The following is a 53,677-nucleotide window of genomic DNA, read 5'->3' as shown; positions in this document are numbered from 1 at the left end:
CAGTCTGCGTGCTCTTCGGTGCGGCGCAGGTCGTGGAACTGGGCGGTGAAGTCGGCCAGCATGCACTGGTAGCTCACGCTGTCGTGGAAGTAGTCGATCTCGGCGTATTCTACCGTCTTGTGGAAGGCGATCTCGGCCAGCGCAGTGTCGATGTCGAAGGCGCAGTACCAGGCGCCGCGCTCGCCGTCGTTGAAGCGGCTCCCTTCCGGACGTGCGTAGGTAAAGGCGGCGTTGATGATGCGGTAGTTCGGCACCCGGAACACCAGTTCGTCGATGCCGATGCCGGGCGCGCCGCCGTGTTCGGCGATCAGGCGCGCGTTGGTGGCGTTGTCCAGGTCGAACAGGTCGTGCAGTTCGTCTTCGCTGCCGGCCAGCGGGGCCAGCACGGAATCTTCCACGTCGGCAAAGCGGGACTGGATCAGGCGGCAGGTGTCGAATTGCCGCAGCAGGGTCAGGGGAGGGAGGGTCGCTGCCGCCATCAGAGCCCGCCGCGCCGCGCGTCGACCAGCTTGCGCACCGTTTGCATGGCCAGCAGGCCGCCGCCCAGCATATAGGCCAGCGGCGTGCGGCCGCCGAAGATGATGTTCTTGTTGGGCAGCGTAACCCAGCGGTCCGCCAGCTGGTCGCCGTACAGGATGTGCAGCGACTTGTAGATGCCCACCAGGTAGGAAATGCGCGTGATGCGGTCCACTTCCAGCACCCGGTCCGGGTTCTTCTTCCAGTCGTAGTAGCTGCTGCTGGACAGGCCGCCCAGCAATTCGCGGGCGTCGCTCTCGCGCACGGACCAGGCTTCCACCAGGCGGAAAAACGCGGTCAACGCCGATTTCGACAGGCGTTCGCGCTCTTCGCGGGCATTCAGGTCGACCGGGATCACCGGTTCAAAGCGGCTTCTTGGGTAGGCGTAGGCGGCTTGCATAAATCCTCCGTTTCTGGATTATTTATACTCCGCTTTCGGATGAAAGGCAAGTTCGAAAAATTCGATAATAGACAGGCAATTTTTCCGTTTTTCTTTTCGATGCGGCAGGTTCATACTTCATTTCATCGGCGCTGCAAACAAACAGTAACACTGCAGGCCTTCGAAAAAATCGATGTATACACCACAGGAGAACTACCATGCCATTCGCAAAAGCCCAACCAGGTAAAGAACTGCTGAACGCCAACGACCACACGCTGATCATGATCGATCACCAGTCCCAGATGTCGTTCGCCACCAAGTCCATCGACATTACCGTGCTGCGCAATAATGCCGCGCTGGTGGCCAAGGCGGCGCGCGAGTTCAAGGTGCCCACCATCCTGACCACGGTGGCGGCGACAAGCTTCTCGGGCCCGATCTTCGACGAGATCCAGTCGGTATTCCCCGAGCAGCAGCCGATCGACCGCACCAGCATGAACACCTGGGAAGACCAGCGCATTGCCGACCGTGTCAACGAAATCGGCCGCGGCCGCATCGTGCTGGCCGGCTTGTGGACCTCGGTATGCATCGTTGGCCCGGCACTGTCCGCGCTGGACCAGGGCTTTGAAGTGTACGTGATTGCCGATGCCTCCGGCGACGTCACCGACGAAGCGCACGAGCGCGCCATGCAGCGCATGATACAGGCCGGCGCCAAGCCCATCACCTCGCTGCAATATCTGCTGGAACTGCAGCGCGACTGGGCGCGCAGCGAGACCTACGATGAAACGGTGGCCACTTCCATCGCCCACGGCGGCGGCTATGGCCTGGGACTGATCTACGCCAAATCGATGTTCAACGCTTCCGAAGGCCATTAAACCGGCGTAGTATCGAAGGCTCGCCGACTCCCTGAGGATTATCGATGAGCCTTCCCAACTATGCCTTCGTCGCCGCGCTCGCACTGGTTTGCTCCACTGCGGGCGCGGCGCCGTCGAATGCCGAGCTGACCCAGCAAGTGGCCGACACGGAGCGCGCCTTCGCGGCCACCATGAAGGCGCGCGACCTGGCCGCCTTCACCAGCTTCCTGTCCGACGAAGCGGTGTTCTACTCCGGCCCCACGCCCTTGCGCGGCAAGGAGCAGGTGACTGCTTTCTGGAGGAAGTTTTACGACGGCAAGGAAGCGCCGTTCTCGTGGGAGCCGGACCGGGTCGATGTGACCGATTCCGGCACCCTGGCCCACTCGTCCGGCCCGGTGTACGATCCGAAGGGCAAGCTCATCGCCCGCTTCAACTCGGTCTGGCGCCAGGAAGCGCCGGGCAAGTGGCGCATTGTGTTCGATAAGGGACAGGATATCTGCGACTGCAAGAAATAGAGGGGCATCGCGGATGTGCGGGATGGCGGATCGCCGCACGGAGCATCCGGCGGCTGCCATATCGGGCCGCGCTGTAGGACTGCGGCCCGTCGCGGGCCGGTCCGTGCGCCGACGCACAGAGGCCGACCGGATGGAAGGTAATCATGGAGGCATTCAATCAGGAGGCCACCATGAACCCATCCATTTCAAGCAAGTGCCGCGCTTTGCTGAGCAGCGCGCTATTCATGGCAAGCATCGCTCCTGCCTGCGCGGCGGGCCAGCAGGACCAGCAGACGCCGCCGGCCCTGGCCGATACGGTCCCGCTGGCCGCACCCGCGCCTGCTGCCGCAGTACGGCCGGCGGCGCCCGCCATCACGCGCATTGTACTGGCTGCCGAAGAGTTACCTGTTCCGGGCCGGGCGCAGCCCGCATATGCGCTCCAGCCGCGCGCGGCGCCCGTACGCCAGCTGGAACGTGACGCGATAACGCTGCGCGCCGCGCGCGCCGCCTTGCTGCAGAACGACGCAAGCCATCGGCAGCAATTGGCGGCGCTGCGCTAAGCAGGCTCAGAACGTGTAGCTGGCGTACACCGCTGCCGTTGGCGCGGTGGTGCGGCGCGCCAGCGGGCTGTTGGCCGCGTCGCGCAGCAGGCTGCTGGCGCCCAGCATGCCGGTCACGCCCCAGTGGCCGTCCAGCTTGTGCTGCCAGCTCATGGTCACGTCCGCCTGGTAGAGGCCGGCCTTGGGCTGGTATACCTTGTAGCCGGATTTGAGCGCCTGCTTGGCCGTCACGCCGTAGTAGGCTTGCGCATGCTTCTTGTCGGCCACTTCGAAACCCAGGCTCAGCGTGACGGTATTGGCATCGTCCTTGAACAGTTTGCCGCTCAGGCCGGCGCCATAGGTGCTGCCCGTTTCGCGCGCGCTCAGCGCCTGCGCCGTATGCACGTTAACGTCCAGTCCGTCGAAAATGGCATAGCCCAGGCTCAGGTTGGCCGTTGCGCTGCCTTTCACGTCGCCCATGCCGCGCAGGTACTTGCTGGCCTTGCCGCCGAAGGGCAGCTTGCCGTCTTCCTTGCGCGGTGCGCGGTAGCCCAGCGCGGCGCTATAGCTGAACGGGCCGGCGGCGCCGCCGTAGCCCAGGCCGCGCAGCGTGCTGGCGTAGAAACCGTTGGCCATCGAGTAGTCCAGCGCCACCACCGGCACCACCATGTTTTCGTCCGAGCCGGAATAGCGCGGCGCCAGGGCCACGCCGGCCCCGATGGTGGTAACGGCTTCGTCGGCAGCGGTGGCGGCGCCGGCGATCAGGATGAACAGGGCGGGGATCAGTTTCATATTGCAGCTCTTCATAAGTTCTCCAATTTTTGGGAATGAGTTGGGAAGGCCTGCAGTGTGATGACTTGGCATGAAGCAAACCTGAGCCGTTCATGAAGATTCCATGAAGACAAGGCTTTAGCTGATCTTCAGCTAGCCGTGCTCTAATATGGGACATGAAAATACTGCTGATTGAAGATGACCTGGACCTGGGCAACGGCGTGCGCATCGCACTGGCCGACCAGGGCATGGACGTGGTGTGGACGCGCCGCCTGGACGACGCGGCGCGCCAACTGGAGAGTGGCGGCTGCGACCTGGTGCTGCTGGACCTGGGACTGCCGGACGGCGACGGCATCACCTTGCTGACCCGCTTGCGGCGCGAACGGCGCGACCTGCCGGTGCTGATACTGAGCGCCCGCGACGCGCTCGGCGACCGCCTGCGCGGCCTGGACTCCGGCGCCGACGACTACCTGGTCAAGCCTTTCGAACTGGCCGAGCTGTTGTCCAGGGTGCGCGCGCTGGCGCGGCGCAGCTATGGTTTCGACGGCGAAACGCTGGAGCTGCGCGGCCTGGAGCTGCACGCCCCCACGCGCCGCGTTAGCGCCGGCGGCAAACCGGTTGACCTGACCGCCAGCGAGTACGAGTTGCTGAAGATGCTGATGATGCGCGCCGACCGCGTGGTCACGCGCCGCATGCTGGAAGAGCAGGCCTTGCCCGGCTCGCAGGCCAACGCCAGCAATTCGCTGGACGTCCACATGGCCAACCTGCGCCGCAAGATAGGCGAGGGCTATGTGCGCACGGTGCGCGGCGTCGGCTACGTGATCGACGGCAAGGCGCCGGCCGGCATGGGGCCCGCTTGAGCGGCCTGCTGCGCGGCCTGTGGCGCCGCATATCCCAGCCCAGCCTGGTGCGCCGGCTGCTGCTGGCGCAGTTGCTGCTGCTGACGCTGTTGTGGACCATGTTTACCGGCTATATCACCTATGAAACGGGCAACGACCAGGCGGCCCTGCACGAGGAAAACCTGTACAAGACCGCGCTGGCCGTGGCCGACAACCTGGCCGGCCAGCCCGAGCGCCGGCATCAGACGCTGGCGCTGCTGGATGCCGCCGCCACCGCCGGCTACGGCATGGGCGACCCGATCCTCGCCGTCAGCATGCTGGTGAGCCAGGACGGCCGCGAGATATTCCGTTCTCCCAAGGCGCCCGAAGGGGCGCGGCATGTGGACGTGCCGGGCAAGGTGGTGGTGATGGGCACGGGCGAGCGCCGCTGGCGCGCGCGCACCATGCGCGCTCCCGATACCGGCAGCCTGGTAACGGTGATGACGCCAGCCGGCGGCTGGTTCGTGTTCGTTACGCTCAATTCGCGCGGCTTCTATCTGCTGCCGCTGGTGCTGAGCCTGCCGTTGCTGGTGCTGCCCGCCTGGCTGTCGATTCGCCTGGCACTGCGGCCATGGAGCAACGTGGCGCGCGAAGTGGCCACGCGCGGTCCGCACAACCTGGCCGTGCTGGGCTACAGCGACCGCCACCAGGAACTGTCGGACATGGTGGACAGCATCAACACGCTGATGCAGAGCGTGGCGGAGAGCCAGTCGCGCGAACGCAGCTTCATTGCGGACGCGGCGCATGAGCTGCGCACGCCGCTGGCTGCCATGCGGGTGAACGTGGAAGCCTTGCTGGGCCAGGCCGGCGAGGGCCGCGACCGTACCTTGCTGAGCGGTATCGTCAGCAGCGTGAAGCGCGCCACCAGGCTGGTGAGCCAGCTGCTGACCTTGATGCGCAGCGACGCCACCGCCGGCGATGAAACCGAGCGCGTGGCGCTGGACGAGCTGCTGCAGGACAGGCTGGCCGTGCTGTCCGGCCTGGCTGCCGCGCGCGGCGTGGAGCTGGAACTGGCGGCCGAGCCGGACGTGGCGGTGCAAGGCCAGCGCGAGAGCCTCATTTCGCTGGTGGACAACCTGGTGGAGAACGCCATCAAATACGGGCCGGAAGGCGGCGTGGTGCGGGTGGCGCTGCGCCGGGCGGGCGTGCCCCGTGGCGTAGGCGGGCCGGCGCCGCTGGCGCTGCTGGCCGTGGAGGACCAGGGGCCGGGCATCGCGCCGGCGCTCCGGCAGCGGGTGTTCGACCGCTTCTTCCGCGACCCTGCGCAGTCGCAGGGCGGTAGCGGCCTCGGATTGGCGATCGCGCAGGCGGCCGCCGCCCGGCATGGCGGGCAGGTCGCGTTGCTGGATGGCGAAGAGGGCGGCTTGCTGGTGGAGGTGACGCTGCCGCTGGCGAAATGAGCGGGCGCGGGCTGGCGCAGCTTAGCGCTTGTGGCGCGAATTCATCTTGTCGATCAGCTTGGCCAGGTCGTCCTTCATGGCCTCGGACATGTTCAAGAACTGGCAGCCGATCTGCACCTGCTCGCCGAGCAGGAAGGAGCGGTAGGTGCGCGACAGGCGGATTTCCAGGTCGGCGATGATTACCGCGTCCGGTCCCAGTTCCAGCCGCACGCGCTGCAGCTTGCGGCCCACGTGCAGGCCCTGCGAGTCGCGCGGGGCGCAGCGCATGCCGACGCCGCCCTGCGAAAAGTCGTACAGCTGCAATTCATACGGTTTGCCGTTCAGCACGAACGACGCCGTGAAGTACACCCCCAGCGGCGTCTCCAGCCGCGCCGTGGCGCGCCGGTTCAGCACCTGGCAGCGTTCCGGGAATTCCAGCGGGATCAGGTGCGGCTGTTCCGGCAGCGCGTTCCAGGCCGGATCGCTCAGCGTGAACTGCAGCTTGGCGCTGCGCAGCCAGGCCACGAAGGTGGCTTCGCCCGGGGGCAGCTTTTCCCCCTCGTTCAGTTCCAGCACGAAGCGCGGCTGATCGTCCGACACCGACTGGATGCGCGCCATGACCACGTTGGTGCTGCTCGCAGGATAGACGGAAACGGCGTCGCCGTTCTCCGCCAGGATCGCCAGCGAATCGCCGATATCATCCACATCCGTCATCTCGTGCGGTTTGGAACCCGCCGCTATGGGTTCGACGGCATCTTGCAGCCGGGGCGGACCTTTGCGGAATTCGTTAGGGATAGGATCGTTCACAGCTGCGTGTCTCTTTGATAATGGGCGGTTTCCGGCCGGTCCGGGTAGTTTACAAGCATATCAGGACTTTGGCTTGCCAAACAGCAAGGAAAAGAGGATGGCTTCCAATATCTGTGGTTAAAACTGCTCGCCCGCCTTCAGATAGCGCCACTGGCCTTCCGGCAAGTTGCCCAGCTTGACCTTGCCGATGCGCACGCGCTTCAGGCCGACCACCCGCAGCCCCACCATCTCGCACATGCGGCGGATCTGACGCTTTTTACCTTCGCGCAAGGTGAAGCTGAGCTGGTCGTCGTTCTGCCAGCGCACCTTGGCCGGCAGCAGCGGCTTGCCGTCCATCCACAGGCCGTGGTTCAGTTTTTTCAGGTCCGAGTCCGGCAGCTTGCCTTCCTTGGTGTACTGTACCCGCACCAGGTATTCCTTGTCGACGTTTGTGGTCTCGCCGATCAGGGTCTTGGCGACGCGGCCGTCCTGCGTCAGCACCAGCAGACCGACCGAGTCGATGTCCAGGCGGCCGGCGGGCACCAGGCTGCGCAGCTGGGTGGGGTGGAACTGCTCGGGCGCGTCGCACTCGGCCCAGCGGTTTTCCGGCTTGATGAGGGCGATGGCGGGCGTGTAGCCGTCTTCGGCCTGGCCGCTGACGAAGCCGACCGGCTTGTTGATCAGGATGGTGACGCGCTTGGACTGCTCGGCGGCCGCCTGGCGCTCGACGGTGACGCGCTGGCTCGGGTAGATCTTGGTGCCCAGTTCGGACACCACCTGGCCGTCCACGCGCACCCAGCCGCGCGCGATCCATTCATCGGCTTCGCGGCGGGAGCACAGGCCCAGTTCGGACATGCGTTTGGACAGGCGTAAGAGTTCTTCAGACATTTTCTTCGTTCGTTATTGGCGGGTGAGGGCTACGGCCAACCCGCCCTACGTGTTCCACATTGCCGTAGGGCGGGTTAGCGCAGCGTAACCCGCCGTGGGGTTAAACCTTTAATGCTTCCAGCAGGTCGGTTTCCAGCTGGAGCTGGTTGCGTGCGTTGTTGAGCGCGGCGCCGTCGACGAGGAACACGTCCTCGACCCGCTCGCCCAGGGTCATCACCTTGGCCGTGTGCAGGTTGATGCGGTATTTGGTCAGCACGTTGGCGATCGAGTACAGCAAGCCGGTGCGGTCGTTGGCCGCCACCGACAGCAGATAGTACTGGCCCCGTTCGTCCGGCCGCAAATCGACGGTCGGCTGGATCGGGAAGGTGCGCGACAGGCGCGACAGGCGGCCCTTGGTCGGCGAGGGCAGTTCGGCCTGCGACTGCAGCAGTTCGCACAGTTCGTGCTCGATCAGGCTGATGATGTCGCGGTAGCTCTTGGCGAAGTTCTGCTCCGTCACCAGGAAGGTGTCGAGCGCGTAGCCGTGGCGCGTGGTGTGGATCTTGGCGTCCAGGATGCTGAAGTTCTTGCGGTCGAAATAGCTGCAGATGCGCGCGAACAGGTCCGGCTGGTCCTGCACGTAGACCGCCACCTGCAGGCCCTCGCCGATCGGCGCCAGCCGGCACTTCACCACCGGCTTGGTGCTGTCCAGGCGGTCGTACAGCGCGCGGGTTTGCCAGGCGATGTCGGAGGCGTCGTGGCGCAGGAAATAGGCCATGTCGAGCTGCTTCCACAGCGGCTCGTGCGCGTCCGGCGGCAGGCCGTACAGGCGCAGCGTGGCCAGCGCTTCCTGCTGGCGGTTCTTCAGTTCGCGGTCGGCCGAATGGGGCTCGCCGCCCAGCACGCGCAAGGTGATGCGGTACAGGTCCTCCAGCAGCTTGGCCTTCCACGCGTTCCACACCTTCGGGCTGGTGCCGCGGATGTCGGACACCGTCAGCAGGTACAGCGCGGTCAGGTGGCGCTCGTCTTTGACCAGCTTGGCGAAGGCCTCGATCACGTCCGGGTCCGACAGGTCCTGCTTCTGCGCCACTTGCGACATGGTCAGGTGCTGCTCGACCAGGAAGGTCACCAGTTCGGTGTCGGTCTGGTTCATGCCGTGGTCCTGGCAGAACTGCGCCGCGTCGGCCACCCCCAGCTTGGAGTGGTCGCCGCCCCGGCCCTTGGCGATGTCGTGGAACAGCGCCGCCACGTACAGCAGCCAGTGGTTGGGGAAGTTGGCCATCAGCTGGCTGCAGAACGGGTACTCGTGCGCGTGCTCGGTCATCGTGAAGCGGCGCATATTGCGCACCACCATCAGGATGTGCTGGTCCACCGTGTAGACGTGGAACAGGTCGTGCTGCATCTGGCCGACGATCTTGCGGAAGTTGGGCAGGTAGCGGCCCAGCAGCGACAGTTCGTTCATGCGGCGCAGCGCGTGCAGCATGCCCACCGGCGCCTGCAGGATGCGCAGGAAGTAGGCGCGGTTCACTGGATCGTGGCGGAAGGCCGCGTCGATCTTGAAGCGTTCGTGCCACAGCGCGCGCGTGGTGCGGGCCGTCATGCCTTTCAGGGCGGGGCGCTCGGTCATCAGCACGAACACTTCCAGCATGGCCGACGGGGTTTGCACGAAAGTATCGTCGGCCGCGATGTCGATGAAGCCGTTTACTTCGTTGAAGCGGGCGTTGATCGGCGTCTGTTCGCAAGGCTGCGGGAACAGCTGCGCTTCGATGTTTTGCAGCAGGATGGTGTTCAGCTGGGTCACCGTCTTGGCCGCCCAGTAGTAGCGCTGCATCAGGAATTCGCTGGCGCGGCGCATGTGGGCGCCGCTGCCTTGCGCGGTCAGGCCCAGGGTTTCTGCGATGGCGGTCTGCACGTCGAACACCAGGCGGTCTTCGCGGCGGCCGGCGTGCAGGTGCAGGCGCACGCGGATGTCCTTGAAGGCGCGTTCCTTTTCCATCAGCTGCTTCGCTTCGGTCTGCGTAATCAGGCCGCCGGTGGCCAGCGTGCGCCAGGACGTGGCCAGGCCGGCCGCCTTGACCATCCACAGGATCACCTGCAGGTCGCGCAGCCCGCCGGGGCTTTCCTTGCAGTTGGGCTCCAGGCTGAAGGGCGTGTCTTCATATTTCGCGTGGCGCTGCTTCATTTCCAGCATTTTCGCGTGGAAGAAGGCTTGCGGGTCCATGGCTGCGTTGTAGCGGGTTTGCATCTCGTCGAACAGCGCCTGGTTGCCGCACACCAGGCGCGCTTCCAGCAGGCTGGTCTGCACCGTGATGTCGGCCTGCGACTCGCTCATGCACTCGTCCACCGTGCGGATGCTGGAGCCGATTTCCAGGCCCAGGTCCCACAGCAGCTGCACCAGCTCTTCCAGGCGGGCGCGGGTGTCCGCATCCGGCGCCTGGTGCAGCAGGATCAGCAGGTCGACGTCGGAATAAGGGAACAGCTCGCCGCGCCCGAAGCCGCCCACCGCCACCAGCGCGGTTTCGGGCGGCAGCGCCGCTTCCTGCCACGCGGTGCACAGCACGCCGTCCACCACCTGGCGCAGGTTGCGCAGCAGTTTTTCGGGCATGCCGTCCTCGCGGAAACCGGCGATGACGGTCTGGCGGCCGGCTTTGAGCTGGCTTTTCAGCTGCTCGCGCAGCTCCTTCTTCATGGCGGCAGCTGGCATGCGCAGGTCAGGCGGCGGCAGGGGCTGCGGCCGGCGCTGCTGCGGATGCTGCCTGGACGGCGATGATGGCGGGCGGCGGCGGGGTGCCGGCCGACATGGTCAGCACTTCGTAGCCGGTTTCGGTCACCAGCACGGTGTGTTCCCACTGCGCCGACAGGCTGCGGTCCTTGGTCTTGATGGTCCAGCCGTCGTTCATCTCGCGGATTTCGCGGCGGCCGGCGTTGATCATCGGCTCGATGGTGAAGATCATGCCGGCTTTCAGTTCGTCCAGGGTGCCGGGGCGGCCGTAGTGCAGCACTTGCGGTTCCTCGTGGAAGACCTTGCCGATGCCGTGGCCGCAGAATTCGCGCACCACGCTGTAGCCGGCTTTTTCAGCGTGCTGCTGGATCACGTGGCCGATATCGCCCAGGTGCGCGCCCGGCTTGACCTTGGAAATGCCCAGCCACATGCATTCGTAGGTGATGTCGGACAGGCGCTTGGCCAGGATGGATGGTTCGCCGATAAAGAACATGCGGCTGTTGTCGCCATGGTAGCCATCCTTGATGACGGTGATGTCCAGGTTCACCACGTCGCCGTTTTTCAGCACCTTGTCGCCCGGGATGCCGTGGCAGATCACGTCGTTGACGGAGGTGCAGATGGCTTTAGGGTAGGGCGTGTAGCCGGGCGGGCAATAGTTCAGCGGGGCCGGGACGGTGCCCTGCACGTTGACCATGTATTCGTGGCACAGGCGGTCGAGTTCGCCGGTGGTGACGCCCGGTTTGACGAAAGGAGTGATGTAATCCAGCACTTCGGAGCCGAGGCGGCCTGCAACGCGCATGCCTTCGATGTCTTCGGCGGTATGGATGGTAATAGCCATGGGGTAGGTAATCTGTGTGAAATGTATAGGTGAAATTATAAACGACCCACCACCTTCTCGCGGGATTCATGTCGTTGTTGTTTTGGCAATCTTGGCTGGGGAGGGGGTTTAGGCGGCTGGTGCAATGGATGTTTGCGGCTGTAACCTTCCCCCGCTGCCGGCGCGCAGCAGTCTTGCCGCAGGTCTATCCACGGTGGCCACGCGCTTGAAGTACGGGAGAGGGTGTACTAACTTCAAGTGTGTGGAGGAAAAAATGGGCCCGACAAAATTGACGAGCAAGGAATTCGATCCCGATGCTGGCCAAGCCAGGAAGCCCGCCAGCGAAGAGCCTGTATTCATCTGCAAGCATGGCAAACCGGCGTATGTGCTGATGAGTATTGCGGAATTTCAACGCATTACCTCGGGCGGGCGGACAATTGCAGACCTGTTGTATATGCCGGAAGCGGCGGAGTTGGATATCGAATTCCCAGCCGCGCAAGACTTGGCTCGGCCCGCTGAATTTTCCTAAATGTTCATTCTGGACACGAACGTCATGTCGGAACTGCGCAAAGCGGGCAAAGGCACTGCTGATGCCAACATGCTTGCCTGGGCAACCGGCATCCCGGTGGTCAACCTGTATTTGTCCGCAATCACGATCCACGAACTGGAATTAGGCATATTGCTTGCCGAGCGGCGCGACATAAAGTGCTCGGCGCCGGCGCGCCCGCTACCGGAGGAAGTAGCCGGAGACTTTCCAGTTGCCGTCCTTGGCGCGTGCTGGCGTGACGGTTTCGACCGCATCCGGCTTGTTCGCAAAGGTGCTGGCGTAGACGATGACAACGTATTCGCCCTCCGGCGCTCCTGGCGGGTTCTTGGCGAACGTGGCCGATTTCACTGTCCTGCTTTTCAGCGGCCCAAGGGGCGCCCTGAGGGCTTGCAGCGCCTGTGTCCAATCCGACTGCGACACCGCCTTCTGGAACGGCTCCGCCGCTTCGATCCAGGTCGAGGCGGCCCGGTTGCTGTCCGCCAGAGCAAGCCAGCTGCCTGCGGCGGCTTTAGCCTGCTCGACATCTTGCGCGCTTTGTGCCTGCGCCGTCAGGCTGAGGGTCATGCTTGCGCATGCGAGGAATTGTAAGATGCGTTTCATTGAAGTCCTTGTAAGCCAATAGGATTTGTCAGGATAGCATCTCACCGTAAGCTGAAAATGCGAGCATCTTCGCTGTCCGCAATCCAGACTTGCGCTTCCTCGTCCCAGACAGCCACAATTTCCAGCGGGGTTTCCATAGAATGACTATAAGCAGGAAACCTTCGGCCGCAAGCTGCCGCAACGGCCACTTATACGTGCTGGTCAAGGAAGACCGGGTTGCCGTCCGGGTCCAGCAGGATGGCGTAGGCGGGGCCGGTGGTGGTTTCGTCGGCTTCGGCGGTCAGGGTGACGCCGTCGGATTTGAGCTGGCGCTGGATCTCGCGGATGTCGGTGAATTCGGCCAGCGGCTGAGCGTTCTGGTCCCAGCCGGGATTGAAGGTGAGGGTGTTTTTGTCGAGCATGCCCTGGAACAGGCCGATGATGTGCTCGCCGTTCTTGAGGATGAGCCATTTGTTGGCCAGGTCGCCGCCGAAGGGTTTGAAACCAAGTTTCTCGTAGAAGGCCAGCGATGCTGCGATGTCCTTTACGGCCAGGCTGACAGAGAATGCGCCGAGTTTCATGTTGTCTCCAGGAGTGTGGTCAGGAAGATAATACTACAGGGTTGCTGGCCGGACATGACCTAAGCTTGGTCCTTTGTGGCAAGATGGTAAACATCTAACTTGCGAGGATAGTCATATGCGCATATATGCCGCCGCATCCGGCAGGGCGATGCTGGGGTTGCTCTTGCTCTTGCTCTTGCTGTTGCTGGGATGCGCGCAGGCCGCCGCATCCGCGCCGCCGCTTGCGCTGACGCCGATCAAGCTGACGCCGATCCAGGTGGCGCCCCAGGTCTATTACTTCCAGGGCCAGGCCGGCATGGCGAGCGCGCAGAACAAGGGCTTCATGTCGAATGCCGGTTTTGTTGTCACGCGCGACGGGGTGGTGGTGTTCGACGCGCTGGCCACGCCGGTGTTGGGCGAGGCCATGCTGAAGGCGATTGCGGGCGTGACCGCGCAGCCGGTGCGCCGGGTGGTGGTGAGCCACTACCACGCCGATCATTTCTACGGCCTGCAAGCGTTCAAGCTGCAGGGCGCCGAGATCTGGGCGCACGGCGCGGGCAAGGCCACGCTCATGTCCGAGTTCACGCAGACCCGCCTCGCCGAGCGCCGCGCGTCGCTGGCGCCGTGGGTGGACGGCGCCACCCGGCTGCTGGCCGCCGACCGCTGGCTGGAGTTCGGCGCGGACAAGCAACTCAAGTTCGAACTGGGCGGCACGCGTTTCACGCTGCTCGACGTGGGCGGCGCGCATTCGCCGGAGGACTTGATGCTGTATGTGGAAGACGCGCAGGTGCTGTTCGCGGGCGACCTGTTCTTCACCGGCCGCATCCCATTCGTGGGCGAGGCGGACAGCAAGGCCTGGCTGCAGGCGCTGGCGCGCTTTCCCGCCGCGCCCAAGGTGGTGATCCCCGGCCACGGTCCCGCGTCCAGCAAGCCGCAGGCCGATCTGGCGCTGACCACCAGCTATCTGCTCTACCTGCGCGAGCAAATGGGCAGGGCGGTGGCGGACATGCAGACCTTCGACGAGGCTTACCAGCAAGTGGACTGGAGCCGCTTTGAGCAGTATCCTGCGTTCAAGGAAGCCAATCGCATCAACGCCTACGGCACCTATCTGCTGCTTGAGCGCGAGAGCCTCGGCAAATAACAAAACCAACCTGAGGAGATTTCATGAAGCTGCTGCGCACTTTCTTCGCTGTCCTGTTTGCGCTACTGGCGCTGATTCCCGCTGCCGCTACGGCTGCCACGCCGCAAATCAAGGTGGTCTACCACGTCAACAACAGCGACGGCGCCACGGCCGTGTTGAACAACATCCGCAACCACCTGAACGCCAGCCCTGCGGCGAAAATCGTCGTGGTCACGCACGGTCCCGGCATCGACTTCCTGCTGGACGGCGCCAAGAACGCCAACGGCAATCCTTACGATATCCCGGTGCAGGAACTGGCCGATCGCGGCGTGGAGTTCCGGGTCTGCAAGAACACGCTGGACGCGCGCAAACTGGACAAGTCGAAACTGCTGCCGGAGACGAAGATCGTGCCGTCCGGCGTGGCCGAGATCGCGCGGCTGCAAGCGGAGGAGGGCTTCGTCTACCTGAAGCCTTGATATAATTGTTCCCCCAACCGTCGATGAGAATTCCGTGGATAACCGCTTAAGCAAAGAGCAGATGGCCGAATTGTTCGAGGAAGTCTCGAACGTCTTCTTTTTGCTGTCCGAACCGACGCGCCTGAAAATCCTGCACAGCCTGTGCCACGGCGAACGCGCCGTCAACGAGATCGTGGCGGAAATCGAGGCCAGCCAGGCCAACGTGTCGCGCCAGATCAATATGCTGTTCCGCGCCAAGATCCTGGCGCGCCGCAAGGAGGGTACGCAGGTCTACTACCGCATCGACGATCCCGCCACGCTGGGCATCTGCCAGAACGTGTGCGCGCGTGTCAGCGCCGACATCCTGGCCCGCAGCGGCCAGCGTCCCGAACCGCAGCCCATCCTGGTCGCGGCCGAAGCCTGAAACCGGTATTGGCCGTGTTTTTTTGCCACATCGCGAAATTTCTTTTCGCAAATATGCGTGATTAGTCATATACTCCAGTTCAAGCAGTCAACAAGAATGAGGAGACGGCATGGCGGGCGAAGCATCTAAGCCTGGGCGCATCTTGCGCGCCCCTGAAAATTTCGTGGATAGCCAGCTGGCGCTGGACATCACCAACAATGGCATGAACGACCAGCGGCGCAGCTTCCTGCGCAAAAGCTTCCTGGCCGCCGGCGCGGCCATGGCGAGCGGCACGGCCCTCGGCCAGGCGCCAGCCGGCGGCGACCCCGCCATCCTGAAGCTGCCGGAGCATTCCACGTCGTTGGGCAAACCGGTGGCGACCAACCCTTACGGCATACCGTCGCGCTTCGAAGGCGCGCTGCAGCGGCGCGAGTCGCCGGGCCTGACGCGCGTGAATGCGGCCTCCGTTTCGTTCACGCCGCTGCAAAGCCTGTTCGGCATCATCACCCCCAGCGGCCTGCATTTCGAGCGCCACCACCAGGGCTGGCATGACATCGATCCAAGCCAGCACCGGCTGATGGTCAATGGCCTGGTGCGCCAGCAAAAAGTCTACAGTATGGACGACCTGATGCGCCTGCCGTCCGTGTCGCGCATGCACTTCATCGAATGCGGCGCCAACACCGCCATGGAATGGGGCAATGTCGCGGTGCCGTCGGTGCAGTATTCGCATGGCATGCTGAGCTGCAGCGAGTTTACCGGCGTGCCGTTGTCGGTGCTGCTGGATGACTGCGGCTACGACAAGAAGACCGCCCGTTTCGTGCTGGCCGAAGGCGCGGACGGCTCCGGCATGACGCGCACCATCTCCATCGAGCGCGCGCTGGACGACGTGATCGTGGCCTGGGCCATGAACGGCGAAATGCTGCGTCCCGAGAACGGCTATCCGCTGCGCCTGGTGGTGCCGGGTGTGCAGGGCGTGTCGTGGGTGAAGTGGCTGCGCCGCATCGAGGTCGGTGACCAGCCATACGCCACCAAGGACGAGGCGATCCATTACGTCGATGCGATGCCGGACGGGATGTACCGCCAGTACACCGGCATCCAGGAATGCAAGTCCGTAATCACCACGCCGTCTGCGGGGCAGCGGCTGCTCGATACGGGCTTCTACAACATCACCGGCCTGGCCTGGTCGGGCAGGGGCAAGATCAAGCGCGTGGATGTATCCACCGACGGCGGGCGTAACTGGCGCACCGCACGCCTGGAATCGCCGCTGCTGCCGAAGTGCCTGACCCGCTTCAATATCGACTGGACTTGGGACGGCGCGCCGGCCGTGCTGCAGGCGCGCGCCATCGATGAAACCGGCTACGTGCAGCCGAAGATCAACGAGCTGCGTGCCGTACGCGGCACGCGCTCCATTTATCACAACAACGCCATCCAGTCTTGGCAAGTGGCAGCGTCCGGGGAGGTGTCGAATGTCCAGGTTTATTAAGGCAGCCGTGGCGCTGCTGTGCGCCGCCGCTTCGTGCACGCTGCTGGCCGCACCGCCCTACGCCAATGTGGGCCGGTCCGCCACGCCGCAGGAAGTGGCCGCATGGGATATCGATGTGCGGCCGGATTTCAAGGGCTTGCCCAAGGGTTCGGGCAGCGTGGTCAAGGGCATGGAAGTGTGGGAGGGGAAGTGCGCGTCCTGCCACGGTACTTTCGGCGAGTCCAATGAAGTATTTACGCCGATAGTCGGCGGCACGACCAAGGAAGATGTCAAGTCCGGCCGGGTGGCGTCGTTGCGCGACAACAAACAGCCGCAGCGCACCACGATGATGAAGGTGGCCACGGTGTCCACGCTGTGGGACTATATCAACCGCGCCATGCCGTGGACCGCGCCCAAGACGCTGACCACGGAGGAAGTGTATGCGGTAACCGCTTATATCCTGAACATGGCGGAAGTGGTGCCCGACGACTTTGTGCTGTCGGACCGGAATATCGCCGAAGTGCAGGCGCGCATGCCGAACCGCAACGGCATGACGCAGGCGCATGGCATGTGGGACGTGAAGGGCAAGCCGGACGTGCGCAGCACGGCCTGCATGAGCAACTGCGGCGACGTGAAGCTGCGCTCGGAACTGCCCGAGGCGGCGCGCAATGTGCACGGTGACCTGGCCGCGCAGAACCGCAGCTTCGGTGCAGTGCGCGGCGTGGACACCACCCAGCCTGCGCCTCGGGCCGCGCTGGTGGGCAGGGCGCCGGTGGCTGCCCCGACTTCCATCGCGGTTGCCGTGGCAGCGGTGTCCGCGCCGGCGCCGGCCGTGGCCAAGGCGCCGACCGGCGGACTGGCGCTGGCCAAGCAGAACGCGTGCATGGCTTGCCACGGCGTGGGCAACAAGATTGTCGGCCCGGCGCTGCGCGACATCGCCGCCAAGTACAGGGGCGACGCGGCGGCGGCGCAGCGCCTGGCGGGCAAGGTGAAGGCGGGCAGTGCGGGCGCCTGGGGACCGGTGCCGATGCCGGCCCAGGGCCATTTGAAGGACGAAGACATTGCAGTGATGGTCGGCTGGATACTGGACGGCGCCAAGTAGGCGCACTCCGGGCAGCCATATTAATAAAGGGAGACTTCAATGAATCAGAATCGACGGGATGCCCTGCGCATCGGTTCCATCCTCGGCCTGGCAATCACGGCCGGCCTGCTCAAGCCAAGCGACGTGTTCGCCGCAGACTGGCAGGCCAGCGTGTTCGACGCCAAGTCGCTGGAAGCTGCGCTGAAAGCCATGGGCGGCGACACCTTCACCACCAGCAAGGACGTGGCCGTAACCGGCCCGGACATCGCCGAGAACGGCGCCGTGGTGCCCGTGTCGGTGTCGAGCAGCGTGCCGAACACCGAAATGATCGCCATCCTGGTGGAGAAGAATCCGAATCCGCTGTCGGCCAGCTTCAAGATCCCCGCCGGCACCGAAGCGGCGGTGAGTACCCGCGTGAAAATGGGTGGCACCTCGAACGTGCACGCGCTGGTGAAGGCGGACGGCAAGTGGTACGTCGCCAGCAAGGAAATCAAGGTCACCCTCGGCGGCTGCGGCGGTTGATACGCTCCTACTAACCAATTCAAGGAATACATCATGGGCAATCCGATGCGCATCCGCGCCAACGCCAGCGGCGACACCGTCGAAGTCAAAGTGCTGATCCGCCACGACATGGAAACCGGCCAGCGCAAAGACGCTTCCGGCCAGGCGGTGCCGGCGCACTTCATCCAGACCCTGGTCGCCACCTGCAAGGACAAGGTCGTGCTGGACGCGCAGTTCGGCACCTCGGTGTCGAAAGACCCCTTCCTGTCCTTCAAGTTCAAGGGCGGCGCCAAGGGCGACAAAGTGGTCGTCAAATGGACCGACAACAAGGGCGACAGCCGCACCGACGAAGTGGTCGTCGCTTAACAGTAGCACCCGGCAGCAAGTGGCGCAGACCACCCACCTGAAAAGAAACGGAGACGCAATGAAACGGACTAGCTCCTACCTGATGGCCGCACTGGCCGTGTCCGCGCTGGGCACGGCCCTGGCGCAGACCTCTGCCACCGACGAAATCGCAAAGTACCGGCAATTGCTGGCCGACGGCAATCCCGCTGAGCTGTGGGAAATGCGCGGCGAAGAGTTGTGGATGAAAAAGGACGGCCCGCGCGAGGCCACGCTGGAACAGTGCGACCTGGGCAAGGGGCCGGGTGTGCTGAAGGGCGCCTACGTTGAACTGCCGCGTTACTTCAAGGACGTGAACAAGGTGATGGACCTGGAGCAGCGCCTGGTGCACTGCCGCACCACCCTGCAGGGCCTGAGCCCGGAGCAGGCCACCAAGACCCCGTTCGGCGCAGCCGGCAAGCAGTCCGACATCGAAGCGCTGGTGTCCTACATCACGGCGCAATCGAAGGGCATGAAGATGGCGGTCTCCACCCGCCACCCGCAGGAGAAAGCGGCCTACGAGATCGGCAAGAAGCTGTTCTATTACCGAGGCGGCGCGCACGATTTCGCCTGCGCCACCTGCCACTCGGCCAATGGCCAGCGCATCCGCCTGCAGGAGCTGCCCAACATCCTGAACAAGACCAACGCGCAGGCGGCCTACACCACCTGGCCGGCGTACCGCGTGTCGCAGGGCGAAGTGCGCACCATGCAGCATCGCCTGAACGACTGCTTCCGCCAGCAGCGTTTCCCGGAACCGGTCTACGGTTCGGACCTGATCACGGCGTTGACCATGTTCCTGGCCAAGAATGCCGATGGCGGCACCTACAACGCACCGGCGCTGAAGCGCTAAGGAGAACCGCATGAAATATAGCGCATTGATGTTGGCCTCCGCCGCAGCCTTCGGACTGACCGCCCAGCCCTCGCTGGCGGCCGACTACGAGAAGCAGGCGCAGGAACTGATGAAGGCGGACTTCCGCTCCAAGGGCCCGGCCACAGTGGAAGGCGTGCTGCAGCAGGACGACGCGCAGAAACTGTGCAGCCAGTATCCGGCGCCGGAAAAGCGGCCCAAGAAGCTGGCCGCCAAGCTGGAAGCCGAGCAGCTCAAGCTGGTGAAGTACCCTTCCGACGGCCAGTACATGGGCCGCTGGCAGGAAGGCGAGAAGATCGCCCAGAACGGGCGCGGCATGCAATCGTCCGACAAGCCGGGGGCGCCGAACGGCGGCAACTGCTACGCCTGCCATCAGCTGGCGAAGGCTGAAATCTCGTTCGGAAACATCGGCCCGTCGCTATACCAGTACGGCAAGCTGCGCGGCGACAGCGAAGCGGTGCTCAAATACACCTGGGCCAAGCTGTATAACTCGCAGGCCTTCAGCGCCTGTTCCAATATGCCGCGCTTCGGCCACAAGGGCATCCTCGACGAACAGCAGCTGAAGGACGTGCTGGCGCTGCTGATGGATCCGGCTTCTCCGGTCAACAAGGACTGAACTTCATGGGCCTGAATCGACGCGAATTTATACAGGTCCTGGGCATTGCCGCCGCTGGCGGCATGGCGCTCAATTCCAGGGGCGCGCTGGCAGCGCAATCTGCCGATGCGCTGTACTCCCTGCCGCGCTACGGCAACGTCCATTTCCTGCACTTTACCGATTGCCACGCGCAGCTCAAGCCGGTGTACTTCCGTGAGCCCAGCGTGAACATCGGGCTGTTCGAGGCGGAAGGCAGGATGCCGCACCTGGTGGGCGAGCACCTGCTGCGGGCGGCCGGCGTCAAGCCGAACACGCCGCAAGCCCATGCCTTCACCAGCCTCGATTTTGAACGCGCGGCAGCCACGTACGGCAAGGTGGGCGGCTTCGCGCACCTGGCCACGCTGGTCAAGCGCATGAAGGCGTCGCGGCCCGGCGCCTTGCTGCTGGACGGCGGCGACACCTGGCAGGGTTCGGCCACCGCGCTGTGGACCAGGGGCCAGGATATGGTCGATGCCTGCCTGGCGCTGGGCGTGGATGTGATGACGGCGCACTGGGAGATGACGCTGGGCGACAAGCGGGTGCAGGAGATCGTCGACAAGGACTTCAAGGGCAAGGTCGATTTCGTGGCCCAGAACATCAAGACCAACGACTTCGGCGACCAGGTGTTCAGTGCTTACACCATGAAGGAGATGAACGGCGTGCAGGTGGCGGTGATAGGCCAGGCCTTCCCGTACACGCCGATTGCCAATCCGCGCCACTTCATCCCCGACTGGAGCTTCGGCATCCAGGAGGAGAACATGCAGAAGACGGTGGACGAGGCGCGCGCCAAGGGCGCCAAGGTGGTGGTGGTGCTGTCGCATAACGGCATGGACGTGGACCTGAAAATGGCCTCGCGCGTGCGCGGCATCGACGCCATCATGGGCGGCCACACGCACGACGGCGTGCCGGCGCCTGTCGTCGTCAGCAATGGCGGCGGCAAGACGCTGGTGACCAATGCCGGCAGCAACAGCAAATTCCTCGGCGTGCTGGACTTCGACGTGCGCGGCGGGCAGGTGCAGGGCTACCAGTACCGCCTGCTGCCGGTGTTCTCCAACATCCTGCCGGCGGACCGGGAGATGGATGCGCTGATCACGCGCATCCGCGCGCCGTACGAGGGCAAGCTGAACGAGCGGCTGGCGGTCACCGAAGGCACGCTGTATCGCCGTGGCAATTTCAACGGCAGCTTCGACCAGCTGATCGTCGATGCGCTGATGGACGTGAAACAGGCCGAAATCGCCTTCTCGCCGGGCTTCCGCTGGGGCACCTCGCTGCTGCCGAACAGCCCCATCCTGATGGAGCACCTGATGGACCAGACCGCGACCACTTACTCGCACACCACCGTGTCCGAGCTGAGCGGCGCCACCATCAAGACCATCATGGAGGACGTGGCCGACAATCTGTTCAACCCGGACCCGTACTACCAGCAGGGCGGCGACATGGTGAGGGTAGGGGGCATGAGCTACGCCATCGATCCGAAAGCGAAGATGGGCGCGCGCATCCAGGACATGCGCCTGAACGGCAAGCCGATCGACGCGGCCAAAGTGTACAAGGTGGCCGGCTGGGCGCCGGTGGCCGAGGGCGCGAGCGGCGAGCCGGTGTGGGACGTGGTGGGGACGTGGCTGCGCAGCCAGAAAGCGGTCAAGCCGCGCAAGCTGAACGCGCCGCGCCTGATCGGGGTGCAGGGCAATCCGGGCATACTGGCATGATGCGGCGGGCCGCAGTGTTCGCCGCGTTTGCTGCGGCCGGGCTGCTTGCTGCCCTGCCCGGCGCCGCCGCTGCGCCTGCGGCTCCGGCACTGCCCGCGTTTAAAACACTGGACGGCACGCTGCTTGCGCCCGCGCGTTTCGCTGGCAAGACTACCGTTGTGGCGTTCTTTTCCAGTAGCTGCCCGTTCTGCGTGAACGAGGCACCCAAGCTGCAAAAGCTGTATCGCGAAAACAGCCAGGTGCTGGCCGTGGTATCGGTGAACATCGAGGCGGGCGATGCGGCGCAGGCGGCAAAGGCCGCCGCCTGGGTCCAGCGTTTCGGGCTAACCCACGCAGTGACAGCGGATTACCGCGCGTTCGAGGCGGCGCTCGGCAAGCCGAAGGGCATCCCGGCGCTGTATGTGTTCGACCGGCATGGCAAGCTGGTACGAAGCGAAATCGGCGAGATGCTCGACGAGGATTTCGACGACATTGCCCGCGAAGCGCGCAAGCCATGAAGACGGCATTGGCGGCGGCTATGCTGGCGATGTTGGCCAACGCGGTCAACGCGGCCGCTTCGGCCGCCGCGCCCGCCGCCAAGGCCAATGCCGGGACATCGGCGGCGACGCCCCCGGCGTCTTTGCCGCCGGTCCCGCTGGCATTGGACCTGCAGCGCGATGGTATCGCCGCGGCGCGGACGGGCATGCCGCTGGTGCTGTTTTTCTCGCTGCCGGACTGCCGCTATTGCCACACCGTGCGCCACAGCTACCTGGCCCCCATGCAGCACAGCCCGTACGTCGTGCGCGAAATCGAGGTTGGCGGCAGCCTGGCCGTGACCGGACTGGACGGCGCGGCCACCACGCACGCCGCGCTGGCGCGCCGGTTCGGCGTGCAGTTCGCGCCAACCGTGCTGTTCCTCGGCCCGGCCGGCGCCGAGCTCGCGCCGCCGCTGAAAGGCGGCGACACCGCCGGCATGTACGGCGCCTACCTCGACGCGCGCCTGGCCACGGCGCGGCATGCCATCTCCGCCACATTACGCCCCGAAAGGAAAGCCCCATGAAACAAGCCATTACCAGCGTCCTGGCCGCCGCCATCCTGCTGGGCGCGCCTTCTGCCGCCCTGGCCGCCGACGCCAGCTATGCCATCCGCCTGATGACGCCCGAAACCGCGCTCAAAGCCGCATCGGCCGCACTGGCCGCTTGCCGCAGCGGCGGCTTCCAGGTGGCGGTGGCCGTGGTGGACCGCAGCGGCCAGATCCAGGCGGTGCTGCGCGACCGCTTCGCCGGCGCGCACACCCCGGAAACGGCCGTCAACAAGGCCTGGACCGCCGCCAGCTTCAAGATGAACACCACCGACCTGGCCAAGGCCACGCTGCCGGGTTCGGCTTCCAGCGGGATCCGCGCCATCCCCCGCGTGGCGGCCATCGGCGGCGGCCTGCTGATAGAAGCGGCCGGCGCGCCCTACGGCGCCATCGGCATCTCCGGCGCCCCGTCCGGCGACCAGGATGACAAATGCGCCCGCGCGGGCCTGGACGCCATCCTGGACGACCTCAACCTCTGATCCGCCGCGTTCCGCCGCGCAGCCCTTGCGCGGCGCCCGCCTTGCCACTATGCTCGCGTTTTGCCAGCCATAGAAGGGCGCCCCATGCGTAGCACCATCAGGATTGCCGTGACCGGCCTCGCCGCAGCGTGCTGCCTGGCTTTGGCCGCATGCGGTACGGCCGGCACGGCCAGCCCCGGCGGCCCGGCCGGTGGCGTCTTGGCGCGCGCGGCCGGCCCGGGCAGTCCAGCCCCCGGCCTCACCTGGGCGCGCAAAGTGCAGCCCGGCGTCACGATAACCGAGATAGAGGATGCTTTCGCCAGCGTCGCGGCCGAGGACAACATCCGCGCGGTGGGGGAGTTGCCGCTGTCCAAAGAGCTGGAACTGCGCGCCGGCAAGCCCGGCAAGTTCCTCAAGGTGTATTCCTATTGCGACCCCGCCGCCGCGCGCACCATGGTCGACTTCAACCCCAGCATGGCCGCGCTGCTGCCGTGCCGCATCTCGGTGGTCGAGCAGGACGACGGCCTGTGGATCTACACCATGGATATGGACATGTTAATTAATATGCAAGGCGAGTTGCCGCCCCATGTCGGCGCCACCGTGCAGCGCGTGCGCGCCACCATCCTCAAAATGCTGGATCGCGGCGCGCGCGGCGAGTTTTGATCAGAAGCGGCGATGTCCCGTATCCTGCTCGCAGCGGCCGTTGAACTTGATCATGCCATCCACCGTGATGACACCGCTGACGCGGTTGATGGTCAGGGTCGGCTTGTTCAAGCCGTTGAGCCTGAAGCGGGCGCGGATTTCGTCGTGTCCGACAATCAGGTCATCCAGGTCCCACCAGCCGTGATCGCCGCCTGAATTGATTGGCGGCACCAGCTGCTTGGGCATCTTGATGCTGCCCTGGTCGCCGTGGATGGACACGTTGACGGCGGTCTCGAACGAGGCTTTGCCCGTCTCCACTGTGGACTTCGGTTCGTACTTGTGCTTTTCAGCGTTCCACTGGTAGCCGCTGTGGGTTTCCACTGTCAGCTTTTCCGCGCCGCCGTAGCAGACCAGCTGGATATCGTCGCGCCGCTCGCGCCGGTCGTCATCCCGGTCCTGGGCGTGGACATGGCCGGCGGCAACGGCTATGAATAGAAGTGCGGTCAGTGCTTTCATCTGGTCTCTCCTAAGGATGGGGGGGGGCGTAGCCAAGGCGCTCAATGCCGGCGGAAGGTGTGGAGCTGGTCTTTGCGCAAATAGTGCAGGCCGAATATCAGGCCGCCGGACGGGCCGGGCAGTTGGTAGTCCCCCGCAGCGCGGGCGATGATGTAGTCCGCCCCTTCCTCGACGATGTCGGCGTTGCGGGCCAAAACCAGTTCAGGCGGGAGCATGCCTGCCACCCGGGTGCAGGCCAGTTGGAGCGTGCCCACGTCGGCCTTGTACAGCACCTTGCTCAGTTCGCCGCGCGCATCTTTCCCCAGCATGCCGCGCAGGGCGGCGGCGCCGAGCAGCATCTCCCCGTGCATCTTTTCCAGCATGGCCGGCCCCGCTTCCTTCAGCGCGGCGGCGGCATAGGCGCTGGGCAGATGGGTCATGTAGCGCCCGGTCCAGTTAGCCGACTGCATGCGCGCAACGAGCGCCACGCGGAACTGGTCGTCATCGCAGTCGAGCAGGTAGGCCAGCGGGTGCAGGTTGAGGCCCTTGCCGTCCTTGCTGAGCAAGGGGCTGCCGGCCATGGCTTGCTGCATGACGGCGTACGGCTCCACGCTGGCATATTTGGCCGCCAGTTGCGCCGCGTCGTGGTGGTGCAGCAGCGCCGTCGCGGCCTCCGTCACGAACGGCACGGGCACCAGCAAGCCTGCCGCGCTCTCGCGGGAGATCAGGATGAACTGGCTGTGCGGGACCGGTGTGCTTGCCTTGGGTAGCTCGGCCGGCAGCGCGCGCGCCAGCACTACTCCGGCGGCCAGGGCGCCCGGCGCGGGCGCGGTGCTGTGCCGGATCGTGCCGCAGCCTGCCAGCAGCAGGGCGGCGAGTATGGTCCATCGCATGCGTGCTCTTTCCTGTTGTTATCCGAGTCAGAATAGCAGGAAGATAACACAGGCGCGGGCTCAGGAGAGGCGGCCGAAAGTAAGAAACAGCCAGGCGGCGGTAATGACCACCATGCCCGAAATGGTGAGGCAGGACCAGGTGAAGAACCAGGCCGACAGCAAGGTGGCCTGCAGCGCGCGCTCGAACAGGAAGCCCAGCGCGAAATCCAGGGCCGCCACCACCGACCAGCGCCGCAGGTAGACCGGCAGGTAGCGGCTCATGAAGCGGTTGTGCGCCAGCGCCGCGTGCCGCTCGAACAGGTCGCGCGCCGCGCTCACGTCCCTGAACAGCCAGTCGAAGAACATGAAGCGGTAGAGCAGGGTCCTGAACGGCATGGCCGGGCTGTGGTCTTGCTGAAGGTCGGGCTGCGACGCGTCCTTGTCCATGGGCTCTCCAAGTTGAGTTGAAGATGAGAGTGGCAATGCCGTTTCGCTCATCATACGCCTACCCGCGCAACGCCGCGCGCGCGAAATTGCATCCAATGCAAGCTTATCGGGCCGAAGGCCGTTGCCGCGCTTGCCTAAAACGGCGTTTTCAGAGTAGAATTTCGGGTTGCTTGAATTCGTTTTTGAGCAAGGTAGTAAATCCTTAAATTTTTTTAAACGCGAATCCGGTCGCCAAGGGTGCCTGTCACAGGGTGACTGATCGGATTCCAGACCCAAACCCTGGAGCTAATATGTCCGTAACTATGCGTGAAATGCTGGAAGCCGGTGTCCACTTCGGTCACCAAACCCGTTTCTGGAACCCAAAGATGGCTCCGTTCATCTTCGGCCACCGCAACAAAATCCACATCATCAACCTGGAAAAAACCATGGGCATGTACCAGGAGGCGATGAAGCACGTTCGCCAACTGGCATCGAACCGTGGCACCATCCTGATGGTGGGCACCAAGCGTCAAGCGCGCGAAATCATCGCTGCTGAAGCGCAACGTGCTGGCGTTCCTTACGTTGACCAGCGTTGGCTGGGCGGCATGCTGACCAACTTCAAAACGATCAAGACCTCGATCAAGCGCCTGAAAGACATGGAAGCGCAAATCGAAGACGGTTCCGTTGAGAAGCTGTCGAAAAAAGAAGCGCTGATGTTCCAACGCGAGATGGTCAAGCTGCAAAAGTCCATCGGCGGTATCAAGGAAATGGGCGGCGTTCCTGACGCAATCTTCGTCGTGGACGTTGGCTACCACAAAGGCGCCATCACCGAAGCCGCTAAACTGGGCATCCCAGTCATCGGCGTGGTCGATACCAACCACTCCCCAGAAGGCGTAACCTACGTCATTCCAGGCAACGACGACTCCTCGAAAGCGATCACGCTGTACGCTCGCGGTGTGGCCGACGCCATCCTCGAAGGCCGTGCCAACTCGGCAGCCGACGTGCTGGAAACGATCAAGACCGCATCTGGCGACGAGTTCGTAGAAGTCAGCGAACAAGCCTAATTGGCCGCCTGCCGCAAGGCAGGCTTCCATGCAGCAAATCAGCAGTTTAAAAGGGGTGGCATCTGCTCCCCCTTTTTTTTAACGACAGCGTATGGGCGTGCAGGCTTGCGAGCCACCCCATACCACTCACCGAATACACAGGAGAATTACATGGCAGCTATTACTGCAGCGATGGTAGGCGAACTGCGCGCGAAAACCGACGCGCCTATGATGGAATGCAAAAAAGCCCTGACCGAAGCCGAAGGCAACATGGACAAGGCTGAAGAACTGCTGCGCGTTAAGCTGGGCGGCAAGGCTTCCAAGGCTTCCTCGCGCATCACCGCCGAAGGCGTGGTGGCGACTTACATCGCCAACGGCGTTGGCGCCCTGATCGAAGTCAACTCCGAGACCGACTTCGTTGCCAAGAACGACGACTTCCTGAACCTGGCCAACACCGCGGCCCGCCTGGTTGCCGAAAACAATCCGGCCACCGTGGAAGCCCTGCTGGCCCTGCCAGCCGGCGAAGGCAAGACCCTGGACGAAGTGCGCACCGCCCTGATCGGCAAAATCGGCGAAAACATGTCGATCCGCCGCTTCCAGCGTTTCGAAACCACCGCCAAGCTGGCGTCGTACCTGCACGGCACCCGCATCGGCGTGATGGTTGAGTTCGAAGGCGCGGACGACCAGGTCGGCAAAGACGTGGCCATGCACATCGCCGCCATGAAGCCAGTGTCGCTGTCGGCTGACCAGGTGCCTGCCGAACTGATCGAAAAAGAGCGTTCGGTTGCCCAGGCCAAGGCCGACGAAGATGCAGCCCAGGCTGCCGCTGCCGGCAAGCCAGCCCAGTCGGCTGACATCGTCGCCAAGCGCCTGGAAGGCTCCGTGCAGAAGTTCCTGAAAGAAGTGTCCCTGCTGAACCAGGCCTTCGTTAAGAACGACAAGCAGACCATCGAAGCCATGCTGAAAGCGAACAACGCCTCCGTGAAAGCATTCACGATGTACGTGGTTGGCGAAGGCATCGAGAAGAAGGTAGACGATTTCGCTGCTGAAGTTGCAGCGCAAATGGCTGCCTCCAAAGGCGCATAATTAAAAGCGGGCCGCAAGGCCCGTTTTTTTAAGCCCGAACCACTTGTCTCTTGCTTTAGTGCAAGCGAGTGGTGCAGCAAGCGGAGGTCCGGTTATCATTATGCGTTGCATAACCTTGCCTTCGTAGCCTCACCCGAATAAACCCCAACTAAGGAGCCCCAGCTCATGTCAAAACCAGCCTACAAGCGCGTCCTCCTCAAATTGTCCGGTGAAGCCCTGATGGGCGACGATGCCTACGGCATCAACCGCGGCACGATCGAGCGCATGGTGGCCGATGTGGCCGAGGTCGCGAAACTGGGCGTGGAACTGGCAGTAGTGATCGGCGGCGGCAACATCTTCCGCGGCGTTGCGCCCGGCGCCCAAGGCATGGACCGCGCCACTGCGGACTACATGGGCATGCTGGCTACCGTGATGAACGCGCTGGCCCTGGCCGACGCCATGAAGCACGCCGGCGTGACCGCGCGCGTGATGTCGGCCATCGGCATCGACCAGGTGGTCGAGCCCTATGTGCGCCCGAAAGCGCTGCAATACCTGGAAGAGGGCAAGGTTGTCGTGTTCGCCGCAGGCACCGGCAATCCCTTCTTCACCACCGACACGGCCGCTGCCCTGCGCGGCTCGGAAATCAGCGCGGAAATCGTGCTGAAAGCGACCAAGGTGGACGGCATCTACACCGCCGACCCGAAAAAAGACCCGAACGCGACGCTGTTCCACACGATCTCGTTCGACGAAGCCATCGCCAAGCACCTGCAAGTGATGGATGCAACCGCATTCGCGCTGTGCCGCGACCAGAAACTGCCGATCAAAGTGTTCTCCATCACCAAGCCGGGCGCGCTGATGCGCGTGATTCTGGGCGAGGATGAGGGTACACTGGTTCACGTTTAATTATTTACCAAGATATACAGGAGCACAGCATGTCCGTAGCTGACGTTAAAAAGAACGCGCAAGACCGCATGGTCAAGTCGATCGAGACGCTGAAGGGCGACCTGGCCAAGGTCCGCACCGGCCGCGCCCACACCGGCATCCTCGACCACGTGATGGTGGAGTACTATGGCAACCCGACGCCGCTGAGCCAGGTGGCCAACCTGACGCTGGTGGATGCGCGCACCATCGGCGTGACGCCCTTCGAGAAGAAGATGGGCGCCACCATCGAGAAAGCCATCCGCGACGCCGACCTGGGCCTGAACCCGGCCTCGCAGGGCGACCAGATCCGCGTGCCGACCCCGGCCCTGACCGAAGAACGCCGCAAGGAAATGGTCAAGCTGGTCAAGAGCGAAGGCGAAGACGCCAAGGTCGCCGTGCGCAACATCCGCCGCGACGCCAACGAATCGCTGAAGAAGCTGGTGAAGGACAAGGCCATCTCGGAAGACGACGAGCGCCGCGGTTCGGACGACATCCAGAAGCTGACCGACAAGGCCATCGTCGACATCGACAAGCTGCTGGCTGAAAAAGAGAAAGAAGTGCTGACCGTATAAGGTAACTGCGGTTACAGTACGGTTACCGTACGGTACAGTGCGTATCTAGAACACGGGACGGGCCGCGCAAGGCGGCCTGTCCCCATTGTGGCGACACCTTTTTTGGCTTTAGAGTTCATGAAATATTCAAGTTCGACGACTGCGGTTCCGGATGCGCCCAAGGTGCCCCGCCACGTTGCCATCATCATGGACGGCAATGGACGCTGGGCGACCAAGCGCTTTCTGCCGCGTGTCGCCGGCCACGTCAAAGGCGTGGAAGCGGTGCGCAACATCGTGGAGGGCTGCGCGCTGCGCGGCGTGGAATACGTCACCCTGTTCGCCTTCAGTTCCGAGAACTGGCGCCGGCCGGAAGAGGAAGTGTCGCTGCTGATGCGCCTGTTCGTCACCGCGCTCGAGCGCGAAGTGTCCAAGCTGCACGCCAATAATATCCGCCTCAAGGTGGTGGGCGACCTGAGCCGCTTCGACGAGAAGCTGCGCGGCATGATCGCCGCCGCCGAGCGCAAGACTGCCAACAATACCCGCCTGACCGTCACCATCTGCGCCAACTACGGCGGCCGCTGGGACATCATGCAGGCGGTTGGCAAGATGGTGGCGGCCCATCCCGGCGCCACCGACTTCAGCGAAGAGCAGCTGGCCCCGCACCTGGCCATGGCCTATGCGCCCGAGCCGGACCTGTTCATCCGCACCGGCGGGGAGGAGCGCATCTCCAACTTCCTGCTGTGGCAGTTGGCCTATACCGAGCTGTTTTTCACCGACACTTACTGGCCCGATTTCTCGATCGAGAGCCTGGACGCGGCCATCGCGTCTTACCAGAACCGGGAGCGCCGCTTCGGCCGCACCGGCGACCAACTGGCTGAGAAGACCACCTGATGCTCAAAACCCGGATTATCACCGCTGTCGCGCTGCTGGCGGTCCTGCTGCCAGTCCTGTTCTTCAACTACTATCCGGCCGTGGCCGTGGTGGTGCTGGCCTTCTTCGGCGCAGCGGTGTGGGAAAGTTTCCGGCTGTTCAATACCCCCCGTCCGCTGCTGGCGGCGGCGGTGTGGGCGGCGGCGTTCGGCTACACTTTTTTGCTGCACGGCCTGAACGGCCCGGTCACCTTCTGGCTGGCGCTCGGCTTCGCCATCTGGCTGCTGCGCTTTACGCCCACGCTGTACACCGGCCTGCCGCCGGCTGAAAGCCTGGGCAACAAGATGCTCAGCGTGGTCTATGCCATCACGCTGGTGAGCTGCTTCGTGGCCATCCTGGCGCTGTACCTGAAGTCGCCGCTGTTCCTGATTTCCGCCATGGCGCTGGTGTGGATCGCCGATATCGGCGCCTACTTCAGCGGCAAGGCCTTCGGCAAGCGCAAGCTGGCGCCCACCATCTCGCCCGGCAAGTCCTGGGAAGGCGCGATTGGCGGCTGCATAGCCGTGCTGCTGCTGTCGGCCGTGAGCGTGCTGGCCGCACCGTCCTTCCCCTGGCTGCAGGACACCTTCGTGGTGGCCCTGCAGGCCAAGCGCGGCTGGGCGCTGACTATTATTATCCTGGTCGTGATCTGCGCCTTCAGCGTGATCGGCGACCTGTTTGAATCCATGCTGAAACGACGCGCCGGCGCCAAGGACAGCAGCAACCTGCTGCCTGGCCACGGTGGCGTGCTGGACCGTATTGACGCCCTGGTGCCAGTGCTGCCGCTGGCCGCGCTGATCGCCGGCTGGGCATAAGGAGTACCATGCAACGCATTACCATATTGGGCGCCACCGGCTCCATCGGCGTCTCCACGCTGGACGTGCTGGCGCGTCACCCGGACCGCTATTCGGTCTATGCGCTGAGCGCGCACAGCCGCGTCGACGAATTGGCCGCACAGTGCGAACAGTTCAAGCCGGCGCGCGCCGTGGTCGGCACCGCCGCCGCCGCCGCGCAGCTGCAGGCCCTGCTGCGGGCCAAAGGCTTGCGCACCGAAGTCGAATACGGCGAACAGGCGCTGTGCGCCATTGCCAGCGCCGCTGAAACCGACACTGTGATGGCCGCCATTGTCGGCGCCGCCGGCCTGGCGCCCACGCTGGCCGCCGCGCGCGCCGGCAAGAAGGTGCTGCTGGCGAACAAGGAAGCGCTGGTCATGTCCGGCCAGCTGTTCATGGACGCGGTGCACGACAGCGGGGCGGTGCTGCTGCCCATCGACAGCGAACACAACGCCATCTTCCAGTGCCTGCCGCAGCATTACAGCCGGGTGCCGGGCGCCTCCGGCGTCACCAGGATCCTGCTGACCGCCTCCGGCGGTCCCTTCCTCAAGCGCGCCGTCGACACGCTGGACTCGGTCACGCCCGACGAGGCGTGCAAGCACCCGAAATGGTCGATGGGCCGCAAGATCTCGGTCGACTCGGCCACCATGATGAACAAGGGCCTGGAAGTGATCGAGGCCCACTGGCTGTTCGGCACCACCGCCGAGCAGATCGAAGTGGTGATCCACCCGCAGTCGGTGGTCCATTCCATGGTCTCCTACAACGACGGCTCGGTGCTGGCCGAACTGGGCAACCCGGACATGCGCACCCCGATCGCGCATGCGCTGGCCTACCCGGAGCGCATCGCATCCGGTGTGGCGCAGCTGGACCTGGCGCAAGTGGGCACGCTGCAGTTCGAGCGTCCCGACTTCGTGCAGTTCCCCTGCCTGGCGCTGGCTTTTGAGGCGCTCAAGGCCGGCGGCACCGCGCCCGCGCTGCTGAACGCGGCCAACGAAGTGGCGGTGGCCGCCTTCCTCGACAGCCGCATCGGCTTCCGCCAGATCGACCGCGTCATCGCCCAGGTGATGCAGGAGCTGCCGCACGGCGCCGCCGCCAGCATCGCGGCGGTGATGGAGCAGGATGGCCTGGCGCGCGCCGCCGCACAGCGTATCATAGGCAACATCACTAGCGGTTTGCGCCCACAATGAACTTCCTCACGACCCTGCTGGCTTTCGCGGTTGCGCTGGGATCGCTGATCATCTTCCACGAGCTGGGCCACTATTGGGTGGCGCGCTGGTGCGGCGTGAAAGTGCTGCGCTTCTCGGTCGGCATGGGCAAGGTGGTGTGGTCGCGCCGCGTCGGCCCGGACCAGACCGAATGGGCCGTGTCCGCCTTGCCGCTGGGCGGCTACGTCAAGATGCTGGACAGCCGTGAGCCCGACACCGGCCCGCTGTCCGATGCCGACAAGGCGCGCGAATTCACCCGCCAGAACGTGTGGAAGCGCATCGCCATCGTGGCCGCCGGCCCGCTGGCCAACTTCCTGCTGGCCATCTTCCTGTTCGCCGGCCTGTACATGGCCGGCATCGCCGAACCTTCCTCCAAAGTGGCGCCGCCCGCCGCCGACACGGCCGCCTTTGCTGCCGGCCTGAAGGGGGGCGACGTGGTTACCTCGGTGAACGGCGAGCGCGTGCGCGTCTGGTCCGACCTGCGCTGGGCCGTGATCCAGACCGCCATCGACAAGCAGGCCATGCGGCTGGAAGTGGACCGGCCCGGCAGTGGACGGCAGACGCTGTCGATACCGGCCAGCGCCATGGCCGGCATGGACCTGGAATCCGACGTGGCCGGCAAGCTGGGCTTCAGCCTGGCGCGGCCGCCCGCGCTGCTGGGCGAAATCCTGCCGGGCAGCGCCGCCGAGCGCGCCGGCCTGCGCAGCGGCGACCTGATCGAAGCCATCGACGGCAAGCCGGTCGAGGACTGGATCGCCTTCCTCACCGTGGTGCGCGGCTCGAACGGCAAAGCGCTGCAGCTGCAGGGCCTGCGCGGCGGCTCGCGGTTCGAATTGACCGTCACGCCGGACGTGGAGCGTAAAGGATCTGTAACAGTCAGTAAGATCGGCGCTTACGCCGGACAAGGCCCGGATATGATCGAAGTGACCGCCGGGCCGGTGGAGGCGGTAGGCAAGGGCGCCGTCAAGGTGTGGGATACCAGCGTCCTGACCCTGAAAATGATAGGGAAAATGATCGTCGGCGAGGTCTCGTGGAAGAATGTGACCGGACCTATCACCATAGCCGACTACGCCGGGCAGACCGCACGGATAGGCGTTGCCAGCTATCTGAGCTTCATTGCCTTCATCAGCATCAGTCTCGGGGTGATGAATTTGCTACCGATTCCCGTTCTTGATGGGGGACTTTTACTGTATTATTCGCTGGAAGTTTTAACCGGGCGTCCAGTGCCGGAGCGTTTTGGCGAGATAGCGCAGCGCCTCGGCGTTGGTCTGCTGGTGACATTAATGGCACTGGCTGTATTCAACGACGTGGCGCGCCTGCTTTAATAAGTTTATGTAGTCTGTAATTTGAGCCATTGATTTGAGCCATCGAATACCACCAATGAAATTATATTCTGACCGTATCGCCTTGCCTTCTTTTCGCCGCAGCCTGATCGGCGCCGCCGCCCTGGCACTCTGCTCCGGCAGCGCGTTCGCCATCAATCCCTTTGTCGTCAAGGACATCCGTGTCGAAGGCATCCAGCGTACGGAGGCCGGCACGGTCTTCAGCTACCTGCCGGTGCGCGTGGGCGAGACCTTCGACGACAAGAAGAGCGTGGCCGCCATCAAGGGCCTGTACGGTTCGGGTATATTCAAGGACGTGCGCCTGGAACAGGACGGCGACGTGCTGGTGGTGATCGTGGAAGAACGCCCGGCGATCGCCAAGGTGGACTTCACCGGCACCAAGGAATTCGAGAAAGACATGCTGGTCAAGGCGCTGAAGGACATCGGCGTGGGCGAAACCAAGACCTTCGACAAGGCATCGGTGGACCGCGCCGAGCAGGAGTTGAAGCGCCAGTACCTGTCGCGCGGCCTGTACGGCGTGAAGGTCACCACCACGGTCACGCCGATCGAGCGTAACCGCGTCAACATCGTGTTCGCGGTGGACGAGGGCGAAATCGCCAAGATCAAGCAAATCAACCTGGTGGGCAACAAGGCTTTCTCCGACAAGGAACTGCGCGAGAACCTGGCGCTGAACACCGGCGGCTGGTTCAGCTGGTACACCAAGGCCAACCAGTACTCCAAGACCAAGCTGACGGGCGACCTGGAGTCGCTCAAGTCCTTCTATCTGAACCGCGGCTATATCGAGATGCAGGTCGAATCGACCCAGGTGTCGATCACCCCGGACAAGAAGGACATCTACATCACCATCAACATCAGCGAAGGCGAGAAGTACAAGGTCGCCGACTACAAGTTCGAAGGCGAGATGTTCGGCCGCGAGGAAGAACTGCGCCAGCTGGTACTGCTGCGCAGGGGCGAAGTCTATTCGGGCGAGCGCCTGACCGCCACCAACAAGCTGATCACCGACCGCCTGGGCACCTTCGGCTACGCTTTCGCCAACGTCAACGTCGATCCGCAGATCGACCGCGAGAAGCGCGAAGTGAGCTTCACCTTCCTGATCGATCCGGGCAAGCGCGCCTACGTGCGCCACATGAATATCGCCGGCAATACCAGCACCCGCGACGAAGTGATCCGCCGCGAGTTCCGCCAGTTCGAATCGTCCTGGTACGACGCCAACAAGATCAAGCTGACCCGCGACCGCGTGGACCGCCTAGGCTACTTCAAGGACGTGACCATCGACACGCCGGAAGCGCAGGGCACCTCGGACCAGGTGGACGTGCAGCTGACCGTGGTCGAAAAGCCGACCGGTAACTTCCAGATCGGCGGCGCGTTCTCGCAGGCCGAAAAGTTCACCTTCTCGGCGTCGATCCAGCAGGCCAACTTCGCCGGCTCGGGCAACACCGTCGGCATCAACCTGAACACCAGCAAGTACAGCCGCACCATCGAGTTCTCGAACACCAATCCGTACTACACGGATGATGGCGTGAGCCGCTCGTTCGACTTGTATATCCGTACCCTGAACCCGCCGGCGCTGAACATCGGTTCCTACACCATTAAACAGCACGGCGGCCGTATCAGCTGGGGTGTGCCGTTCTCGGAAGTGGACACCGTGTTCTTCGGCGCGGGCCTGGAACGCTCGTCGATCACCACCGACGAAACCAGCCCGGTGCGCTACCAGGATTATGTGCGCGACATCACCGGCAGCCCGGTGGGCACCGCCAAGACCGTTGCCGTGCCGCTGACCGCCGCCTGGGCGCGCGACAGCCGCGACAGCGCCCTGACCCCGACCGTGGGCCAGTACCAGCGCGTCAACCTGGAACTGGACGTGGTGGGCGAGTCGAAGTACTTCCGCGCCGTATACGAACACCAGCTGTTCAAGCCGCTGCACCCGAAAGTCACGCTGGCCCTGAAGGGCGAGATCGACTACGGCCACGGCATCGGCGACAAGCCGTATCCGGTGTTCAAGAACTTCTACGGCGGCGGCATCGGTTCGGTGCGCGGCTACCTGAGCTCCTCGCTCGGTATCGTCGACACCCGCTACGGCGACGCGCTGGGCGGCGCCTCGCGCCTGATCGGTAACGCCGAACTGCAGATGCCGTTCCCGGGTTCCGGCCAGGACCGCAGCTTGCGCTGGTTCGGCTTCCTTGACGGCGGCCAGGTGTACCAGGAAGGCCAGAAGATGCGCTTCTCGGAGCTGCGTTTCTCCACCGGCCTGGGCGTAAACTGGATTTCCCCGGTTGGTCCGCTGAAGTTGAGTTATGCTAAGCCTTTGAACGCCAAACCTGGCGACCGCCTGGAGCGCTTCCAGTTCCAGATGGGTAATGGATTCTAAGGGTACTAACTTTGATTCGGAGAAACACGTTGAAGACTGCTTCCGCTACCGCATCGGCTAAGGCCGCCAAGTATCTGGCCGTGCTTGCACTGGGCTTGAGCGCTTTGGGGCCGGCGCAAGCGCAGTCGTCCAAGATTGCGTGGCTCAGCACCGAGCGGATTTATAACGAATCGCGCCTGGCCAAGCTGGCCGGCGACAAGCTGGCCGAGGAGTTCAAGGCGCGCGAAAAAGCCATGCAGGACCTGGCTTCGCGCCTGAAAAGCGCCTCCGAAAAGCTGGAAAAGGAACTGCCGGCGCTGGGCGAGGCCGACCGCGTCAAACGCCAGCGCGAGTACTTCGAGCTGGACAAGGAGTTCCAGCGCCGCCAGCGCGAGTTCCGTGAAGACCTGAACCAGCGCACGAATGAAGAGCGCGCCGTCATTTCCGACAAGGCCACCCTGATCATCAAGCAGCTGGCGCAGACCGAAGGCTTCGATATCGTGCTGCAGGATGCGGTGTGGGCCAGCCCGCGCATCGACATCACCGACAAGGTGCTGGCGGCGCTCGACAAAAACAAATAGTCACACAGATATAGATTGGAACACCCCGATGGGCACTCGACTAGGAGAATTGGTCGAACGCTTGGGCGGGCAGCTGGTAGGCGATGCGGCACTGGAAGTGTCCGGCATCGCGCCACTGGCGGACGCCGGCGTTTCGCACATCAGCTTTCTCAGCAATAGCAAATTCCGCGTGCAGGCCGGCCAGAGCAAGGCCGCCGCGCTGATCGTCTCCGCACAGGACGACGAGACCGTGGCCGCGACCTACCAGGGCGCGCGCATCATCGTCAAAAATCCCTATGTGTACTTTGCCCGCGCGGCGCAATACTTTGAATCGCTGACGGCCATCGTGCCCGAGCCAGGCATCCATGCTTCGGCGGCGGTGCACGCCACGGCCACGGTGGACCCCAGCGCCCATATCGGCCCCTTCGTCAGCATCGAGGCGGGCGCGGTGATCGGCGCCGGCGCGGTGATCGAGCACGGCTGCTTCGTCGGCCGCGACGCGCAGGTGGGCGAGGGCACGCACTTCTTCGCCAACGTGACCTTGCAGGCGCGCTGCATCATCGGCAAGCGCGGCATCGTCCATTCGGGCGCCGTGATCGGCACCGACGGTTTCGGCTTTGCCAACGAGGGCGGTGTCTACATCAAGATTCCGCAGACCGGCCGCGTGGTGATCGGCGACGACGTCGATATCGGCGCCAACACCACGGTGGACCGCGGCGCGCTGGCCGATACCATCATAGAAGACGGCGTGAAGCTGGACAACCAGATCCAGATCGGCCACAACTGCGTGATCGGCGCGCACACGGCGATGGCCGGCTGCGTCGGCGTGGCCGGCAGCGCCGTTATCGGCAAGTACTGCACCTTCGGCGGCGCCGCCATGGTGCTGGGCCACCTGAAAATCGTGGACGGCGTACACGTCTCGTCGGGCAGCATGGTATCGCGTTCGATACTGGAGCCGGGCCAGTACACCGGCTTCTATCCGTTGGCAAAAAACGCCGATTGGGAAAAATCGGCCGCCATTGTTCGCAATTTGCCGGGGATGCGCGATAAAATCCGCGCGCTGGAAAAAAACATTAAAACTAAAGACGCTGACGTCAAAGACTAATCATGACCACTACCGAATTGAGCACCGCCCCGAAGACCATGGATATTTGCGAGATCAAGGCCTACCTGCCGCATCGCTATCCGCTGCTGCTGGTCGACCGCGTTCTGAACTACGAAGAGAACAAATCCATCACCGCCATCAAGAACGTCACCGTCAACGAAGAATTCTTCAACGGCCACTTCCCGCACAAGCCGGTCATGCCGGGCGTGCTGATGATCGAGGCGATGGCGCAAACCGCAGCGCTGCTGTCGTTCAAATCCATGGGCATCAAGCCGGACGAGAATTCGGTGGTCTACTTCGTCGGCATCGACGGCGCGCGCTTCAAGCGCCCCGTGGGCCCCGGCGACCAGCTGAAGATGGACGTGGAAATTCTGCGTGTGGCGCGCGGCATCTGGAAGTACAAGGCAGTCGGCACCGTCGACGGCCAGACCGCCGTGGAAGCGGAACTGATGTGCACCATCCGCAGCACCGCCGACGCGAGCCAGCCAGCGGGGCAGTAATGAGTCATATCCATTCCACCGCCATCGTTGACCCGAAAGCGCAGCTCGACAGCAGCGTGACGGTCGGCCCGTACTCGGTGATCGGCCCGAATGTGCGCATCGCGGCCGGCACCAAGGTCGGCCCGCACGTGGTGATCGAAGGCCACACCACCATCGGCCGCGACAACGTGCTGTTCCAGTTCTCGTCCATCGGCGCCGCGCCGCAGGACAAGAAATGGTCCGGCGAGCCGACCCGCCTGGAAATCGGCGACCGCAACACCATCCGCGAATTCTGCACCTTCAACACCGGCACCGTGCAGGACAAGGGCGTGACCAGGCTCGGCAACGACAACTGGATCTCGGCCTACGTCCACCTGGCGCACGACTGCATCGTCGGCAACAACACGATTTTCTCGAACAACGCCCAGATCGCGGGCCACGTCGAGATCGGCGACTGGGTCATCATGAGCGGCTTTGCCAATGTGCACCAGTTCTGCAAGATCGGCGCGCACGCCTTCGTCGGCATGAGCACCAGCCTGACGCAGGATGTGCCGCCGTTCGTGCTGTTGAACGGCAACCCGGCGGCGGCGCACGGCGTCAACATCGAAGGCCTGAAACGCCGCGGCTTCACGCGCGAGCAGATCAACGCCATCCGCGCTGCCTACAAAACGCTGTATCGCTCCGGCCTCACGCTGGAGGAGGCCAAGGCGGCCATGCTCGAACAGGAGAACGCGCTGGCCGAGGACGTGGCCGTGCACGCGCGCGCCATGCGCGAATTCCTCGATACGGCGAATCGTGGCATCGTCCGCTGACATTGCCGTCGCGGTAGTCGCCGGCGAGCCGTCCGGCGACGTGCTGGCCGCGCGCCTGCTGTCGGGCCTGCGGCCGCAGTTGCCGGAAGCGCGCTTTCACGGCATCGGCGGTCCGGCGATGATGGAGCACGGCTTCGAATCGCAGTGGCCGATGGACAAGCTGACCGTGCGCGGCTTGCTGGCCGTGATTCCCCGCTACCGCGAAATCAAGGGCATCCAGAACACGCTGCGCGACCAGTTGCTGGCCGAGCGGCCTGACGTGTTCATCGGCGCCGACTACCCGGGCTTCAACCTGGGACTGGAAGAACAGCTGAAGGCGGCCGGCATTCCCACCGTGCACTACATCGGGCCGCAGATCTGGGCCTGGCGCGGCGGCCGCATCAAGAAGATCATCCGCGCCGTGTCGCACATGCTGGTGGTGTTCCCCTTCGAGGAAGAAATTTACCGCAAGGCAGGTGTGCCATGCAGCTACGTCGGCCATCCGCTGGCCGAACTGGTGCCGTTGGCGCCGGACGAGGCCGCTGCGCGCCGCCTGCTGAGCCTGCCGGAGGTGGCCAACGTGGTCACCATCATGCCGGGCAGCCGCATGTCGGAGATCAAGTACAACACGGTAGCCTTCATGAAGGCGGCACGTTTGCTGAAGAAGCGCGACCGTTCGCTGCATTTCGTGGCGCCGATGGCAGGCGAGAAGCAACGCCAGTACTTCCTCCAGCTGGTGGCGGAAGCCGGCCTGCAGGATGTGGAGATCAAGCTGCTGGACGGCCAGTCGCACACCGCCATCGCGGCGGCGGACGCGGTGCTGGTCGCTTCCGGCACGGCGTCGCTGGAAGTGGCACTGTTCAAGAAGCCAATGGTGATCGCTTACAAGATGATGGCGCTGGAATGGCAGATTTTGCGGCATTTTGGCTACCAGCCGTGGATCGGCCTGCCGAACATCCTGGCGCGCGACTTCCTGGTGCCGGAGCTGCTGCAGGACGCGGCCAGCCCGGAGAACCTGGCCGAAGCCATGTGGCGCCAGCTGAGCGACGCGCCGCACCGCCTGAACCTGGCGGAACGGTTTACTGAAATGCACCACAGCCTGCTGCGCAATAGTGCGCAGGAAAGCGCGGCGGCAGTGATGAAAGTACTGAAGAAATGAAAACCCCACAACCCGGCCTGTTCGACGACTTGCCGCGCTCGCTCGACGAGATCATCTGCGGCGTGGACGAGGCCGGGCGCGGCCCGCTGGCCGGCCCGGTGTTCGCGGCGGCCGTGATCCTGCATCCCGAGCGTCCCATCGACGGCCTGCGCGACTCGAAAAAGCTGACCGAAGCCAAGCGCGACATGCTGGCGCCGCTGATCAAGAGCCATGCGCTGGCCTGGGCCATCGCCGAGGCCTCGGAGGCGGAGATCGACAAGCTCAACATCCTGCAGGCCAGCATGCTGGCCATGAAGCGCGCCGTGGAAGCGCTCAGCACCAGGCCGACCCTGGCGTTGATCGACGGCAACCACTGCCCGCGCATGATGATACAGACCATCGCCATCATCGGCGGCGACGACAAGGAAGACGCCATCTCGGCCGCCTCCATCCTCGCCAAGACCGCGCGCGACGCCGCGCTGGTGCAGCTGCACGCCGCCTATCCGCAGTATGCCTTCGACCAGCACAAGGGCTATGGCACCGCGCTGCACCTGGAGCGCCTGCGCGAACACGGCCCGTCGCCGGTGCACCGCCGCTCGTTCGCACCCGTACGGGAACTGCTGTTCATGAATAATTTGTTATGAAAACCATCACCTCGCGCGACAACGCGCAATACAAAGACCTGAAGCACCTGGCCACCAGCTCCCAGGCTCGCAAGAAAGCCGGCCAGACGCTGCTGGACGGGGTGCACCTGTGCCAGGCTTACCTGCAACTGCGCGGCCTGCCGGTGCAGTGCATCGTCAGTGAAACGGCGCTGAACAACCAGGAAGTGGCCGATATCGTCGGCAAAATCGAGCATCAGCGTGGCCATACCATCGCCTTGCCGGACGCGCTGTACAACGCCGTCAGCCAGGTTGAGCACGGCGTGGGCGTCATGTTCCAGATCGATACCCCCGAGCGCGCCGTGCCGGCGGCCATGACAGTGTCCGCAGTCCTGCTGGACAATGTGCAGGATCCCGGCAACGTCGGCTCCATTTTGCGCAGCGCCGCTGCCGCCGGCATCAAACAGGTTTATTGCAGTGGCGGCAGCGCTTTCTGCTGGTCGCCGAAAGTGCTGCGGGCCGCCATGGGCGCCCATTTCGTGCTCGACATCTTTGAAAATGTCGATCTGGCGCCGCTGATGGCTGCCTCCAGTATTCCCACGCTGGCCACCAGCGGCTATGCCACCACCCGCCTGTACGATGCGGACCTGGCCAGGCCGGTAGCCTGGGTATTCGGCCACGAAGGGCAGGGCGTGGCGGACGACCTGCTGTCCCTGGCAACGCAGACCGTGGTCATCCCCCATCTCGGCCAGGTGGAATCCCTGAACGTCGCCGCGTGTGCGGCTGTATGCTTTTTCGAGCAAGTCAGGCAAAATCAGCAGTAAATATGTTTCTCTGGAGCAGGCATGGACATCGCGCAGTTGCAGTTTCTGGTAGCGGAGGGGGATCCTGGCCAGCGCCAGGCGCTGGTGGACATGTTGCGCCGCCTGGGCGCCGCCCAGGTTGCCGACGCGCCGGACGGCCACGGTGTGCTGCGCCACCTCAGCGCTGACTTCGTGCCGGCCGTGAATATCGCCATCCTCGACCTGGCGCTGCCCGGTATCGACGCGCTGGAACTGATACGCCGCCTGGCCGAGTCCGGCAGCCGCGCCGGGATTATCGTTGCCGGCGCCCAGAAATCCGACGTGCTGTTTTCGATTGAAACCATGGCCCAGGCCTATGGCGTGGATTTACTCGGCGCCATTGCCAAGCCGGTAGGTGAACAGCGCCTTCAGACATTGATCAGTAATTACCAGGGCGCGCGCGCCGATTCCAGTGCCAAAGCCGGTCCTGTATTCAGTTTTGCCGAAGTGGGGCGCGGTTTGCAGGCACGCGAATTCGATCCGTTCTTCCAGCCTAAAATCGAATTGGAATCCGGCCTGGTAAAAGGGCTGGAAATGTTCGCCCGCTGGCGGCATCCGGAACACGGCGTACTGGGGCCGGCCGCATTCATGCGCGCGCTGGAGGAAAATAAGCGCATCGATTTTCTCGACTGGAGCATGATAGAGAAATCGGTGGCCGCCTGCCGTACGCTGCACGATAAAGGCATTCCGATTTCGGTGTCGATTAATGTGGACCAGGCGACCTTGGCTCATCCGCAATTCATGGCGCAAATCGGCGCATGCCTGGAACGCCACCGCATATTGGCAGACTACATTACTTTTGAAATGACAGAATCGGCTGTGCTGTCGGCCGAACCGCATTTCCTGGAACGCCTGCTGCGTTTGCGCATGCAGGGATTCGGATTGGCAATTGACGATTACGGTACCGGCCGGTCGAATCTGCAATTATTGGCCGCCGTGCCATTCACGGAATTAAAAATAGACCGCAGTTTCGTCGATGGCGCATCGCGCCGGCGCGCCATCAGTACGGTATTAAAATCCTGCCTCGGCCTGGCGCGCAGCCTGGATCGCCGTTCGGTGGCGGTCGGTGTGGAAACCAAGCAGGATTGGGATTTCCTGCAAGGCCTGGGTTGCACCTACGCGCAGGGCTATTACATTGCCAAACCCATGCCGGTCGAAGAATTCCCCGATTGGCTGAACGACTGGCGCCAGTTTTTCTAATCGCCATCAACTTTCTACAGCGGCCGCAGAGATGCGGCCGCTGTTGTTTCATAGGCAGCCCATGCCAGTTATTGGCGCAATCAAGCTGGTATCGGGCACGAGGTGGACGCGTCGGCGGACCGGCGCGCGAGTACGGCGGCTGTGAAATCGTCTGCGGGGAAGAATGTCTCGATGGCCAGCTCCTGCAGCGTGATATCGTGCGGCGTGCCGAATATGGTAACGGTGCTGATAAAGCTCAATATTCCGGAAGCGCTTCTCAGGCGCAGCGGCAGTAATACGCCGGGCGCATCGTATTCCTTCCCGGACCTATCGTCCCGCAAGGCAGGAAACGGATAGTCCCTTACTTCGGCAATCAGGGATCGCAGGTGGGAATCGCCGCCTGATTCCAGCTGCCGCGCCAAACGCTCCAGTATGTGTGTGCGCCATTGCGGGTAATTGATGATGCTGGAACCTAGTCCATCCGGATGCAGGCTGAATTTCACCACGTTGACCGGCTCCGCCAGCAGTGCCGGATGGGCGCCGCTCAGCAGCACGCCCACGGCCTGGTTCATCGCGACGATTTCATAGCGGCCATTCATCACCAGGCAAGGATTCGGCATATGGCTTTTTAAAACAATATTGAGCGAATGTCTTGCTGCCTGCATTTCCGGCGCGTCCAGCGCGGTGGTTTTATACATCGGTGCAAAGCCGGCCGCTTCCAGAATGTTATTGCGCTCCCTCGGCGGAATATTCAGCCGGTCGGAAAGGCGCAGCACCATTTCGCGGCTGGGGCTGGAGCGGCCGGTTTCCAGAAAGCTTAAATGGCGGGCCGACAGGTCCGCACTTTCCGCCAGGCCTTGCTGGCTGAGATGCCGCAGTTTGCGCCATACGCGCAAATGCTCGCCGAAAGTCGAATTATTCATGCAGGCTATTCTAACCGGCGTTGGGGGGCGGGAGCATTACCTTGCAGGTAATGGCACGCCGACACTGCAATGCCGATAATCGGGCATCCAACCTTTGAAAGGAATAATCATGCAGCGCACCTTGATCGCCGTCGTCCTGGTTTTGTTTGGCGCCCTGAGTCTGCCGGCCATGCTGCAGCATGGCTATGTCGGCATCTGGGAGGTGCAGTTCCGCACCTGGGCCGGCATGCAGGTGCTGGCCGACCTGGCCATTGCGCTGGTGCTGGTGCTGGCGTGGATATGGAAGGACGCCAAGGCGGCGGGGCGCAACCCGTGGCCCTGGATTGCGGCCACCCTGACGCTGGGCTCGTTCGCCCCGCTGGTGTATTTGCTGACGCGCCGCCGGCAGGCGGCGCGGGTGGAGGTCAGTACTCGCGCCGGTTCGGCTTAATTTCCTGCAAGATCGTGGTCGAAATCTCCTCGATCGACTTGGTGGTCGAGGACAGCCAGCGGATGCCTTCCCGCTTCATCATCATCTCCGCCTCGTTCACCTCGTAGCGGCAGTTCTCGATGGACGCGTACTTGCTGCCGGCGCGGCGCTCGTTGCGGATCTCGGCCAGCCGCTCCGGGGTGATGGTCAGCCCGAAAATCTTCGATTTGAACTGGTACAGCGAGGACGGCAGCTTGCCGCGCTCGAAATCGTCCGGGATCAGCGGGTAGTTGGCCGCCTTGATGCCGTACTGCATCGCCAGGTACAGGCTGGTCGGGGTCTTGCCCGAGCGCGACACGCCGACCAGGATCACATCCGCCGACGACAGGTTCTTATGCGACTGTCCGTCATCATGGGCCAATGAGAAGTTAATCGCCTCGATGCGGTTCTTGTATTCCTCGCTGTCCACGATATTGTGCGAACGGCCGATGGTGTGCGTCGACATCACGCCCAATTCCTGCTCCAGCGGCGCCACGAAGGTCTGGATCAGATCCATATGCATGCCATTGCATTTGCGGATCACTTCCGACAATTCCGTCTTTACCAGGGTGGAAAAGATAATCGGCCGCTGGCCGTCTGTGGCGGCCGCTTCATTAATCTTGCGGGCCGCGTCGTAAGCCTTGTCCAGCGTGTCGATAAACGGCAATCGGATCTGGCGGAAGCGCAATTCGAACTGCGTCAGCACGGAATGGCCGAACGTTTCCGCAGTGATACCAGTGCCGTCGGAGACGAAAAACACGGTGCGCGCGGCGGCGGGGAGGGGCGGGCGTTGTTCTTGTGTCATGAGGGAGTGCTTAGAGCTATGTTGTGAATCGTCAATTTGCGCCGCAGGCTGTAGAATGCACAGCAACGGTAAGATTGTGCTGCACGATGCTAAGAATAACAAGAATCAATATCGGCCAGCCTGCGTAAAGATTTCTATCATCAGTAAAGGTGTCACTATGACTAACGCAGCACTGAAGGAGCAGCAGAACGGCGATGCCGTCTATGTCGCTTCGTTTGAGAACTTGCGCATGACGGATGTGGAGTCCGTCGGCGGTAAGAACGCCTCCCTGGGCGAGATGATCAGCCAGCTCGCTGGCGCCGGGGTCCGGGTGCCGGGGGGCTTCGCCACCACGGCCCAGGCTTTCCGCGACTTCCTGTCGCACAGCGTTGGCGGCGGCAAGCCGCTGGCCCAGCGCATCGCCGACCGCCTGGAAGGCTTGAACATCGACGACGTGCGCTCGCTGGCGCAAGCCGGCGCCGAAATCCGCCAATGGATCGTGGAAACCCCGTTCCAGCCTCGCCTGCAGGCTGAAATCGAGGAGTTCTACGCGCGCCTGGTGGCCGACTCCGAAACCGAAATGTCCTTCGCCGTGCGCTCCTCGGCCACCGCCGAAGACTTGCCGGACGCGTCCTTCGCGGGCCAGCAGGAATCCTTCCTGAACGTGGTCGGCATCGAAAACGTGCTGGACGCCATGAAGCACGTGTTCGCGTCCCTGTACAACGACCGCGCGATTTCCTACCGCGTGCACAAAGGCTTCACGCATGCCGAAGTGGCGCTGTCGGCCGGCGTGCAGCGCATGGTGCGTTCGGACGTGGGCGCCGCAGGCGTGATGTTTACCATCGACACCGAATCCGGCTTCAAGGACGTGGTCTTCATCACCTCCAGCTACGGCCTGGGCGAGACGGTGGTGCAGGGCGCGGTCAACCCGGACGAGTTCTACGTGCACAAGCCGATGCTGGAACAGGGCAAGTCGCCTGTCATCCGCCGCAACATCGGTTCCAAGCTGATCAAGATGGAATTCACCGCCGAAGCGAAAGCCGGCCGTTCCGTCAAGACCGTGGACGTGCCGATCGAAATGCGCAACCGCTACTCGCTGAACGACGAAGAAATCGTTGAACTGGCGAAGTACGCCGTCATCATCGAGAACCATTACCAGCGTCCGATGGACATCGAGTGGGGCAAGGATGGCCGCGACGGCAAGCTGTACATCCTGCAAGCGCGTCCGGAAACCGTGAAGTCGCAGCAGAAATCGACCGACGCGCAGCAGCGCTTCAAGCTGAAGTCGACCGGCACCGTGCTGACCTCCGGCCGCGCCATCGGCCAGAAGATCGGCGCCGGCCCTGTGCGCGTGATCTCCGACCCGTCCGAGATGGAACGCGTACAGCCGGGCGACGTGCTGGTGGCCGACATGACCGACCCGAACTGGGAACCGGTCATGAAGCGCGCTTCCGCCATCGTCACCAACCGTGGCGGCCGTACCTGCCACGCGGCGATTATCGCGCGTGAACTGGGCGTGCCTGCGGTAGTGGGTTGCGGCGACGCAACCGAGATCCTGAAAGACGGCACCTTCGTCACCGTATCCTGCGCCGAAGGCGACGAGGGCAAGATCTACGACGGCCTGCTGGAAACCGAAGTGTCGGAAGTGGCGCGCGGCGAACTGCCGCCGCTGAAAACCAAGATCATGCTGAACGTGGGCAACCCGCAGCTGGCCTTCGACTTCCAGTCGGTGCCGAACGCCGGTGTGGGCCTGGCCCGCCTGGAGTTCATCATCAACAACAACATCGGCGTGCACCCGAAAGCCATCCTGGAATACCCGAACATCGACGCCGACCTGAAGAAGGCCGTGGAGTCGGTGGCGCGCGGCCATGCTTCGCCGAAGGCGTTCTACGTGGACAAGCTGGCCGAAGGGATCGCCACCATTGCCGCCGCGTTCTGGCCGAAAAAGGTAATCGTGCGCATGTCCGACTTCAAGTCGAACGAGTACAAGAAGCTGATCGGCGGCTCGCGCTACGAGCCGGACGAGGAAAACCCGATGCTGGGCTTCCGCGGCGCGGCACGCTACCTGTCGGCCGACTTCGCCGGTGCGTTCGAAATGGAATGCCTGGCCATGAAGCGCGTGCGCAACGACATGGGCCTGACCAACGTCGAGATCATGGTGCCGTTCGTGCGCACCCTGGGCCAGGCTGAGAAAGTGGTCAACCTGCTGGCCAAGAACGGCCTGAAGCGCGGCGAAAACGGCCTGCGCCTGATCATGATGTGCGAAGTGCCTTCGAATGCGGTGCTGGCCGACCGCTTCCTGGAGTTCTTCGACGGCTTCTCGATCGGTTCCAACGACCTGACCCAGCTGACCCTGGGCCTGGACCGCGACTCCGGCATGGAACTGCTGGCCGCCGACTTCGACGAGCGCGATCCTGCGGTGCAGGCGCTGTTGCAGATGGCCATTCAGGCCTGCCTGAAGCAGGGCAAGTACATCGGCATCTGCGGCCAGGGCCCTTCGGACCACCCGGAACTGGCGGTATGGCTGATGGAGCAGGGCATTGAATCGATGTCGCTGAACCCGGACTCGGTAATTGATACCTGGCAGAAACTGGCAGCATTGCAATAAAACAAGTTGACGTTGAGGTGTTTTGAGTTAGACTGGAGTTATTGGAACGTTTAGCAAAAAACCATCAAAACCTCACACATTGCAGCAAGAACCCTCGTCGCCTTCGCAGGCAGCGGGGGTTTTTTATTTTTCACAACGAGGAGGCATCATGTCTGACTGGAGCATGTGGCTGTTGGCCGCAGGCGTGCTGGTGGTGTTGGAGCTGCTGACCGGCACCTTCTACCTGCTGATGATCGCGGTCGGACTGGCGGCCGGGGCGGCGGTGGCATTCGCCGGCGCGTCCGGGCCGGTGCAGACGGTGACGGCTGCCGTGGTCGGCGTGCTGGCAACCGGGCTGCTTTACCGCAGCAAATACGGCAAGTCCGGCAGCGTGGACGCGGCGGTGGACCCGAACGTGAACATGGATATCGGCCAGACCGTCAGCGTGCCGGCCTGGCAGGACGGCATGGCGCGCGTGATGTACCGCGGCGCGCTGTGGGATGTGGAACTGGCGCCGGGTTCATCGCCGGCGCCGGGGCTGTACACCATCCGCGAAGTACGCGGCAGCCGGCTGATCGTCGGCGCCTGACCCTTGAAAGAGTAGACAAAACGTGGAGAACTTTATGGAAATCGGCATCGGCAACGTCAGCTTCGTCATCTTCATCCTGGCGCTGGTATTCGTGTTCAAGACCATCAATGTGGTGCCGCAGCAGCACGCCTGGGTGGTCGAGCGCCTCGGCAAATACCACGCCACGCTGGGCCCCGGCCTGAACATCGTGGTGCCCTTCGTGGACCGCATCGCCTACAAGCACGTGCTCAAGGAAATCCCGCTCGACGTGCCGCCGCAGGTCTGCATCACCAAGGACAACACGCAGCTGCAGGTGGACGGCATTCTCTACTTCCAGATCACCGACGCCATGCGCGCCTCCTACGGCTCGTCCAACTATATCGCCGCGATTACCCAGCTGGCGCAGACCACCTTGCGTTCCGTGATCGGCCGCATGGAACTGGACAAGACCTTTGAAGAGCGCGAACACATCAACACCGCCATCGTCAACGCCATCGACGAGTCGGCCGCCAACTGGGGCGTGAAAGTGCTGCGTTACGAGATCAAGGACCTGACGCCGCCGAGCGAGATCCTGCACGCCATGCAGGCCCAGATCACCGCCGAGCGCGGCAAGCGCGCGCTGATTGCCGCTTCCGAAGGCCGCAAGCAGGAACAGATCAACATCGCCACCGGCGAACGGGAAGCGTCGATTGCCCGTTCCGAAGGCGAAAAGCAGGCCGCCATCAACCGCGCCCAGGGCGAGGCAGCTGCCATCACGGCGATCGCCGACGCCACGGCCGGCGCGCTGCGCGAAGTGGGCGCCGCGATCCAGTCGCAAGGCGGCGCGGACGCGGTGAACCTGAAAGTGGCCGAGAAATACGTGGAAGCGTTTGCCGAGCTGGCCAGGACCAACAACTCCCTCATCGTTCCCGCCAACCTGGGCGACATGAGCGGCCTGATCGCCACCGCGATGCAGGTGGTGAAGACGCAGAAACCCTGAACTTGAACATACCCTTCCATTACCAGGCGGCGCTCGCCCTCATCGGCGTGAGCGCCTTGTGGGCGGTGCTGGCGCCGGTTTATGCGGCAGCCCACACTTGGCTCCGCAACGGGGACGTGGCCAGCGGCTCCGCTACCGTTGCGGAAGCAGCTACTGGCAAGAAGGGGAGGCCCGCCGCATGCAGCGCCATCGTGATTGCTGTGCCGGCATGCGTTTGGCTGAACCTGTCGCTGGCGCTGCACGCACTCAATCTGCTTGCGGTTGGCTTGGCAATCTGCTGCGGTGCGGTACTGGTTTATCGCGCGTTCAAGTGGTACCCGCGCTGGCTGGGCGTTCCGGTTGGCGTGCTGTCCGCGCTCGGATGGTTGCTGGTCGTCGGCATGTTGATACTGGACGGGTTGTTTGGAGGTGGCTCGCCGCGTACGGCCCACATAGGCAACGGTCGACATTGCGAGTTGCGCGAATACGGTTTCGTCACTTCGGATCAGGGCAGCATTACGCGGGTCTACCAGCGCCACTTCTTTATCGACAGGCAAATCGGAAAATTCGTGATCTCCTACATATACCCGGGCGCTCTCGGCCCTGCGCCGGATTTGCAGCAGCGCTGCGAGCGCGCATTGATGGCCGAACAGCGCCGCCAGGCCTTGAACTAGCAGCCGTGTGAGGCCATGGACACAGCAGTCATTGACCTGCGTCGGGCGTCAGCAGCTTGCTTGCTTTGAGCCTGGCTCTGCTTCGGCTATAAGCCTTCGACGATGCGGAAATCGCGTTCGGCGCCGTCGCCCAGCGCTTCGAGCGATGCCGCGTAAGCCGGACTGGCGTACGCGTCCCGTGCCGCCGCGATGGAGGGGAACTCGATCACCACCGTCAGTTGCTGTACACCGTTCTCCTGCACCTCCGGCCGCGTGTTAAACACCAGCGCGCGTCCTCCGGCCGCTTCAATCGGTGGCCGGGCCAACTCGGCGTAGGCCTTCACTTTCGCCTGGTCCGAGATCGACCGGTAGGCGACTATCCAATATCCCTTTTTCATGCTGTCTCCTTGATTACCATTTACCGTTGTGGGCGCCGCCGTCGACGCGCAGTACTTCGCCGCTGACTTGCCTGGCTTCCGTCAGATATACCACGGCATGGGCAATGTCCTCAACGCTGGCGGTGGAATTGTTCGGCGCCAGCGACTTGAGGAAGTCGGACGGGATGCCGTCGGTCAGCGGGGTGTCGACAATACCGGGCGCCACCACGTTGACGCGGATGCCTTGCGAAGCGAATTCGGACGCCAGGCTGCGGCTCACGGCTTCAATGCCGCCCTTGGTAATCATCGGCACGGCGGCGGTGAGGGCGCGGTTCGGGCTGCCTACCAATGTGCTGGAGATGCCCACGATGCTGCCGCCGCGCTCCTGCTTCAGCATCTGCCTGATGACCAGCTGGCTGATGTACAGGTAGCCTTCCAGATTGGTGCGCGACAGCGCAGCGAAGTCGGCCGGGGTGTAGTCGAGGAAAGGCTTGGCGATGAAGATGCCGGCATTGTTCACCAGGCCGTCGATGCCGCCGAAGCGCTCCACCGCCGCCGCCACTACCTTGATTGCGGTGGCCAGCTCGCCGATGTCGCCATCCACCAGCGCCAGGTTGGCGGAAGGCTGGAACGCCTCGGACTGGCTGATAGTGCGCGAGGTGGCCACCACGTTGTAGCCGCGCGCCAGGAAGGCTTCGACGATGCCTGCGCCGATGCCTTGCGACGCGCCGGTGACGATGATGGTTTTTTGCTGTTGAGTCATGCTAGCTCCTGATGGGGTGAAGGGCTTGTTGGTGGAATGGACTTTACTTCCAACAACCTTGCCGATAAAGGCCGCGCCAGGCGCTACTGTTATTACATCGTGTAATCAATCGCCTGGGCGATGCCGCGGCTGGCCAGGTATTCGGTCATCCAGTACAGCAGTGACAGGCCGGGGAAGGCCGCGCCGGCCAGCAGGGCGGCGTGCCAGCCGTAACTGGCGTAGACCCAGCCGCCTGCCGCCGACCCCAGCGCGCCGCCGGCGAAGAACAGGGCGAAGTACAACCCGTTCAAGCGGCTGCGCAGCTCCGCTCCCAGGCTGAAGATAGCGCGCTGGCCCAGCACCAGGTTGGCCGCCACACCCATGTCCAGCACGATGGAGGCTACCGTCAGCACGGCCAGCGCCACGTTGCGCATGGCAGGCGAGTCCGGCGCGAACAGCGGCAGCAGGAAGCTCACCACGCCCAGCGCCAGCGCGGCGGCGGTGGCCATCAGCGTATGCCCCGAGTCAGCCAGCTTGCCGGCGACAGGCGAGGCGATGGCGCCGGCCATGCCCACCAGCGCGAACACGGCAACGCCGGTTTGCGACAGGTGAAAGGCAGGCGTGGACAGCATCATCGGCGTTACGGTCCAGAACAGGCTGAAGGCGCCGAACAGGCCCGCGTGATAGGCGGCGCGGCGGCGCAGCACGGGCTGGCTCAGCAGTAGCAGCCATAGCGAGGCCATCAATTTACGGTATGGCACCGGCGCGGACGGCACGCGCGCCGGCAGCTTGCGGCGCAGCACGGCTGCCAGCATCACGGTGGCAACGGCGGCGCCGCCGAAGACCACGTGCCAGCTGCTGGCATCGGCCACCAGGCTGGCCACGGGACGCGCCAGCATGATGCCCATCAGCAGGCCGCTGACCACCTTGCCCACGGTCTGGCCGCGCGTGGCTTCAAGCGACAGGTGCGCCGCGTAAGGCACCAGCACTTGCGCCGCGACGGAACCCAGGCCGATGGCCAGCGCGGCGGCAAGGAAGGTCCAGGCGCTGGTGCTGGCGGCGGCGGAGGCCAGCGCCAAGGCCGTGAACAGCAGCGCTGCCACCACCAGCTTGCGGTTCTCGAGCAGGTCGCCCAGCGGCACGACGAACAGCAGGCCCACTGCGTAGCCCGCCTGCGTCAGCGTCACGATCAGGCCTGCCGCCTGCGGCGACAGCCCGGTGGCGGCGCTGATCGGGCCGACCAGCGTCTGCGCGTAGTACAGATTGGCGACGATCAGCCCGCAGGCGATGGCCAGCAGCCAGACCATGCCCTTTGAAATGTCCTTGTTCATATTTGCCTCTCGGATTAGCTATGCGATGAGGCCATTCTAGGGAGAAGCCATCGGAAGATAATTAGGGCATAATCCTCATACGCTTTTCGGATTAGATGAACAATGAGGGAATAGTGGACCGCCTGAAAGCCATGCAAACCTTTGTCCGCATCGTCGAAGCGAACAGCTTCACCAAGGCGGCCGAAACGCTGAACCTGCCGCGCGCGGCACTGACGGCCACCATGCAGAACCTGGAGGCCTTCCTTGGCACCACGCTCCTGCTGCGCACCACGCGCCGCCTGTCCTTGACGCCGGACGGCGCCGACTACTTCCGCCAGTGCGTGGAGATCCTGGGCGCGGTGGAAGCGGCGGAAGCGGGCTTTCGCGGCGCCAGTACGGGCAAGCCAAAGGGCAAGCTGCGCATCGACCTGCCGGGTACGCTGGGCCGCCGCCTGGTGATGCCGCGGCTGGCCGAGTTCGCGGCGGCGTATCCCGATGTGGAGCTGGTGCTCAGCCTGACCGACCGCATCGTCGACGTGGTGCAAGAGGGCATAGACTGCGCGCTGCGGGTGGGGCAGTTGCAGGACTCGTCGCTGGTGGGCCGCCAGATCGGCAGCATGCGTTTTCTCACATGCGCCGCGCCGGCCTATCTGGAGCGCCACGGCGTGCCGCGCACGCTGGAGGAACTGCGCGCGCACCGTGGCGTGATCCACTTTTCCGGCCGCACCGGCCGCGCCTTCGACTGGGACTTCCAGGTGGACGGCAAAGTGGTGAAGGTGGACATGGCGGGCGCCATCTCCGTCAACGACGCCGACGCCTATTTGAGCTGCGCCTTGCAGGGCCTGGGCCTGGCACAGGTCGGCGCCTACCAGGCCCGCCCGCATTTGCAGGCGGGGGAACTGGTGCAAGTGCTGTCCGCCTGGCCGCCCACGCCCATGCCGATCTCGCTGCTGTACCCGCAGGGCCGCATGGCAGCCCCCAAGGTGCGGGTGTTCGCCGAGTGGCTCACCGCTGTTTTCCAGAATGAAGAGGACTGCCAGCCATGATAGACAAGCAAGCCATGATGCGGCCCACGCCCGGGTTGGCGATCACGTTCGGCTGGATGCTGATACTGCTGATGGCGTTGCCCGCCATCTGGTTTGGGGCGTCGCGTATCTGGGCCAAAGTAGCGGCGGAAGAGTGGACCCTGGTGAGGGCCACAGTCCTGTCCAGCAAGGCCTATCACCGCACCGGAAAATCCAATGACTGGTGCGTGATGCTGCACTACAGCTATCCGGCCCTAGGGAAGAGGTACGAAAGCCGGGCGATCGGCACGTCGCGCGTTGGGAATGCCGGCTGCGAGCGGAGCGAGGAACGATTGCGCGAGCGCTGGGGGGATCTGGCGCCGGGCACGTTGCTGCGGGCGCGATTCGACCCGCAAGCGCCGGAGCGCGCGGCTATCGTTGTCGAGAAAGTGGACGCGCTTGACTGCGTCATGATCCTGATAGGCCTCATCATCTTGTGTGGAAGCGCGTGGGAGATCCGGAACCAAATGAAACGGTGAAGCATTGACGCGGCGGGCGTAACTGTTTATAACATGGCGATTATTGCAAGCTGAAACGGATAGGAAAAATAATATGGGTACTTGGGCGGTGGACGCGTTCGGCAACGACTTTGCGCTGGACTGGGCGCAGGATTTGCAGGAATCGAAGGACTTGTTTTTCATCGAGGACACGCTGAACAACGTGCTGTCGCCGGATAGCGCAGATTATCTGGAGGCGCCGTTCGCCGCAGAAGGGCTGGCCGCCATCGAGGTGCTGGCGCGGCTGTATGGCAAGCCGGGTGAGAACGGCGAGAATACGCAGGACGTCGATGCATGGGTGGAGGAGGTCAGCAAGAAGACCACAAAGCGGCGAACCGACCTGATCGAAAAATCGCAGCGCGCCATCGAGCATATTCTGTCCGATCGCTCGGAATTGCGGGAACTGTGGGAGGACAGCGAACACTATGCCGAATGGCGCGCGTCCGTGGACGAACTGAAAAAGCGCATCAGCGCGTCAATATGAACATAACCGTACGTCCGGACCTGTCAGAAATTTTGTGTGCGGGGCCAAAGTTTAATTAGCTGATCGCGTTGGTGAAACGCTCCCCATACATGATGGCGAACTGGTTAACTGCCTGCTTCC

Annotated in this window: 63 protein-coding genes (1 of these 63 cut by a window edge); 45 read left to right on the top strand and 18 right to left on the bottom strand. The window is 63.6% G+C overall.

Translation table 11 applies throughout. From position 1 onward, the window contains the following. Both AC6H42_RS22780 and AC6H42_RS22775 read right to left on the bottom strand, forming a co-directional pair. Positions 1–479: the 5' portion of an RES family NAD+ phosphorylase gene (locus AC6H42_RS22780; RefSeq protein ID WP_057157130.1), read on the bottom strand. Its footprint begins 211 nt before the window's first position; only the first 479 of its 690 coding nucleotides appear in the window; its start codon is at positions 477–479; the stop codon falls past the left edge of the window. Continuing rightward, entirely contained in the window at positions 479–916 is a 438-nt protein-coding gene (locus tag AC6H42_RS22775; RefSeq protein ID WP_056390938.1) for an MbcA/ParS/Xre antitoxin family protein, read from the bottom strand. The genes AC6H42_RS22780 and AC6H42_RS22775 overlap by 1 nt, the downstream gene beginning before the upstream one ends. A 197-nt stretch (positions 917–1,113) precedes the next feature. Here AC6H42_RS22775 and AC6H42_RS22770 point away from each other — a divergent pair, with 197 nt between their 5' ends. From AC6H42_RS22770 to AC6H42_RS22760, 3 genes are all read left to right on the top strand, one after another. Beyond that, positions 1,114–1,767: a hydrolase gene (locus AC6H42_RS22770; protein ID WP_057157131.1), complete on the top strand. Its 654-nt coding sequence runs from the start codon at positions 1,114–1,116 to the stop codon at positions 1,765–1,767. A gap of 44 nt (positions 1,768–1,811) precedes the next feature. Continuing rightward, positions 1,812–2,261, top strand: coding sequence for a YybH family protein (locus AC6H42_RS22765; RefSeq protein ID WP_497549011.1), 450 nt, complete (start codon positions 1,812–1,814; stop codon positions 2,259–2,261). Positions 2,262–2,431: 170 nt separating this feature from the next. Further along, a complete protein-coding gene (locus AC6H42_RS22760; RefSeq protein WP_157201070.1) occupies positions 2,432–2,800 on the top strand; it encodes a hypothetical protein in 369 nt (122 codons plus the stop codon). Between the two features lie 6 nt (positions 2,801–2,806). Here the strand turns inward: AC6H42_RS22760 and AC6H42_RS22755 are convergent, their stop codons facing one another. Next, on the bottom strand, positions 2,807–3,571 hold the full coding sequence (locus AC6H42_RS22755) for a MipA/OmpV family protein (RefSeq protein WP_497549010.1): 765 nt from the start codon (positions 3,569–3,571) through the stop codon (positions 2,807–2,809). Positions 3,572–3,726: 155 nt separating this feature from the next. Between AC6H42_RS22755 and AC6H42_RS22750 the strand changes: the two genes are divergently transcribed. Next, a complete protein-coding gene (locus AC6H42_RS22750; protein ID WP_057157135.1) occupies positions 3,727–4,410 on the top strand; it encodes a response regulator in 684 nt (227 codons plus the stop codon). Continuing rightward, entirely contained in the window at positions 4,407–5,828 is a 1,422-nt protein-coding gene (locus tag AC6H42_RS22745; RefSeq protein WP_497549009.1) for a sensor histidine kinase, read from the top strand. Before AC6H42_RS22750 ends, AC6H42_RS22745 begins: the two co-directional genes overlap by 4 nt. Before the next feature lie 21 nt (positions 5,829–5,849). On the opposite strand, the gene AC6H42_RS22740 is transcribed toward AC6H42_RS22745, so the two are convergent. The 4 genes from AC6H42_RS22740 to map form a co-directional block, all read right to left on the bottom strand. After that, on the bottom strand, positions 5,850–6,521 hold the full coding sequence (locus AC6H42_RS22740) for a flagellar brake protein (RefSeq protein ID WP_057157136.1): 672 nt from the start codon (positions 6,519–6,521) through the stop codon (positions 5,850–5,852). Positions 6,522–6,731: 210 nt separating this feature from the next. Continuing rightward, complete coding sequence (locus AC6H42_RS22735) at positions 6,732–7,481, bottom strand: pseudouridine synthase (protein WP_200954047.1); 750 nt, start codon at positions 7,479–7,481, stop codon at positions 6,732–6,734. A gap of 100 nt (positions 7,482–7,581) precedes the next feature. Continuing rightward, the gene (locus AC6H42_RS22730) at positions 7,582–10,164 is read right to left on the bottom strand and encodes a [protein-PII] uridylyltransferase (protein ID WP_057157138.1); all 2,583 of its coding nucleotides are present in this window, start codon (positions 10,162–10,164) and stop codon (positions 7,582–7,584) included. 7 nt (positions 10,165–10,171) lie between these two features. Next, positions 10,172–11,020 (bottom strand): type I methionyl aminopeptidase, encoded by an 849-nt coding sequence (gene map / locus AC6H42_RS22725; protein ID WP_497549008.1) that lies wholly within the window; start codon positions 11,018–11,020, stop codon positions 10,172–10,174. A 253-nt stretch (positions 11,021–11,273) separates the two neighbouring features. On the opposite strand from map, the gene AC6H42_RS22720 reads away from it, so the two are divergent. Then, entirely contained in the window at positions 11,274–11,528 is a 255-nt protein-coding gene (locus tag AC6H42_RS22720) for a type II toxin-antitoxin system prevent-host-death family antitoxin (protein WP_497549007.1), read from the top strand. A gap of 198 nt (positions 11,529–11,726) precedes the next feature. Here AC6H42_RS22720 and AC6H42_RS22715 read toward each other — a convergent pair whose 3' ends face one another. Genes AC6H42_RS22715 through AC6H42_RS22705 form a run of 3 tightly spaced genes read right to left on the bottom strand, consistent with a single transcriptional unit; the run spans position 11,727 to position 12,706 of the window. Then, positions 11,727–12,146 carry a DUF4019 domain-containing protein gene (locus AC6H42_RS22715; RefSeq protein WP_497549006.1) on the bottom strand — a complete coding sequence of 140 codons (420 nt, stop codon included), beginning with the start codon at positions 12,144–12,146 and terminating at the stop codon, positions 11,727–11,729. Positions 12,147–12,187: 41 nt separating this feature from the next. Further along, positions 12,188–12,283 (bottom strand): DUF1902 domain-containing protein, encoded by a 96-nt coding sequence (locus AC6H42_RS22710; protein WP_157201071.1) that lies wholly within the window; start codon positions 12,281–12,283, stop codon positions 12,188–12,190. A gap of 51 nt (positions 12,284–12,334) precedes the next feature. Next, on the bottom strand, positions 12,335–12,706 hold the full coding sequence (locus AC6H42_RS22705; RefSeq protein ID WP_057157142.1) for a VOC family protein: 372 nt from the start codon (positions 12,704–12,706) through the stop codon (positions 12,335–12,337). Between the two features lie 163 nt (positions 12,707–12,869). Between AC6H42_RS22705 and AC6H42_RS22700 the strand changes: the two genes are divergently transcribed. The 14 genes from AC6H42_RS22700 (at position 12,870) to AC6H42_RS22635 (ending at position 23,477) form a co-directional block, all read left to right on the top strand. Beyond that, positions 12,870–13,826 (top strand): MBL fold metallo-hydrolase, encoded by a 957-nt coding sequence (locus AC6H42_RS22700; RefSeq protein WP_497549005.1) that lies wholly within the window; start codon positions 12,870–12,872, stop codon positions 13,824–13,826. A gap of 23 nt (positions 13,827–13,849) precedes the next feature. Further along, positions 13,850–14,281 (top strand): DsrE family protein, encoded by a 432-nt coding sequence (locus tag AC6H42_RS22695; RefSeq protein WP_497549004.1) that lies wholly within the window; start codon positions 13,850–13,852, stop codon positions 14,279–14,281. Positions 14,282–14,315: 34 nt separating this feature from the next. After that, entirely contained in the window at positions 14,316–14,684 is a 369-nt protein-coding gene (locus tag AC6H42_RS22690) for an ArsR/SmtB family transcription factor (protein WP_229418298.1), read from the top strand. Between the two features lie 109 nt (positions 14,685–14,793). Continuing rightward, complete coding sequence (gene soxC, locus AC6H42_RS22685) at positions 14,794–16,146, top strand: sulfite dehydrogenase (RefSeq protein WP_057157144.1); 1,353 nt, start codon at positions 14,794–14,796, stop codon at positions 16,144–16,146. Further along, the gene (locus AC6H42_RS22680; RefSeq protein ID WP_497549003.1) at positions 16,130–17,227 is read left to right on the top strand and encodes a c-type cytochrome; all 1,098 of its coding nucleotides are present in this window, start codon (positions 16,130–16,132) and stop codon (positions 17,225–17,227) included. The genes soxC and AC6H42_RS22680 overlap by 17 nt, the downstream gene beginning before the upstream one ends. 39 nt (positions 17,228–17,266) lie before the next feature. Next, entirely contained in the window at positions 17,267–17,728 is a 462-nt protein-coding gene (soxY, locus tag AC6H42_RS22675; RefSeq protein ID WP_057157146.1) for a thiosulfate oxidation carrier protein SoxY, read from the top strand. 33 nt (positions 17,729–17,761) lie between these two features. Then, on the top strand, positions 17,762–18,073 hold the full coding sequence (gene soxZ / locus AC6H42_RS22670; RefSeq protein ID WP_057157147.1) for a thiosulfate oxidation carrier complex protein SoxZ: 312 nt from the start codon (positions 17,762–17,764) through the stop codon (positions 18,071–18,073). Positions 18,074–18,131: 58 nt separating this feature from the next. Beyond that, positions 18,132–18,938, top strand: a complete 807-nt coding sequence (gene soxA / locus AC6H42_RS22665; protein ID WP_057157148.1) for a sulfur oxidation c-type cytochrome SoxA — start codon at positions 18,132–18,134, stop codon at positions 18,936–18,938. 10 nt (positions 18,939–18,948) lie between these two features. Next, entirely contained in the window at positions 18,949–19,572 is a 624-nt protein-coding gene (gene soxX, locus AC6H42_RS22660; protein ID WP_057157149.1) for a sulfur oxidation c-type cytochrome SoxX, read from the top strand. A gap of 5 nt (positions 19,573–19,577) precedes the next feature. Continuing rightward, positions 19,578–21,296 (top strand): thiosulfohydrolase SoxB, encoded by a 1,719-nt coding sequence (soxB, locus tag AC6H42_RS22655; protein WP_200954049.1) that lies wholly within the window; start codon positions 19,578–19,580, stop codon positions 21,294–21,296. Next, the gene (locus AC6H42_RS22650; RefSeq protein WP_497549002.1) at positions 21,293–21,793 is read left to right on the top strand and encodes a TlpA family protein disulfide reductase; all 501 of its coding nucleotides are present in this window, start codon (positions 21,293–21,295) and stop codon (positions 21,791–21,793) included. The genes soxB and AC6H42_RS22650 overlap by 4 nt, the downstream gene beginning before the upstream one ends. Then, positions 21,790–22,335, top strand: coding sequence for a thioredoxin fold domain-containing protein (locus AC6H42_RS22645; protein ID WP_157201072.1), 546 nt, complete (start codon positions 21,790–21,792; stop codon positions 22,333–22,335). The genes AC6H42_RS22650 and AC6H42_RS22645 overlap by 4 nt, the downstream gene beginning before the upstream one ends. After that, on the top strand, positions 22,332–22,835 hold the full coding sequence (locus AC6H42_RS22640) for a GlcG/HbpS family heme-binding protein (protein ID WP_057157152.1): 504 nt from the start codon (positions 22,332–22,334) through the stop codon (positions 22,833–22,835). The genes AC6H42_RS22645 and AC6H42_RS22640 overlap by 4 nt, the downstream gene beginning before the upstream one ends. 84 nt (positions 22,836–22,919) lie before the next feature. Then, the gene (locus AC6H42_RS22635; protein ID WP_497549001.1) at positions 22,920–23,477 is read left to right on the top strand and encodes a DUF302 domain-containing protein; all 558 of its coding nucleotides are present in this window, start codon (positions 22,920–22,922) and stop codon (positions 23,475–23,477) included. Here the strand turns inward: AC6H42_RS22635 and AC6H42_RS22630 are convergent, their stop codons facing one another. Genes AC6H42_RS22630 through AC6H42_RS22620 form a run of 3 tightly spaced genes read right to left on the bottom strand, consistent with a single transcriptional unit; the run spans position 23,478 to position 25,270 of the window. Then, positions 23,478–23,972 (bottom strand): hypothetical protein, encoded by a 495-nt coding sequence (locus tag AC6H42_RS22630; RefSeq protein ID WP_497549000.1) that lies wholly within the window; start codon positions 23,970–23,972, stop codon positions 23,478–23,480. Positions 23,973–24,013: 41 nt separating this feature from the next. Next, positions 24,014–24,844 carry a hypothetical protein gene (locus tag AC6H42_RS22625; RefSeq protein ID WP_497548999.1) on the bottom strand — a complete coding sequence of 277 codons (831 nt, stop codon included), beginning with the start codon at positions 24,842–24,844 and terminating at the stop codon, positions 24,014–24,016. A 60-nt stretch (positions 24,845–24,904) separates the two neighbouring features. Next, the gene (locus AC6H42_RS22620) at positions 24,905–25,270 is read right to left on the bottom strand and encodes a hypothetical protein (RefSeq protein WP_057157156.1); all 366 of its coding nucleotides are present in this window, start codon (positions 25,268–25,270) and stop codon (positions 24,905–24,907) included. 290 nt (positions 25,271–25,560) lie between these two features. Between AC6H42_RS22620 and rpsB the strand changes: the two genes are divergently transcribed. The 17 genes from rpsB (at position 25,561) to AC6H42_RS22535 (ending at position 42,183) form a co-directional block, all read left to right on the top strand. Next, positions 25,561–26,313 carry a 30S ribosomal protein S2 gene (gene rpsB / locus AC6H42_RS22615; RefSeq protein ID WP_057157157.1) on the top strand — a complete coding sequence of 251 codons (753 nt, stop codon included), beginning with the start codon at positions 25,561–25,563 and terminating at the stop codon, positions 26,311–26,313. Between the two features lie 150 nt (positions 26,314–26,463). Next, positions 26,464–27,378, top strand: a complete 915-nt coding sequence (gene tsf, locus AC6H42_RS22610; protein WP_057157158.1) for a translation elongation factor Ts — start codon at positions 26,464–26,466, stop codon at positions 27,376–27,378. Between the two features lie 165 nt (positions 27,379–27,543). Further along, positions 27,544–28,260, top strand: coding sequence for a UMP kinase (pyrH, locus tag AC6H42_RS22605; RefSeq protein ID WP_057157159.1), 717 nt, complete (start codon positions 27,544–27,546; stop codon positions 28,258–28,260). Between the two features lie 29 nt (positions 28,261–28,289). Next, positions 28,290–28,850, top strand: a complete 561-nt coding sequence (frr, locus tag AC6H42_RS22600) for a ribosome recycling factor (RefSeq protein WP_057157160.1) — start codon at positions 28,290–28,292, stop codon at positions 28,848–28,850. Between the two features lie 117 nt (positions 28,851–28,967). Next, complete coding sequence (uppS, locus tag AC6H42_RS22595) at positions 28,968–29,720, top strand: polyprenyl diphosphate synthase (RefSeq protein ID WP_057157161.1); 753 nt, start codon at positions 28,968–28,970, stop codon at positions 29,718–29,720. Further along, complete coding sequence (locus AC6H42_RS22590; protein WP_497548998.1) at positions 29,720–30,553, top strand: phosphatidate cytidylyltransferase; 834 nt, start codon at positions 29,720–29,722, stop codon at positions 30,551–30,553. Before uppS ends, AC6H42_RS22590 begins: the two co-directional genes overlap by 1 nt. A gap of 8 nt (positions 30,554–30,561) precedes the next feature. After that, the gene (ispC, locus tag AC6H42_RS22585) at positions 30,562–31,758 is read left to right on the top strand and encodes a 1-deoxy-D-xylulose-5-phosphate reductoisomerase (RefSeq protein WP_497548997.1); all 1,197 of its coding nucleotides are present in this window, start codon (positions 30,562–30,564) and stop codon (positions 31,756–31,758) included. Continuing rightward, positions 31,755–33,101: an RIP metalloprotease RseP gene (gene rseP, locus AC6H42_RS22580; RefSeq protein WP_497548996.1), complete on the top strand. Its 1,347-nt coding sequence runs from the start codon at positions 31,755–31,757 to the stop codon at positions 33,099–33,101. The genes ispC and rseP overlap by 4 nt, the downstream gene beginning before the upstream one ends. 55 nt (positions 33,102–33,156) lie before the next feature. Then, positions 33,157–35,487, top strand: a complete 2,331-nt coding sequence (gene bamA / locus AC6H42_RS22575; RefSeq protein ID WP_057157165.1) for an outer membrane protein assembly factor BamA — start codon at positions 33,157–33,159, stop codon at positions 35,485–35,487. 29 nt (positions 35,488–35,516) lie between these two features. After that, complete coding sequence (locus AC6H42_RS22570) at positions 35,517–36,047, top strand: OmpH/Skp family outer membrane protein (RefSeq protein ID WP_082552045.1); 531 nt, start codon at positions 35,517–35,519, stop codon at positions 36,045–36,047. Positions 36,048–36,075: 28 nt separating this feature from the next. Further along, entirely contained in the window at positions 36,076–37,131 is a 1,056-nt protein-coding gene (gene lpxD / locus AC6H42_RS22565; RefSeq protein WP_497548995.1) for a UDP-3-O-(3-hydroxymyristoyl)glucosamine N-acyltransferase, read from the top strand. Positions 37,132–37,133: 2 nt separating this feature from the next. Continuing rightward, entirely contained in the window at positions 37,134–37,631 is a 498-nt protein-coding gene (gene fabZ, locus AC6H42_RS22560) for a 3-hydroxyacyl-ACP dehydratase FabZ (RefSeq protein ID WP_057157167.1), read from the top strand. Next, entirely contained in the window at positions 37,631–38,422 is a 792-nt protein-coding gene (lpxA, locus tag AC6H42_RS22555; RefSeq protein WP_057157168.1) for an acyl-ACP--UDP-N-acetylglucosamine O-acyltransferase, read from the top strand. The genes fabZ and lpxA overlap by 1 nt, the downstream gene beginning before the upstream one ends. Beyond that, positions 38,406–39,560, top strand: a complete 1,155-nt coding sequence (gene lpxB / locus AC6H42_RS22550) for a lipid-A-disaccharide synthase (RefSeq protein ID WP_057157169.1) — start codon at positions 38,406–38,408, stop codon at positions 39,558–39,560. The genes lpxA and lpxB overlap by 17 nt, the downstream gene beginning before the upstream one ends. Continuing rightward, complete coding sequence (gene rnhB, locus AC6H42_RS22545) at positions 39,557–40,183, top strand: ribonuclease HII (protein ID WP_057157170.1); 627 nt, start codon at positions 39,557–39,559, stop codon at positions 40,181–40,183. Before lpxB ends, rnhB begins: the two co-directional genes overlap by 4 nt. After that, positions 40,180–40,965 carry a TrmH family RNA methyltransferase gene (locus AC6H42_RS22540; protein ID WP_497548994.1) on the top strand — a complete coding sequence of 262 codons (786 nt, stop codon included), beginning with the start codon at positions 40,180–40,182 and terminating at the stop codon, positions 40,963–40,965. The genes rnhB and AC6H42_RS22540 overlap by 4 nt, the downstream gene beginning before the upstream one ends. A gap of 21 nt (positions 40,966–40,986) precedes the next feature. Beyond that, a complete protein-coding gene (locus AC6H42_RS22535; protein WP_057157172.1) occupies positions 40,987–42,183 on the top strand; it encodes an EAL domain-containing response regulator in 1,197 nt (398 codons plus the stop codon). A gap of 80 nt (positions 42,184–42,263) precedes the next feature. Here the strand turns inward: AC6H42_RS22535 and AC6H42_RS22530 are convergent, their stop codons facing one another. Then, positions 42,264–43,085: a helix-turn-helix domain-containing protein gene (locus tag AC6H42_RS22530; protein ID WP_497548993.1), complete on the bottom strand. Its 822-nt coding sequence runs from the start codon at positions 43,083–43,085 to the stop codon at positions 42,264–42,266. A 109-nt stretch (positions 43,086–43,194) separates the two neighbouring features. Here AC6H42_RS22530 and AC6H42_RS22525 point away from each other — a divergent pair, with 109 nt between their 5' ends. Next, a complete protein-coding gene (locus AC6H42_RS22525) occupies positions 43,195–43,515 on the top strand; it encodes a hypothetical protein (protein ID WP_057157174.1) in 321 nt (106 codons plus the stop codon). Here AC6H42_RS22525 and ppsR read toward each other — a convergent pair. Further along, positions 43,490–44,338: a posphoenolpyruvate synthetase regulatory kinase/phosphorylase PpsR gene (gene ppsR / locus AC6H42_RS22520; RefSeq protein WP_057157175.1), complete on the bottom strand. Its 849-nt coding sequence runs from the start codon at positions 44,336–44,338 to the stop codon at positions 43,490–43,492. The two genes, AC6H42_RS22525 and ppsR, sit on opposite strands and share 26 nt — an antisense overlap. A 157-nt stretch (positions 44,339–44,495) precedes the next feature. Here ppsR and ppsA point away from each other — a divergent pair, with 157 nt between their 5' ends. The 4 genes from ppsA to AC6H42_RS22500 all read left to right on the top strand — a co-directional run bounded on the left by ppsA (position 44,496) and on the right by AC6H42_RS22500 (position 49,104). Continuing rightward, positions 44,496–46,925: a phosphoenolpyruvate synthase gene (gene ppsA, locus AC6H42_RS22515; RefSeq protein ID WP_057157176.1), complete on the top strand. Its 2,430-nt coding sequence runs from the start codon at positions 44,496–44,498 to the stop codon at positions 46,923–46,925. A gap of 148 nt (positions 46,926–47,073) precedes the next feature. Then, entirely contained in the window at positions 47,074–47,493 is a 420-nt protein-coding gene (locus AC6H42_RS22510; protein ID WP_057157177.1) for an NfeD family protein, read from the top strand. A 34-nt stretch (positions 47,494–47,527) separates the two neighbouring features. Then, entirely contained in the window at positions 47,528–48,451 is a 924-nt protein-coding gene (locus AC6H42_RS22505; protein ID WP_057157178.1) for an SPFH domain-containing protein, read from the top strand. A 2-nt stretch (positions 48,452–48,453) separates the two neighbouring features. Further along, positions 48,454–49,104 (top strand): hypothetical protein, encoded by a 651-nt coding sequence (locus AC6H42_RS22500; protein ID WP_497548992.1) that lies wholly within the window; start codon positions 48,454–48,456, stop codon positions 49,102–49,104. A gap of 86 nt (positions 49,105–49,190) precedes the next feature. Here AC6H42_RS22500 and AC6H42_RS22495 read toward each other — a convergent pair whose 3' ends face one another. The 3 genes from AC6H42_RS22495 to AC6H42_RS22485 all read right to left on the bottom strand — a co-directional run bounded on the left by AC6H42_RS22495 (position 49,191) and on the right by AC6H42_RS22485 (position 51,533). Beyond that, positions 49,191–49,481: a DUF1330 domain-containing protein gene (locus AC6H42_RS22495; protein ID WP_497548991.1), complete on the bottom strand. Its 291-nt coding sequence runs from the start codon at positions 49,479–49,481 to the stop codon at positions 49,191–49,193. 13 nt (positions 49,482–49,494) lie between these two features. Beyond that, entirely contained in the window at positions 49,495–50,223 is a 729-nt protein-coding gene (locus AC6H42_RS22490) for an SDR family NAD(P)-dependent oxidoreductase (protein WP_057157181.1), read from the bottom strand. 92 nt (positions 50,224–50,315) lie between these two features. Beyond that, a complete protein-coding gene (locus tag AC6H42_RS22485) occupies positions 50,316–51,533 on the bottom strand; it encodes an MFS transporter (RefSeq protein WP_497548990.1) in 1,218 nt (405 codons plus the stop codon). A gap of 113 nt (positions 51,534–51,646) precedes the next feature. Here AC6H42_RS22485 and AC6H42_RS22480 point away from each other — a divergent pair, with 113 nt between their 5' ends. From AC6H42_RS22480 to AC6H42_RS22470, 3 genes are all read left to right on the top strand, one after another. Continuing rightward, positions 51,647–52,558: a LysR family transcriptional regulator gene (locus AC6H42_RS22480; protein ID WP_497548989.1), complete on the top strand. Its 912-nt coding sequence runs from the start codon at positions 51,647–51,649 to the stop codon at positions 52,556–52,558. Continuing rightward, positions 52,555–53,055, top strand: a complete 501-nt coding sequence (locus AC6H42_RS22475; RefSeq protein WP_497548988.1) for a DUF3592 domain-containing protein — start codon at positions 52,555–52,557, stop codon at positions 53,053–53,055. Before AC6H42_RS22480 ends, AC6H42_RS22475 begins: the two co-directional genes overlap by 4 nt. Before the next feature lie 73 nt (positions 53,056–53,128). Continuing rightward, positions 53,129–53,557, top strand: a complete 429-nt coding sequence (locus AC6H42_RS22470; RefSeq protein ID WP_057157186.1) for a DUF4259 domain-containing protein — start codon at positions 53,129–53,131, stop codon at positions 53,555–53,557. The last annotated feature ends 120 nt before the right edge of the window (positions 53,558–53,677 follow it).

The organism is Massilia sp. NBRC 108631, assembly GCF_059704565.1.
Note: the sequence above shows the minus strand (reverse complement) of the source record. Positions and strands in the feature narration are given on the sequence as shown.

Excerpts from the sequence above, each read along its gene's own strand:
- rnhB (WP_057157170.1), top strand. The coding sequence starts at position 39,557 with ATGAAAACCCCACAACCCGGCCTGTTCGACGACTTGCCGCGCTCGCTC.
- AC6H42_RS22650 (WP_497549002.1), top strand. The coding sequence starts at position 21,293 with ATGATGCGGCGGGCCGCAGTGTTCGCCGCGTTTGCTGCGGCCGGGCTG.
- AC6H42_RS22640 (WP_057157152.1), top strand. The coding sequence starts at position 22,332 with ATGAAACAAGCCATTACCAGCGTCCTGGCCGCCGCCATCCTGCTGGGC.
- AC6H42_RS22770 (WP_057157131.1), top strand. The coding sequence starts at position 1,114 with ATGCCATTCGCAAAAGCCCAACCAGGTAAAGAACTGCTGAACGCCAAC.
- rseP (WP_497548996.1), top strand. The coding sequence starts at position 31,755 with ATGAACTTCCTCACGACCCTGCTGGCTTTCGCGGTTGCGCTGGGATCG.
- AC6H42_RS22470 (WP_057157186.1), top strand. The coding sequence starts at position 53,129 with ATGGGTACTTGGGCGGTGGACGCGTTCGGCAACGACTTTGCGCTGGAC.
- lpxD (WP_497548995.1), top strand. The coding sequence starts at position 36,076 with ATGGGCACTCGACTAGGAGAATTGGTCGAACGCTTGGGCGGGCAGCTG.
- ppsA (WP_057157176.1), top strand. The coding sequence starts at position 44,496 with ATGACTAACGCAGCACTGAAGGAGCAGCAGAACGGCGATGCCGTCTAT.
- ispC (WP_497548997.1), top strand. The coding sequence starts at position 30,562 with ATGCAACGCATTACCATATTGGGCGCCACCGGCTCCATCGGCGTCTCC.
- AC6H42_RS22705 (WP_057157142.1), bottom strand. The coding sequence starts at position 12,706 with ATGAAACTCGGCGCATTCTCTGTCAGCCTGGCCGTAAAGGACATCGCA.
- AC6H42_RS22765 (WP_497549011.1), top strand. The coding sequence starts at position 1,812 with ATGAGCCTTCCCAACTATGCCTTCGTCGCCGCGCTCGCACTGGTTTGC.
- AC6H42_RS22540 (WP_497548994.1), top strand. The coding sequence starts at position 40,180 with ATGAAAACCATCACCTCGCGCGACAACGCGCAATACAAAGACCTGAAG.
- AC6H42_RS22525 (WP_057157174.1), top strand. The coding sequence starts at position 43,195 with ATGCAGCGCACCTTGATCGCCGTCGTCCTGGTTTTGTTTGGCGCCCTG.
- AC6H42_RS22475 (WP_497548988.1), top strand. The coding sequence starts at position 52,555 with ATGATAGACAAGCAAGCCATGATGCGGCCCACGCCCGGGTTGGCGATC.
- AC6H42_RS22625 (WP_497548999.1), bottom strand. The coding sequence starts at position 24,844 with ATGCGATGGACCATACTCGCCGCCCTGCTGCTGGCAGGCTGCGGCACG.
- AC6H42_RS22490 (WP_057157181.1), bottom strand. The coding sequence starts at position 50,223 with ATGACTCAACAGCAAAAAACCATCATCGTCACCGGCGCGTCGCAAGGC.
- AC6H42_RS22645 (WP_157201072.1), top strand. The coding sequence starts at position 21,790 with ATGAAGACGGCATTGGCGGCGGCTATGCTGGCGATGTTGGCCAACGCG.
- soxX (WP_057157149.1), top strand. The coding sequence starts at position 18,949 with ATGAAATATAGCGCATTGATGTTGGCCTCCGCCGCAGCCTTCGGACTG.
- AC6H42_RS22590 (WP_497548998.1), top strand. The coding sequence starts at position 29,720 with ATGCTCAAAACCCGGATTATCACCGCTGTCGCGCTGCTGGCGGTCCTG.
- AC6H42_RS22535 (WP_057157172.1), top strand. The coding sequence starts at position 40,987 with ATGGACATCGCGCAGTTGCAGTTTCTGGTAGCGGAGGGGGATCCTGGC.
- soxC (WP_057157144.1), top strand. The coding sequence starts at position 14,794 with ATGGCGGGCGAAGCATCTAAGCCTGGGCGCATCTTGCGCGCCCCTGAA.
- AC6H42_RS22755 (WP_497549010.1), bottom strand. The coding sequence starts at position 3,571 with ATGAAACTGATCCCCGCCCTGTTCATCCTGATCGCCGGCGCCGCCACC.
- AC6H42_RS22505 (WP_057157178.1), top strand. The coding sequence starts at position 47,528 with ATGGAAATCGGCATCGGCAACGTCAGCTTCGTCATCTTCATCCTGGCG.
- AC6H42_RS22630 (WP_497549000.1), bottom strand. The coding sequence starts at position 23,972 with ATGAAAGCACTGACCGCACTTCTATTCATAGCCGTTGCCGCCGGCCAT.
- AC6H42_RS22485 (WP_497548990.1), bottom strand. The coding sequence starts at position 51,533 with ATGAACAAGGACATTTCAAAGGGCATGGTCTGGCTGCTGGCCATCGCC.
- AC6H42_RS22620 (WP_057157156.1), bottom strand. The coding sequence starts at position 25,270 with ATGGACAAGGACGCGTCGCAGCCCGACCTTCAGCAAGACCACAGCCCG.
- AC6H42_RS22530 (WP_497548993.1), bottom strand. The coding sequence starts at position 43,085 with ATGAATAATTCGACTTTCGGCGAGCATTTGCGCGTATGGCGCAAACTG.
- lpxA (WP_057157168.1), top strand. The coding sequence starts at position 37,631 with ATGAGTCATATCCATTCCACCGCCATCGTTGACCCGAAAGCGCAGCTC.
- fabZ (WP_057157167.1), top strand. The coding sequence starts at position 37,134 with ATGACCACTACCGAATTGAGCACCGCCCCGAAGACCATGGATATTTGC.
- ppsR (WP_057157175.1), bottom strand. The coding sequence starts at position 44,338 with ATGACACAAGAACAACGCCCGCCCCTCCCCGCCGCCGCGCGCACCGTG.
- rpsB (WP_057157157.1), top strand. The coding sequence starts at position 25,561 with ATGTCCGTAACTATGCGTGAAATGCTGGAAGCCGGTGTCCACTTCGGT.
- soxY (WP_057157146.1), top strand. The coding sequence starts at position 17,267 with ATGAATCAGAATCGACGGGATGCCCTGCGCATCGGTTCCATCCTCGGC.
- AC6H42_RS22730 (WP_057157138.1), bottom strand. The coding sequence starts at position 10,164 with ATGCCAGCTGCCGCCATGAAGAAGGAGCTGCGCGAGCAGCTGAAAAGC.
- soxA (WP_057157148.1), top strand. The coding sequence starts at position 18,132 with ATGAAACGGACTAGCTCCTACCTGATGGCCGCACTGGCCGTGTCCGCG.
- AC6H42_RS22510 (WP_057157177.1), top strand. The coding sequence starts at position 47,074 with ATGTCTGACTGGAGCATGTGGCTGTTGGCCGCAGGCGTGCTGGTGGTG.
- AC6H42_RS22680 (WP_497549003.1), top strand. The coding sequence starts at position 16,130 with ATGTCCAGGTTTATTAAGGCAGCCGTGGCGCTGCTGTGCGCCGCCGCT.
- frr (WP_057157160.1), top strand. The coding sequence starts at position 28,290 with ATGTCCGTAGCTGACGTTAAAAAGAACGCGCAAGACCGCATGGTCAAG.
- pyrH (WP_057157159.1), top strand. The coding sequence starts at position 27,544 with ATGTCAAAACCAGCCTACAAGCGCGTCCTCCTCAAATTGTCCGGTGAA.
- AC6H42_RS22720 (WP_497549007.1), top strand. The coding sequence starts at position 11,274 with ATGGGCCCGACAAAATTGACGAGCAAGGAATTCGATCCCGATGCTGGC.
- tsf (WP_057157158.1), top strand. The coding sequence starts at position 26,464 with ATGGCAGCTATTACTGCAGCGATGGTAGGCGAACTGCGCGCGAAAACC.
- map (WP_497549008.1), bottom strand. The coding sequence starts at position 11,020 with ATGGCTATTACCATCCATACCGCCGAAGACATCGAAGGCATGCGCGTT.
- AC6H42_RS22760 (WP_157201070.1), top strand. The coding sequence starts at position 2,432 with ATGAACCCATCCATTTCAAGCAAGTGCCGCGCTTTGCTGAGCAGCGCG.
- AC6H42_RS22710 (WP_157201071.1), bottom strand. The coding sequence starts at position 12,283 with ATGGAAACCCCGCTGGAAATTGTGGCTGTCTGGGACGAGGAAGCGCAA.
- AC6H42_RS22715 (WP_497549006.1), bottom strand. The coding sequence starts at position 12,146 with ATGAAACGCATCTTACAATTCCTCGCATGCGCAAGCATGACCCTCAGC.
- AC6H42_RS22775 (WP_056390938.1), bottom strand. The coding sequence starts at position 916 with ATGCAAGCCGCCTACGCCTACCCAAGAAGCCGCTTTGAACCGGTGATC.
- uppS (WP_057157161.1), top strand. The coding sequence starts at position 28,968 with ATGAAATATTCAAGTTCGACGACTGCGGTTCCGGATGCGCCCAAGGTG.
- AC6H42_RS22695 (WP_497549004.1), top strand. The coding sequence starts at position 13,850 with ATGAAGCTGCTGCGCACTTTCTTCGCTGTCCTGTTTGCGCTACTGGCG.
- AC6H42_RS22735 (WP_200954047.1), bottom strand. The coding sequence starts at position 7,481 with ATGTCTGAAGAACTCTTACGCCTGTCCAAACGCATGTCCGAACTGGGC.
- AC6H42_RS22635 (WP_497549001.1), top strand. The coding sequence starts at position 22,920 with ATGCGTAGCACCATCAGGATTGCCGTGACCGGCCTCGCCGCAGCGTGC.
- AC6H42_RS22495 (WP_497548991.1), bottom strand. The coding sequence starts at position 49,481 with ATGAAAAAGGGATATTGGATAGTCGCCTACCGGTCGATCTCGGACCAG.
- AC6H42_RS22740 (WP_057157136.1), bottom strand. The coding sequence starts at position 6,521 with ATGACGGATGTGGATGATATCGGCGATTCGCTGGCGATCCTGGCGGAG.
- AC6H42_RS22750 (WP_057157135.1), top strand. The coding sequence starts at position 3,727 with ATGAAAATACTGCTGATTGAAGATGACCTGGACCTGGGCAACGGCGTG.
- soxZ (WP_057157147.1), top strand. The coding sequence starts at position 17,762 with ATGGGCAATCCGATGCGCATCCGCGCCAACGCCAGCGGCGACACCGTC.
- bamA (WP_057157165.1), top strand. The coding sequence starts at position 33,157 with ATGAAATTATATTCTGACCGTATCGCCTTGCCTTCTTTTCGCCGCAGC.
- soxB (WP_200954049.1), top strand. The coding sequence starts at position 19,578 with ATGGGCCTGAATCGACGCGAATTTATACAGGTCCTGGGCATTGCCGCC.